Source organism: Candidatus Pantoea bituminis, assembly GCF_018842675.1.
Lineage (GTDB): Bacteria > Pseudomonadota > Gammaproteobacteria > Enterobacterales > Enterobacteriaceae > Pantoea > Pantoea phytostimulans.
The window spans coordinates 285,516-343,186 of record NZ_JAGTWO010000001.1; the positions used below are offsets into that span (position 1 = coordinate 285,516).

Annotated in this window: 35 protein-coding genes and 13 pseudogenes (2 of these 48 cut by a window edge); 18 read left to right on the forward strand and 30 right to left on the reverse strand. The window is 47.3% G+C overall.

Going from position 1 to position 57,671, the window contains the following annotated elements:
• Nucleotides 1-531: pseudogene (locus KQP84_RS01515) on the reverse strand (MFS transporter); it reaches 1,052 nt to the left of the window's first position.
• A gap of 468 nt (nt 532-999) precedes the next feature.
• Here KQP84_RS01515 and KQP84_RS01520 point away from each other — a divergent pair.
• Nucleotides 1,000-2,177, forward strand: a pseudogene (locus tag KQP84_RS01520) (oligogalacturonate lyase family protein).
• 110 nt (nt 2,178-2,287) lie between these two features.
• Here KQP84_RS01520 and mdtI read toward each other — a convergent pair.
• From mdtI to KQP84_RS01545, 5 genes and pseudogenes are all read right to left on the reverse strand, one after another.
• The gene (gene mdtI, locus KQP84_RS01525; protein ID WP_215844931.1) at nt 2,288-2,617 is read right to left on the reverse strand and encodes a multidrug/spermidine efflux SMR transporter subunit MdtI; all 330 of its coding nucleotides are present in this window, start codon (nt 2,615-2,617) and stop codon (nt 2,288-2,290) included.
• Nucleotides 2,604-2,954, reverse strand: coding sequence for a multidrug/spermidine efflux SMR transporter subunit MdtJ (gene mdtJ, locus KQP84_RS01530; protein WP_215844932.1), 351 nt, complete (start codon nt 2,952-2,954; stop codon nt 2,604-2,606). The genes mdtI and mdtJ overlap by 14 nt, the downstream gene beginning before the upstream one ends.
• 850 nt (nt 2,955-3,804) lie before the next feature.
• A complete protein-coding gene (locus tag KQP84_RS01535) occupies nt 3,805-4,209 on the reverse strand; it encodes a GFA family protein (protein ID WP_215844933.1) in 405 nt (134 codons plus the stop codon).
• Between the two features lie 558 nt (nt 4,210-4,767).
• Nucleotides 4,768-5,117 (reverse strand): annotated as a pseudogene (locus tag KQP84_RS01540) (cupin domain-containing protein).
• Between the two features lie 138 nt (nt 5,118-5,255).
• On the reverse strand, nt 5,256-5,786 hold the full coding sequence (locus KQP84_RS01545; protein WP_215844934.1) for a TetR/AcrR family transcriptional regulator: 531 nt from the start codon (nt 5,784-5,786) through the stop codon (nt 5,256-5,258).
• Between the two features lie 179 nt (nt 5,787-5,965).
• Here KQP84_RS01545 and KQP84_RS01550 point away from each other — a divergent pair, with 179 nt between their 5' ends.
• Together KQP84_RS01550 and KQP84_RS01555 are read left to right on the forward strand one after the other, a co-directional pair.
• On the forward strand, nt 5,966-6,697 hold the full coding sequence (locus tag KQP84_RS01550; protein WP_215844935.1) for an SDR family oxidoreductase: 732 nt from the start codon (nt 5,966-5,968) through the stop codon (nt 6,695-6,697).
• Between the two features lie 68 nt (nt 6,698-6,765).
• Nucleotides 6,766-7,611 (forward strand): alpha/beta fold hydrolase, encoded by an 846-nt coding sequence (locus KQP84_RS01555; protein ID WP_215844936.1) that lies wholly within the window; start codon nt 6,766-6,768, stop codon nt 7,609-7,611.
• 28 nt (nt 7,612-7,639) lie between these two features.
• Here KQP84_RS01555 and KQP84_RS01560 read toward each other — a convergent pair whose 3' ends face one another.
• Together KQP84_RS01560 and KQP84_RS01565 are read right to left on the reverse strand one after the other, a co-directional pair.
• Complete coding sequence (locus tag KQP84_RS01560) at nt 7,640-7,897, reverse strand: hypothetical protein (protein ID WP_215844937.1); 258 nt, start codon at nt 7,895-7,897, stop codon at nt 7,640-7,642.
• A 189-nt stretch (nt 7,898-8,086) separates the two neighbouring features.
• Nucleotides 8,087-8,548: an Lrp/AsnC family transcriptional regulator gene (locus KQP84_RS01565; RefSeq protein ID WP_215844938.1), complete on the reverse strand. Its 462-nt coding sequence runs from the start codon at nt 8,546-8,548 to the stop codon at nt 8,087-8,089.
• Between the two features lie 186 nt (nt 8,549-8,734).
• Here KQP84_RS01565 and KQP84_RS01570 point away from each other — a divergent pair, with 186 nt between their 5' ends.
• On the forward strand, nt 8,735-9,349 hold the full coding sequence (locus tag KQP84_RS01570) for a LysE family translocator (protein WP_215844939.1): 615 nt from the start codon (nt 8,735-8,737) through the stop codon (nt 9,347-9,349).
• Between the two features lie 9 nt (nt 9,350-9,358).
• The gene (panB, locus tag KQP84_RS01575) at nt 9,359-10,165 is read left to right on the forward strand and encodes a 3-methyl-2-oxobutanoate hydroxymethyltransferase (protein ID WP_215844940.1); all 807 of its coding nucleotides are present in this window, start codon (nt 9,359-9,361) and stop codon (nt 10,163-10,165) included.
• A gap of 135 nt (nt 10,166-10,300) precedes the next feature.
• Here the strand turns inward: panB and KQP84_RS01580 are convergent, their stop codons facing one another.
• The 9 genes and pseudogenes from KQP84_RS01580 to KQP84_RS01625 form a co-directional block, all read right to left on the reverse strand.
• Nucleotides 10,301-10,657 carry a DMT family transporter gene (locus KQP84_RS01580; protein ID WP_215844941.1) on the reverse strand — a complete coding sequence of 119 codons (357 nt, stop codon included), beginning with the start codon at nt 10,655-10,657 and terminating at the stop codon, nt 10,301-10,303.
• 108 nt (nt 10,658-10,765) lie between these two features.
• Nucleotides 10,766-12,037, reverse strand: coding sequence for a Glu/Leu/Phe/Val family dehydrogenase (locus tag KQP84_RS01585; protein WP_215844986.1), 1,272 nt, complete (start codon nt 12,035-12,037; stop codon nt 10,766-10,768).
• Nucleotides 12,038-12,137: 100 nt separating this feature from the next.
• Entirely contained in the window at nt 12,138-12,743 is a 606-nt protein-coding gene (locus KQP84_RS01590; RefSeq protein ID WP_252515102.1) for a TetR/AcrR family transcriptional regulator, read from the reverse strand.
• A 45-nt stretch (nt 12,744-12,788) separates the two neighbouring features.
• On the reverse strand, nt 12,789-13,940 hold the full coding sequence (locus tag KQP84_RS01595; RefSeq protein ID WP_215844943.1) for a pyridoxal phosphate-dependent aminotransferase: 1,152 nt from the start codon (nt 13,938-13,940) through the stop codon (nt 12,789-12,791).
• A gap of 21 nt (nt 13,941-13,961) precedes the next feature.
• A complete protein-coding gene (locus KQP84_RS01600) occupies nt 13,962-14,771 on the reverse strand; it encodes an SDR family oxidoreductase (RefSeq protein ID WP_215844944.1) in 810 nt (269 codons plus the stop codon).
• 3 nt (nt 14,772-14,774) lie between these two features.
• Nucleotides 14,775-16,380: pseudogene (locus KQP84_RS01605) on the reverse strand (hydantoinase B/oxoprolinase family protein).
• A 191-nt stretch (nt 16,381-16,571) separates the two neighbouring features.
• A pseudogene (locus KQP84_RS01615) lies at nt 16,572-18,538 on the reverse strand (hydantoinase/oxoprolinase family protein).
• A 41-nt stretch (nt 18,539-18,579) separates the two neighbouring features.
• A complete protein-coding gene (locus tag KQP84_RS01620) occupies nt 18,580-19,920 on the reverse strand; it encodes an MFS transporter (RefSeq protein ID WP_215844947.1) in 1,341 nt (446 codons plus the stop codon).
• Between the two features lie 65 nt (nt 19,921-19,985).
• Nucleotides 19,986-20,618 carry an RraA family protein gene (locus KQP84_RS01625; protein ID WP_215844948.1) on the reverse strand — a complete coding sequence of 211 codons (633 nt, stop codon included), beginning with the start codon at nt 20,616-20,618 and terminating at the stop codon, nt 19,986-19,988.
• 501 nt (nt 20,619-21,119) lie between these two features.
• Between KQP84_RS01625 and idnD the strand changes: the two genes are divergently transcribed.
• Nucleotides 21,120-22,163: an L-idonate 5-dehydrogenase gene (gene idnD / locus KQP84_RS01630; RefSeq protein ID WP_215844949.1), complete on the forward strand. Its 1,044-nt coding sequence runs from the start codon at nt 21,120-21,122 to the stop codon at nt 22,161-22,163.
• 427 nt (nt 22,164-22,590) lie between these two features.
• Here the strand turns inward: idnD and KQP84_RS01635 are convergent, their stop codons facing one another.
• The 4 genes and pseudogenes from KQP84_RS01635 to KQP84_RS01650 form a co-directional block, all read right to left on the reverse strand.
• Nucleotides 22,591-22,800, reverse strand: coding sequence for a YdgH/BhsA/McbA family protein (locus tag KQP84_RS01635; protein ID WP_215844950.1), 210 nt, complete (start codon nt 22,798-22,800; stop codon nt 22,591-22,593).
• Nucleotides 22,801-23,261: 461 nt separating this feature from the next.
• Nucleotides 23,262-23,507: a hypothetical protein gene (locus KQP84_RS01640; RefSeq protein ID WP_215844951.1), complete on the reverse strand. Its 246-nt coding sequence runs from the start codon at nt 23,505-23,507 to the stop codon at nt 23,262-23,264.
• Nucleotides 23,508-23,735: 228 nt separating this feature from the next.
• Nucleotides 23,736-24,650, reverse strand: coding sequence for a ParB family protein (locus KQP84_RS01645; protein WP_215844987.1), 915 nt, complete (start codon nt 24,648-24,650; stop codon nt 23,736-23,738).
• A gap of 59 nt (nt 24,651-24,709) precedes the next feature.
• Nucleotides 24,710-25,911, reverse strand: a pseudogene (locus KQP84_RS01650) (AAA family ATPase).
• A gap of 3,493 nt (nt 25,912-29,404) precedes the next feature.
• Here KQP84_RS01650 and KQP84_RS01655 point away from each other — a divergent pair.
• Nucleotides 29,405-30,429, forward strand: a pseudogene (locus KQP84_RS01655) (RepB family plasmid replication initiator protein).
• 893 nt (nt 30,430-31,322) lie between these two features.
• Nucleotides 31,323-31,669, forward strand: a pseudogene (gene yajD / locus KQP84_RS01660) (HNH nuclease YajD).
• 498 nt (nt 31,670-32,167) lie between these two features.
• Here yajD and KQP84_RS24970 read toward each other — a convergent pair.
• Nucleotides 32,168-32,707, reverse strand: a pseudogene (locus KQP84_RS24970) (IS3 family transposase); the annotation flags it as partial.
• Nucleotides 32,708-33,168: 461 nt separating this feature from the next.
• Here KQP84_RS24970 and KQP84_RS01665 point away from each other — a divergent pair.
• Together KQP84_RS01665 and KQP84_RS01670 are read left to right on the forward strand one after the other, a co-directional pair.
• On the forward strand, nt 33,169-34,152 hold the full coding sequence (locus tag KQP84_RS01665) for a DUF1852 domain-containing protein (protein ID WP_215844952.1): 984 nt from the start codon (nt 33,169-33,171) through the stop codon (nt 34,150-34,152).
• A gap of 26 nt (nt 34,153-34,178) precedes the next feature.
• Nucleotides 34,179-35,209: pseudogene (locus KQP84_RS01670) on the forward strand (methionine synthase).
• Between the two features lie 658 nt (nt 35,210-35,867).
• On the opposite strand, the gene KQP84_RS01675 reads toward KQP84_RS01670, so the two are convergent.
• The 3 genes from KQP84_RS01675 to yahO form a co-directional block, all read right to left on the reverse strand.
• Nucleotides 35,868-36,737, reverse strand: a complete 870-nt coding sequence (locus KQP84_RS01675) for an ATP-grasp fold amidoligase family protein (protein ID WP_215844953.1) — start codon at nt 36,735-36,737, stop codon at nt 35,868-35,870.
• 421 nt (nt 36,738-37,158) lie between these two features.
• Nucleotides 37,159-37,977 (reverse strand): oligosaccharide flippase family protein, encoded by an 819-nt coding sequence (locus KQP84_RS01680; RefSeq protein WP_252515105.1) that lies wholly within the window; start codon nt 37,975-37,977, stop codon nt 37,159-37,161.
• A gap of 1,522 nt (nt 37,978-39,499) precedes the next feature.
• Entirely contained in the window at nt 39,500-39,769 is a 270-nt protein-coding gene (gene yahO, locus KQP84_RS01685) for a DUF1471 family periplasmic protein YahO (protein WP_215844954.1), read from the reverse strand.
• 1,908 nt (nt 39,770-41,677) lie between these two features.
• Here yahO and KQP84_RS01690 point away from each other — a divergent pair.
• Nucleotides 41,678-42,247 (forward strand): DUF4142 domain-containing protein, encoded by a 570-nt coding sequence (locus KQP84_RS01690; RefSeq protein ID WP_215844955.1) that lies wholly within the window; start codon nt 41,678-41,680, stop codon nt 42,245-42,247.
• A 540-nt stretch (nt 42,248-42,787) separates the two neighbouring features.
• On the opposite strand, the gene KQP84_RS01695 is transcribed toward KQP84_RS01690, so the two are convergent.
• A complete protein-coding gene (locus tag KQP84_RS01695) occupies nt 42,788-43,051 on the reverse strand; it encodes a DUF2798 domain-containing protein (protein WP_215844956.1) in 264 nt (87 codons plus the stop codon).
• A 128-nt stretch (nt 43,052-43,179) separates the two neighbouring features.
• On the opposite strand from KQP84_RS01695, the gene KQP84_RS01700 reads away from it, so the two are divergent.
• From KQP84_RS01700 to KQP84_RS01715, 4 genes and pseudogenes are all read left to right on the forward strand, one after another.
• Nucleotides 43,180-44,082 carry a LysR family transcriptional regulator gene (locus KQP84_RS01700; RefSeq protein ID WP_215844957.1) on the forward strand — a complete coding sequence of 301 codons (903 nt, stop codon included), beginning with the start codon at nt 43,180-43,182 and terminating at the stop codon, nt 44,080-44,082.
• 271 nt (nt 44,083-44,353) lie between these two features.
• Nucleotides 44,354-44,665 carry a cupin domain-containing protein gene (locus tag KQP84_RS01705; RefSeq protein WP_215844958.1) on the forward strand — a complete coding sequence of 104 codons (312 nt, stop codon included), beginning with the start codon at nt 44,354-44,356 and terminating at the stop codon, nt 44,663-44,665.
• Nucleotides 44,666-45,127: 462 nt separating this feature from the next.
• Complete coding sequence (locus KQP84_RS01710; RefSeq protein WP_215844988.1) at nt 45,128-46,387, forward strand: diguanylate cyclase domain-containing protein; 1,260 nt, start codon at nt 45,128-45,130, stop codon at nt 46,385-46,387.
• 392 nt (nt 46,388-46,779) lie between these two features.
• A pseudogene (locus KQP84_RS01715) lies at nt 46,780-47,282 on the forward strand (DUF1543 domain-containing protein).
• A 182-nt stretch (nt 47,283-47,464) separates the two neighbouring features.
• Here KQP84_RS01715 and KQP84_RS01720 read toward each other — a convergent pair.
• Nucleotides 47,465-48,712 carry an amidase gene (locus KQP84_RS01720; protein ID WP_252515106.1) on the reverse strand — a complete coding sequence of 416 codons (1,248 nt, stop codon included), beginning with the start codon at nt 48,710-48,712 and terminating at the stop codon, nt 47,465-47,467.
• 314 nt (nt 48,713-49,026) lie between these two features.
• Between KQP84_RS01720 and KQP84_RS01725 the strand changes: the two genes are divergently transcribed.
• The 3 genes from KQP84_RS01725 to KQP84_RS01735 all read left to right on the forward strand — a co-directional run bounded on the left by KQP84_RS01725 (nt 49,027) and on the right by KQP84_RS01735 (nt 52,281).
• Nucleotides 49,027-49,605, forward strand: a complete 579-nt coding sequence (locus KQP84_RS01725) for a TetR/AcrR family transcriptional regulator (RefSeq protein ID WP_215844959.1) — start codon at nt 49,027-49,029, stop codon at nt 49,603-49,605.
• Between the two features lie 558 nt (nt 49,606-50,163).
• A complete protein-coding gene (locus KQP84_RS01730) occupies nt 50,164-51,459 on the forward strand; it encodes an MFS transporter (RefSeq protein WP_215844960.1) in 1,296 nt (431 codons plus the stop codon).
• Nucleotides 51,460-51,474: 15 nt separating this feature from the next.
• Entirely contained in the window at nt 51,475-52,281 is an 807-nt protein-coding gene (locus KQP84_RS01735) for a substrate-binding domain-containing protein (protein ID WP_215844961.1), read from the forward strand.
• Here KQP84_RS01735 and psrA read toward each other — a convergent pair.
• The 3 genes and pseudogenes from psrA to KQP84_RS01750 form a co-directional block, all read right to left on the reverse strand.
• Nucleotides 52,256-53,154, reverse strand: a pseudogene (psrA, locus tag KQP84_RS01740) (L-proline-binding transcription factor PsrA). The gene KQP84_RS01735 and the pseudogene psrA overlap by 26 nt on opposite strands.
• Nucleotides 53,155-53,874: 720 nt before the next feature.
• A complete protein-coding gene (locus KQP84_RS01745; RefSeq protein ID WP_215844962.1) occupies nt 53,875-54,144 on the reverse strand; it encodes a hypothetical protein in 270 nt (89 codons plus the stop codon).
• Between the two features lie 637 nt (nt 54,145-54,781).
• Nucleotides 54,782-57,671 (reverse strand): annotated as a pseudogene (locus tag KQP84_RS01750) (GH36-type glycosyl hydrolase domain-containing protein) (it continues 5,691 nt past the right edge of the window).

Sequence of the window (57,671 nt, forward strand, 5' to 3'; positions counted from 1 at the left end):
GATCAAAATGAACTGGCCCGGAATTAAAGCAGCCAGGAAGTTAGCTATCTTACCGAAAATGGCTTTGTAACCGGTAAGTTTAGAGCGAGCGGAAAAATCGGTCGTCATTTCTGTCGCCAGCGTTTCATACGGCACCATCACCGACGTATAAATCAGCTCGAATAAAACATAAGTAGATAAGTAATACCAAAAACCAAAGCCCTCTATCCACAAGAATGGATAGAACATCATCAGGGGTATGCCGAGTAAAATGAAAAATCGACGTCGGCCAAAACGTTTGCCAAGTCGCGTTTTGCCAAAATTATCAGAAAGATAGCCCATCAAAGGGTTACTTACGGCGTCAATGATGCTTGCGACAGAGAAAATAACTGAAGCCTGTAAAAGCGTCAGCCCACAGAAGGTGGTGTAAAAATACAATAGCCAGATGCCGGCGATAGCCAGAGCCCCGCTACCGAGTAGATTCCCTCCTCCGTAAGCAAGTTGATGTCTGAATAGAATTCTTTTTCTACGTTCATCCTGATACCCACCCAGATAGTATTTGCAATATGAAACACTGTTTCATTTTTATTGATAGAGGGCTTTATATGTCAATCTGTGATCGATAGCTGTGAATGACTTCACATTAAAGAGATTGTTAAACAGTACCTATGGGTTGAATCTTTCGTCATTGATAGCTAAATCATCGACTATTCATGTTCAGAGCGAAGCATATAAGTGAGCTGATCCCGCTCATAACGGTTATTGAGAGAATAATTTCTACAGGAGAGCAGGATTTTAAAAGAAATAACGCCACGAAAATATTGCTTTTGAATCAGTTTTAGGACGGTACAAATAATTATTTGAAATGTGATCGACTCTACATTTTCAAGGGTGATTAGCGTCTCATGGAGCAAATCGTTAATGTATTATTATAAAAATGAAACGATGTTTCAATTTAAATTATGTAAATTATCCTATTTATTTCAGTGAGTTAATGTAAAGCCACTCATGGAGAACATCATGGCCAAGGGTTCAAGCATTCAGTTTAACTTCTCTACATTTAAGGATCCGAAAACCGGCGCCTCTGTTACACGCTTAACGCCTCCCGATGTCCTGTGCCATCGCAATTATTTCTATCAGAAATGTTTTACCAACGAAGGTAATAAAATACTTTTTGCGGGGAGTTTGATAAAAATCGCAACTACTATCTTCTTGATTTAAGTTCGCAAAAAGCCATTCAACTCACAGAAGGGAAAGGTGATAACACTTTTGGCGGCTTCCTTTCACCTGATGATAAGTTCCTCTATTACGTTAAAAACGAACGTAATCTATTACGCGTTAACTTAGATGATTTAAGTGAGGATATTGTTTACCAGGTACCAGATGAATGGGTTGGATACGGTACTTGGGTGGCAAACAGTGAATGTAATAGTTTAGTAGGCATTGAAATCAGCCGTGAAGACTGGAAACCGCTGTCTGACTGGACCATATTTCAGGCGTTTTATCACAGTAATCCACATTGTCGTCTGCTAAAGATTGATCTACTGAGTGGCAAATCGAAGGTAATACATGAGCGAAATGAATGGCTAGGACATCCCATTTATCGGCCGTTTGATGATAATACCGTCGCATTTTGTCATGAAGGACCTCATGACCTTGTTGATGCACGCATGTGGTTAATGGATTCAGAGGGCAATAATGTCCGTAAGGTAAAATCACATGAGTCCGGTGAAAGCTGTACACATGAGTTTTGGGTGCCTGACGGATCGGCGCTGATTTACGTGTCGTATCTTAAAGGTCAGCATGACCGATATGTGCGCCGCTATGATCCGGTCACTCACGAAGATACGTGCTTGATGAAGATGCCTGCATGTTCGCATCTCATGAGCAATGAAAACGGCACAATGCTCGTCGGCGATGGCTCTGGTACTCCTGTGGATGTACAAGATACTACCAGCCATACGATTGAAAATGATCCGTGGTTATATTTATTTGATGTTAAAACACGCCAATATACGCCGCTTGCGGCACATAATAGTTCATGGCGCGTTCTAGATGGCGATCGCCAGGTCACTCATCCTCACCCTTCTTTCTCCCCAGATGATCGTCATGTCCTGTTCACCACAGACTATGAAGGATTACCTGCGTTATACCTGGCAGAAATCCCTGATGCGATGCGTCAAGCTCTCAGAGAATAACAGCGACAATCAGGTTAAGCTCAATCAAACCAATGGCGACGGTCATCACCGTCGCGTTTTGGTAGAGAATAGATGTTATGGATGAGGTACCCGCTGACATCTCTCTGCTATTAAGCGAATTTAATCAACACCATGCCCACTAATAACAATCCCACGCCTAACCAGCCTCGGGAACTCAATCGTTGCCCGAATAAAATCCAGCCAGCGGCGACCGTAGCGACCAATCCGAAACCGCCCCAAAGCGCATAGGCGACAGACAAATCGATGCCTTTTACGGCCTGAGCCAGCGCACTGAACGCGGTCAATACCGCGATAAGTGACAATACACCATACAAAGGGCGGCGAAAGCCATGGGAAAACTTCAGAAAAACATTCGCTATGATCTCTAATCCAATCGCCAAGGCTAACCAGGCAATATGCACCCAATTAAAGGTGGCCATGTTGCACCTCCTTGCGCGCTAGCGTGCCAGATTTAATCAATACAATGCCCGCAACCAGTGTCAGCAATCCGGCGATTTTCATAGCGGATAACGCTTCCTCAAACAGCATTATACTAAACAACGTAATAAACAGAATGCCAACACCTTCCCACATTGCGTATGCCACACCCAGCGCAATGCGCTTAATGGCAAACGACAGGAAAATATAAGAAAGCGCGATCATCACTAACATAAAAATATAGCCTGCACTGCCACCATTAACAGTGGCCCATTTCATTGAAACGGTGCCAATAATTTCCGACGCAATTGCCAGCGCTAATAAAACCCAATAGAACATGATTTCTCTCCTAAATGATAAATAATGGCCAAGCACGCGAAAAAAGGCGCATTAGCCCTGTTAATTTTAAAAAAACAAAAGGAGAGAAAGGAACTACAGTCCGAAACGCCAGTGCTGATCGCAGATCAGGCGGTTTGAGCCAGAGAGAGATAAAGAGAGCTGAGCCATTATTGAAGCGAACATTTTGTCCATAATTTTACAACTTATCCACGTTGTTGCTTTTCGTCAGTGTGGATGAAAAATTGTCCTCTGTCGTTATACACGCGCTTATTCTCGCATATGTGAAATTATATTTTAAGGGACTTTCCTTTTTTTACGTCAGCTCGTTTAATAATCTGCGCGTCGGTTCCCTTCTTCCATTCTAATTAACCAAACTGAATAATAAACATTAAAATTCTAACATTTTTAACATTCAGGCCTGTTAAATAAAATTTTAATAACAAGAAGGCTCAGGCGACGTCAAGTCATGCCACAACACACTACGATCTTTGCTTCATTTTCAGTACTTATCAAGCGCACCAACAGAGTGACGGGGTCAGCCTGACACGATTGATAGGTTGTTATCTTAAGGACAGTTCCCCTATGCTAACCTTGAGCGACGTCATTGAGCCCAGCATTAACCTGAATTTCTGCACTGGCCCTGTTCACCAAACAGGGCCAGTGCAGCAGGTCGCGCAACGTTTCAGCGAAAATCCACAACGCAATATCTTGTATAGGCTGAGGCGTCCTAATAGGCGTTTTTCAAGATATACAGGGCATCACGCCCAAGTTGCAAAAGGCTAAGTAACCCGTTTGTGTCATCATTCAGGTATGACCGAAATCCGCCTTAATGTCGTTTTTTTAGCGAACGTTACTTAGGGACATAAGAGAGATAACCCGCCACACCGCCCTTCCCACCATCTTTAGGATGATTATTCCCATCACTTACAATGACCGATGTAAAGTCAAACGGCGATATTCCTTTAATGCAGGCAACATTGACACCAAATTTTTCAGGATCAGAACGGCTCTGATGAAATGTATAGATACCGCAAACTGAACAGAAATAATGTGCAACTTCTCGACTATTAAAGCGATATTCAGTGAGTTGGTTTCGCCCCTCTGTTACTTCTACGCCTGCGGCATAGACAACCACGGCACCACGCATACGGCAAAAAGAACAGTTGCAGCGCCGGACTGAGTCAAACCCGTCTATCAGTTCCACAGTGAAAGCGACCGCACCACAATGGCACTGAGCAGACATTTTATCTGGCATAGCAATCTCCCGGTGATGTTCGGTGAAATTATTCGAAACGCCATAACAGGGCTTACTTCTGTAGCATTGGCGTTTTAGCTAATAATCTTATGCTGAGTAAGGCAAAAGATACAAACGTTATACTCACGTGTTCACGTTGCAGACGTAGTGTTACTATCTTTTAGCGCCGTATTAATCTTATACTTTTTGTGCTGGCAACTATCTGTATTCAAAGAATTTCTGGTATAAAACATTTTTCGGTCAGAGTTAAAATATGAAAAATCCTCTTTTTTGCCAGAAATAGCATGGGATTTAATAAATCTTAGAAATTATTATATAGCTCATGCCTTATATAGGATTTTTCATAGATACCCGTTTGCACGCCTGTGTCTCTCATCAATATAAACTCAGATGGGCAACTATTGTGAAATCAATCTTCGGCATAATTTTCAGGTAATTTATAAAAAAATAAACCAATGAGAAATAAGATAATCACATGGCATTGAATTATGATGTTAGATCTGTGATACAATCCTGTTTATAAAAAGCCAAATAGCGACTTATAAAAAAGATAATCTCTTAAGATGTGATATCGGGAATGTCGAAGCGATCGCCACGCGTGGTAGGTTGAGAGATAACAATAAACTCAACCGGGTTATTTGAATCGTTTCTGGCCTGATGTTTTGCCTCGGGAGGGATTTCAATTCCCTGCTGGGCTCCGATCGCATGTTTCTCTCCTTCCAGTTCCATTGTCAGGACGCCTTCAAGAACGAAAAAAACTGTCTCGATACAGCGTGATAGTGCCTTTTTTCTTGTGTACCGGCAGGCATTTTCTCATGAATAACGAGCATATCCTGGTGTTTGACCAAATACCATCCGTCGCACTTATCACCCCAAACGTAGTGCTCTGCATTATCCTTAGAAATCATATTCACCTCAATTATGTCGAATTTTTATTTCACAAAATCAGTGTTTGCGCTAAACATCGAAAGCCTGAACGTCCCCGCATTACTAAGAGTCTTTCTTCAACGTTTAACCGAAACAGCAAAATCCTTGTTCTTAAGCGCTTACGCTGGCCAGGCCTGCATAGCAGCCTGAACGACCAAATCGAGTTCGGCGCGTTCTGCACCATCCACCGCAGCAACCGAAAGCCCTTGTAGGACCGTTGCATAAAAGCGGGCGAGCGCAGCCGAATCAACAGTAGGCGGCAGTAATCCCGCCTCCACGTCGCACAATATACGTTGCTCCAGCGCCTCGCGTAGTTCCGCTCTCATCGTGCGCAACTCCGCTGCGATATCCGCGTTTTCTACGCCAACCATGAGCATTCCGCTGGAAATCATACAACCAACCGGTTTGCCCGGCTGCGTCACCGCTTTAACGCCGAACGCCAAAACGTTTTGTACCGCTGAACGGGCAGAAGGCATCGCCGCGATCTCCTCTACGGTTAGATTGCCCGCGGCATAAAGCCGCAGAGCACTTCGATAGAGACCAGCCTTGCTGCCAAATGCATGGTAAAGACTGGGCGGCGCTATGCCGATCGCCTGACACAAATCGGTTATCGACACGCCTTCATAGCCATGCCGCCAGAAGAGATTCAAAGCAATGCTGAGCGCGTCGTCCCGGTCAAACGTGGACTTGCGCCCAGGGGATTTAGAATCAGCTGTGGGAGAGGTATTCGTTGTCATTTGCGCATTATATCTGCTTGACACCTCTGCGCAAGAAAGTATTGTTTATCGATCACTAAACAATAAGGGCGCCTCAGTACCCGCGCCACATTTTGAAAAAGGATGAAGATTTTATGATGAATGATCAGCAGGTTGTGATTATTGGCGGCTCAGAAGGGATTGGTCTTGCCGTCGCTAAAGCCGCCACCGCACTTGGCGCACGCGTGCTAGCCGTCGCAAGGACAAGGGAAAAACTCGAGGCCGCACAAAGAGCTGTGAATGGGCTGGAAATCCAGGTCGCTGACATCAACAACACAGAATCCCTTCAGGGACTCTTTGCTCAGCTCCCTTTTGTCGATCACGTTTATATTGCTGCGGGTAGCACCAAAGTAGGCAGTCCACTTGAAGCTGAAATCGGTGATTTTCGACATAAGTTTGATGAACGTCTTTGGGGCTCCGTTGAGGTGGTGCGTGCTGCGCATGGTCTTATGCGGCCTAGTGGATCATTTACATTTACCGGTGGGCTCTCATCAGACCGCCCCGTCAACGGCGCATGGGTATCTGGCATTGCCACAATGGCAACTGAACAATTGGCGCGCGTGCTGGCGCTGGAACTCGCTCCCCTTCGCTTTAACGCCGTTGCACCCGGTTATACGGACACGCCAATGTGGGACGCTATTTTCCCAGAACTCGGCGTGCGAGTACTCGATGAGGTCGCAAAGAAAAATCCTGTTCCTCGTCTGGTAACTGCTGATGAAGTGGCGCAGGCGGTGTTGCTCCTTATGCAGAACAAAGCCATCACCGGTGAAACCATTCATGTGGATTGCGGAGCCCGCCTGGTCTGATCCCTCTAAAAGCCATCAATGCTTTAAGCCATGCCGATAGATTTCGCTGAATGGAAGGAGAAGACAGCATGAATATTGAGAGTTTCGAACACCGTAGGGTAGTAGCTGGCGACATTAACATTCATGCCGTGATTGGCGGTAGTGGATCGCCACTTGTGCTGATTCACGGTTTTCCGCAAACGTGGTGGGAATGGCGTCACATGATGCCGCAACTTGCTAAACGGCACACTGTCGTGGCCGTTGATCTTCGCGGAGCCGGGCATTCTGAGAAACCTCAGGGCGGATATGACAAGCACAGCATGGCCAGTGATGTTCACGCCGTTATGACAACATTGGGTTTTACGAAATATGCAGTCTGCGGTCATGATATTGGGGCGATGACGGCTTTGGCGCTTGCCCTGACGCAGCGGGATGCCGTTACGCACCTGACCGTGTTGGATGCATCTCAACCTGGCTGGAGCCGTTGGGTGCAAAACTCGCATGAGCAAAAGGTCTGGCATTTCGCCTTCCACATGAAACGTGATTTGCCAGAGTTATTGATACAAGGCCGTGAGCGGGAGTATGTCTCTGCCTTTATCTACGATCGGGCGTTTGATCATGGCGCGCATTCGGTTGATGAAATAGACACATTTGCGCGCGCGCTGGCACAGCCGGGAAACCTGAGAGGCGGTCTGGAATGGTACCGCGCCTTTCCGCGCGATCACGAGAATGCCCTTGTCTGGAAAGAAGAGCGGCTCTCCATTCCTGTGCTGGCGCTTGGGGGCGAGCATTCGTACGGTTCTCTGATTGTGCCAATGCTGGAGGAGTTCGCATCCAACGTGCGCGGTGGCAGCGTTTCAGGCTGCGGCCACTGGCTACCGGAAGAACAACCTGATGAAGTGGCAAAGCAGGTAATGCAGCTTTTGTCCGCGTAATAGAGTGATGGCGCCGAACAGGTCGCCGTCATCCCTTCTTGTCGCCGGTTGCGGCCAGCCGCCAAATTCGCTCCCGAATCACCGTTTTCTCATGTTCATTCGTTTCAGCTTCTATTTCCCCAAACAAACCCCAGATTTCTTCTTCCAGTTTATTGCTCTCCTCATTGGACTTACTGGTTTTATCGACATGCTGAATCGAAAACCCATTACAGGGCATCACGACTACTGCATCATGCTTGATCATCATCACTCCCCTGATGCCGGTCATCGGCCACGCCAGATGCATACACCGTTAATCCCGGACATCATCAGATGTCTCAAGGTTAGTCACCGCAGGGAATCCAACAAGCGTAAGCGCAAAGAATATCTGTGTCTGTTTTTGATATTTATCCATTGAGAAGGTAATGGCTTAATACCAGCCAGGTGAGGTGGAAGAGATGCTCTCTTGATGTTACCTGCCAGTGCTCGGGAACAGTCAATCCTGGCCTAATAACAGCGGGCGATCCTGAATAACTGTCTTCATCACCAACGTGGAAGTTAAACGTTGCACTCCCGCCATACCTGACAGCTTTTCATCATAAAGTTGCTGGAACGCCGGTAAGTCTCGCGTGGTGACGTGTAACAGATAGTCGGGATCGCCAAACAGACGTTGCGCCAGCGTAATCTGCGGTACCTGTTTAACGGCTTCCTCAAAAGCGTTTACAGCTTGCCGGTCGCCATCCCGTAATGTCACGAAGACAAGGGCTGTAAAGTTGTATCCCAGAGCGCCGGGATCAAGCTGCGCATGATATCCCCGTATTACGCCACTTTGCTCCAGCGCTTTAACTCTTCGATGGCAGGGCGACAAGCTGAGCCCTACTCGTTCTGCAAGCTCAGTTATAGATAATCGACCATCACTTTGCAGCGCGGCAAGAATATTGCGATCAATGCGGTCCATTTGGAAAGATCTACCTTTAGCGAAGGTTTTATGCATAAACATTGGAAGCACATTTTAATCAAGTAAGGATATTCTTTCCAGCAACGGTGTTTAGCCATTAGGTAGGGAAATGTTCATCATCACGCTACAAAATAAGCCTCCATTTCATTGCATCATGCGGACGATAAAAATGCATGAGGTGCAGACATGGCGGTAAGTTTATTTGCAGCCTTTTGGGGTGTTTCGATCTTATTTGTTATCACGCCCGGCGCGGATTGGGCCTATGCCATATCGGCGGGAATACGGGGTCGTGTTGTTCTCCCCGCTATTGCCGGATTACTAAGTGGTCACCTGCTCGCAACGCTGATTGTGGCAACGGGCGTCGGCGCACTGGTCACCAACGTGCCGATCATCATGACAGTATTAACATTGGCTGGTGCCGGTTATCTGTTCTGGTTGGGTATCGGCATGATAAAACACCCTTCGGTACCGACATCCAGTGAAACGAAAGAGGTCGGGACAGGGTCGAATTGGGCCTGGAAAGGACTATTTATCAGTGGGTTAAATCCCAAAGTCTTTTTGCTTTTTCTGGCTTTATTGCCGCAATTTACCGATCCGGAGAGCAATTGGTCGCTGTCGCTCCAGATGATCGCTTTGGGAATGGTGCACGTTTTTAACTGCGCGGTAGTCTATTTGATTGTAGCCTGGGGTTCCCGGCGAGTGTTACAGACCCGCCCTAAAGCAGCACAGCGTGTGAGCCAGATTTCCGGCGCCCTGATGATCCTCATCGCGGCGTTTTTAATTACCGAATCGTTCATGTGAGAAAATAAAATGCCCGGTATCACCCTTACGCATCTGCAAAAAATGAAAGTGAGTGGCGAGAAAATCGCCATGCTGACGTGTTATGACGCTACCTTTGCCCATGAGGCCAGCCATGCTGGCGTAGACATGCTGCTTATCGGCGATACCCTCGGCATGATCCTTCAGGGTCATGACAGCACCCTGCCCGTCACGCTTGAAGATATGGTGTACCACACTGCCAGCGTGAAGCGCGGTAACGCCGGAAGTTTTATCATTGCCGATCTCTCTTTCATGACTTATTCCAATCCTGAGCAAGCGCTTTATAGTTCAGGGCAATTGATGCAGGCGGGTGCGCAGATGGTGAAATTAGAAGGCGGAGAATGGTTGTGCGATTCGGTGCGTCAGTTGACGCGCAACGGCGTACCTGTGTGTGCTCACATTGGGCTAACGCCACAATCGGTAAATATGTTCGGTGGATTTAAAGTGCAGGGACGTGGACAACAACAAGCACAAGCATTGATTGATGCCGCCATAAAACTGGAAGCGGCAGGTGCGGCGATGATCTTGGTTGAGGCCGTTCCATCCTCGGTGGGTAAAGCGCTGAGCGAGTCAGTAACAGTCCCTGTGATCGGGATTGGCGCGGGTGTTGATACCGATGGTCAGGTTCTTGTCCTGCACGATATGCTGGGTCTGAGCCAGGGTGGCAAGGTACCTAAGTTTGTGCGCAACTTTATGGTGGGACAGGAAAGCATTCAAGCGGCGCTGAAGAGTTATGTAGCAGCAGTGAAGGAAGGGTCGTTTCCCGCATCTGAACATGCTTATGCAGAACAGGTTTAAGGGATAAGTTCAGTGAGAACTTTAATTCAAAGAGAGCGGCATCGGCATAAAAAGTTATCGTAAAACTTCTCTTGCTTATCTGCGCGATGAGGATCTCACTCTCGCGTCAATGCCAAGTCGTTCAGATAGCGCTAATCAGACATGCCATGAGCTTGGTCTAAAGCGCGAAGCTGGTGCTGCTCGAATAACCTTGGCGTTGCGACAGGCTCTAATGACCTGTCCTGTTTTATCAAAATAGTTGTAATGGCCTACCCCAGTGCGCTCATTCAGAAACAGCGCGGTTCCCGATATGGCGAACGGCGTACCTAACTGCACAATCATAGCTGCGTTCCCGACATCGGTATAGGTCATACCCAGGAACAACAGCGAAAAATGCATCAGGCCAACACTCAGCGCCAGTTTGAGTAGCAGCGGCAGTTGTCTGCGTTTGATCCGGATAAACGGTATCAGTATAAGAACGCAGTGTGGTAAGAAATAAAGTGAACATCTCATTGACGCCCCCTTTGATCACCACGGCATTAAAAGCCCATGCGGCAAGAATGGCGAACACGAGCAGCAGATATCTTAACGGAACAATAAGCATCCAGTTTTAAACGATAATCAGGGATAAAGGCCACGCTCTTTGCGGGCTGTCAAAATACGCTCACAAGCCACAGCATAGGCGGCGGTTCGCAGCGTGACCTTAAGCGATTGCGCTTTTAGCCAGACGGATCCCAGCGCCTGCTCCATGATGTTATCGAGGCGCGCATTGATTTCATCCTCGCTCCAGAAGAAGCTGGAAAAATCCTGTACCCACTCGAAGTAACTTACGGTGACGCCACCCGCGTTACAGATCACATCTGGCACCACCGTAATATCGCGGTCTCGCAGGATGTCATCAGCAGCAGGAAGCGTCGGTCCATTCGCACCTTCAAGCACCAGGCTGCACATGAGCTTTCTGGCACGTTCAGCGGTGATCTGCCCTTCAAGTGCTGCCGGGATCAGAATGTCACAACCCTGCTCCCAAAATGCCTCATTGCTGACGGCAGTTGCACCACGGAAATTAGCGATGCTGCCATGCTGCTTTTGCCACTCAATCAGCGCCGGAATAGCGATGCCGTTGGCGTTAAAGAGCGTAGCGCTGTGATCCTGAACACAGATGACTTTCGCACCCGCTTCAGTAAAAAGCTCAGCAGATACGCTGCCGACGTTGCCGAATCCCTGAACAGCAACACGGCAATTTTCCAGCGGCAAACCCATGCGTAATGCCATTGCTCTGCCCGTCACGAATACCCCGCGGCCAGTCGCTTTTACTCGCCCCAGCGAACCGCCAAGATGAATCGGTTTTCCCGTTACGACGCCGGTTGTGGTTGCCCCAACATTCATCGACCAGGTATCCATCATCCACGCCATGACCTGCGCATTTGTGCCGACATCTGGAGCGGGTATATCCTGCTGCGGACCAATAAGAGAACCGATTTCACTGGTGTATCGGCGCGTCAGCCGCTCCAGTTCTTTAACGGATAATTCGCGTGGATCAACGCGAATGCCGCCTTTAGCACCACCAAAGGGAAGATTGAGCGCCGCGCATTTCACTGTCATCCAGGCGGACAGCGCCATCACTTCTTCCAGATTGACATCAGGGTGATATCGCACGCCGCCTTTCCCCGGACCGCGTGAGAGATTGTGCTGTACGCGGAACCCCTCAAAATGGCGTACGCTGCCATCATCCATTTCCAGTGGTATATCGACAATCAATGCTCGCTTGGGATGCCGCAGCGTATCGGCCCAGCGCGACAGCTCGCCCAGATAAGGCAGTACGCGCTCAACCTGCGACAAATAGGTTGCCCACGGTGAGTTTACTTCGTCAGAAACATAAGAAAGTGAAGCCATCATGCCACCTCTTTGGTGCGATTCAGGGCGCACGAAGCCCTCATCGCCGATGTGATGATAAGAAGAATTTTCAGGAAAATGGCCGCTAACGCGGCCAGGATTATTTCGCTCTATAGGCCTCAACAGAGAAGTTGTTAGCCATTGCGAAACCGCGCAAACCGCCGACCAGCACTGACAACAACTGTGTGCCAACCTGCTTTTCAGTCAGGCCGACGGTGTCCAGCAAATCGAAAATTTCACGCGGGTCAAACAGGATGTTCCAGAGAAACACCGCTTTGTCGCCAATATCCGGCAAATCCATCTCTTTCATGGCTTCGCGCAATGCCGGACGCAGCGCATTCGCCTGCACCAGCAGATATTCAGCACCTTCCCACAAACGCTCGAGGTATCCACGCCGGTTACGCATTGGCACCATTGCTGCACCGCGTTCTCGCACTAATTTGATCCAGTAACGGCTGACATTCTCCAGTTGCTGCAAGCCGCTGCCGGTCTGTTTCTGGCTGAATTCAAGCAATAACAGACCCACATCATGACGGTAGGTATTCAGCACCTCTTCGACCGAGGTGAACTGCCGATACGCGGTCGCCACCGACACGCCAGCTTCAGCTGCGATTTCTGTCATGCTGATCGGCGTTTCCGATCGCTCGAACAGCCTTGCCGCTGCCTGAATCAGGTTTTTACGGTTTCTTTCGGTGTCACTGCGCATGATTTTTCCCGTCATTGTCGATCTCTCTTCCAGTAAAACGTACTGCTATTTCAGCCCAGCCAAACCGCGTTTCAGACGGCGAACACCTTCACTGATCGCCTCGCTGCTGGCAGCATAAGAGAGACGTAAATGTCCTTCTCCCGCCGCGCCAAATTCACTGCCCGGCCGTACGGCGATGCCCTGCTCTCGCAGCAGCGAAACCATATCAATTGCCGGAATCGGCAGCGAGTAAGAAGGGAAGCAGTAAAATGCCCCTTCAGGCTCATTCAGTTTCAGCTCAGGGATCGCCGCCAATCCGTTCATCATCAGCAAACGACGTTCACGGTAGATATCATACATACGTTTGACATCATCTTTGCACTCGGTGAGCGCAACCAGCGCCGCGCGCTGCACCGCACTGTTAACGGAACCATTCACGCTGTTGTGTACGCGTGCCGCTGCCGCAATCATTTCCGCTGGTCCCGCCAGATAGCCCACGCGCCAGCCCGTCATGGCATAGCTTTTGGAAAAAGTTTGGCAGAAAAGCGTTCGCCCAGTGAAGGCCGGAACCTGAAGCACTGAGGTAAAAGGACGATCGGTAAATACCAGATCACTGTAGGCTTCATCGGCAATAACCAGCGTATCATGACGATTCACCAGTGCGCCGAGCGCTTCTATCTCTTCACGGCTGTGAACAATACCGGTTGGGTTGCCAGGATTACAGAAGACAAACAATTTTGCCCCTTCCAGCGTCTGATCAAGACGGGTTAAATCCCAGTGCAGATCGGCACGACACGGCATCGGTATACAAATCCCACCCGCCATATTCACCAGATCGGCGTACAACGAATAAGTCGGATCTGGAATGACCACACGATCGCCGGGGTTCACGATCGAGAGGATTGCTGCCGCCAGTCCCGCCGTTCCGCCATGCGTCACCAAAATTTCACCGGCCTTGACCGAATTGCCACTTTGCGCCGATACATCCTCAGCCAGTGCCTGACACAGCGCGTTGTCACCCAGTAGCGGTGCGTAATGAGTGTATCCGCTTTGCAATGCATCCACCGCAGCCTGAATAATGCGCGGCGGCGTGTCAAAATCGGGCTCGCCCATGGCCAACGAGACCATGTCGGCATTCGAGACGGGTTGTTGCACGCGCAGCGATGTGCGTTCGATGCGCAGCACTGCCTCAGCGGCTTTAAATGATTTGGAAGACATAGTTTACCTTTCTTGTAGGATTCAGCGTTTGTTCTCACGCTCGGCATTGCACTCTGCTGGCGCATTCTTCCAGCGGCTCACTTCGATATCGCCGGATACATCACGGAGGAAGGTCGGCGCGACAATCAATTCTTCAATTACCGTGCGCGCAGGCAAGCTGGCACACAGTAAAATTGCCTCGGCCACATCTTCCGGCTGCACCATCTGGTCACGAATACTTTGCAACGGCGGATTAGCACGGTTATCCATGATGGGCGTATTCACTTCGCCCGGTAAAATGCAGGTGGAACGAATGCCATCATTGCGAAAGGTGTTATGCAGATAAGTCATGAAGTTGCGAACGGCCGCCTTGGCAGCACCGTATGCTGCGCCGCCTAGCAGGTTTGGTCGCAGCGCCGCCAGCGATGACACGGTAATGATGGTGCCGTTTTTACGCGCCAGCATGGTTGGCAGCAGTGCTTGCGTCAACAGGAACACCGCTTTCATATTGACGTCCTGCACCTGATCCCACTCTTCCTCTTCAATCCAGCGCGCATTCAGGGTCTTGCTGGCGCTGCCGGCGTTATTCACCAGAATATCGACGCCGCCCAGCTCGGTATTCGCCCAGGTAACGAGTGTGCTCACGTCACGCTTTTTAGCGATATCCGCCGCATACGCCCAGGCTTCACCGCCCTGCAGTTGCAGTGTTGCCACGACGTCATCAAGCACGCTCTGACGTCGCCCAACCAGTACCACACGTGCGCCACGCGCTGCGAATCCCGCAGCTGCCGCTTTACCAATGCCGCTGCCGGCACCGGTAATCACTACCACTTTCCCTCTTAACGATGCCATGTTCTACCTCCTTTTCAGCTCAGTAACGTCAACGCCGTAATCGCGCAGCGCGCCCGCTTCGGTGATGTAACCTTCCTGCAGATCCCACAAAATCGCCTGCTGATCACGCTCGCCGACCGGCATTTTTCCGCCGCCGCCGGGCATCTGAATGGTGATTTCATCGCCCGGTAACACGTCATGACGACCCACCGGTTTTGCCAGCGACTCGCCATTGATGGCGACATAGTTCGGCGCGCCCGCAGACGCACCCAGTACACCTTCAGCCGCGTGTTTCTGTCGCGAATAGAACATACTGTGAGAAAGCGGAAATTTGCTGGTATTGCGAATCACCATGCGCTGTGCCACGCCGCCGCGATAGCGCCCTGCCCCCGGAATCGGGCACAATTGCTTTTTGCATGAACAGCAACGGTGTAGCCGACTCGATCAGCTCAACCGGTGTTGATGACATATTGCCTGGAAAGCCGGTCACAATGCCGTCAGCAGCAGGACGGGCGCCGGTTCCGCCGTTAACGCACAGGCTTTCAACAAAGCGCCGACCATCATCAAACTGGCCGGCGAAAACGTCACAGGTCACAGGCGCGCTGCCGGAGTGTCCCATTACCCGTTCGGGCATGATTTCGGAAAGCGCAGTAAAGATCGCGGCGTGCGCCATGTGCCCCACGCGGTTACGCATCTCCACGGCGCAAGGCGGTCGTGCATTGGCAATAGAGCCTTCCGGCGCTGTCACCCTAATTGATTTAAAACAGCCTTCGTTGTTGGGCAAATTTGGCTCAAGCAGGCACTTCAGTGGGTAGACGCTGTAGGCATAGGTAAAGGACATTGGGCAGTTGCTGCCGAACAGCGATTCAGCCGATGAGCCCGCATAATCAATCGTGATATTGCTGTCATCGACAATTACTGCCACGTTGAGATGGATATCACCTTCGTAATCGCCAATGTCCACAGCCGCTTCGTAACGCCCGTCCGGCACCGCCTGAATCGCTTTACGCATCGCATTTTCTGTCAGCGCATGGATCTTCTCCGCCAGCGGCGTGACAGAGTTCAGTTTCAGATCGTCCATCAGCCCAAGCAATCCATTGGCACCAATCTGGTTGGCGGCCAGCATTGCGTGCAAATCACCCTCAACCTGATCAGGTGAACGCACGTTGGCGAGGAACAGATCCAGCAATTGCTGGTTGACCTCTCCCTCGATCATCAATTTGCTTGGCGGGATCAAAAATCCCTCTTCAAACATGTCTCGCGAGGACCCCATATTCAGCGATCCGCCAATATCAGACATGTGCGCAGCGGCGCCAGTGAAAGCCACCAGCTTACCGTCACGGAATACCGGCGTTACGACGGTGACATCATTTAAGTGGCCAGTGCCCAGCCACGGATCGTTGGTGATTAGGCTGTCACCAGGCTTCAGCGTTTCCGCCGGAAACTTCGCCAGCAGATGTCGCACCGTAGCGGGTAACGTACCAATGAACACCGGTACGCTGGTTTTAGGCTGTGCCAGCGAACTGCCGCTGGCGTCCATCAGCAAACACGAATAATCACCCACTTCGCGAATGATGCTAGAGAACGCCATATTCACCAGCGTGGCCGCCGCCTCTTCGGAAATACTCACCAGGCGATCCCAGGTAATGCGCAGGCTGATCGGGTCGTCCAAAAACGCAGATTATCGGGGGTTGCAACAGTCATCAGTTCAGCTCCATCAAAATATTGCCTTGTTCATCCAACTGCGCCCAGGCGCCCGGACCGACGTAGATAGCACACTCTTTTTCCTGCAGCAGCGCCGGTCCCTGCACCGCTTCCCCGTTACCAACAGGCTCCGAGGGATAACGCGACAGGAACTAAAACCCTGTTCACGGCCCAGATAGACCTGCAAGTTTTTTCCACAGCATCCGGTACTGGGTGGCTCAGTTGATCAGTGGTGTTGAGTTTTGGCGGCGTGGTTTGCACTCGACCGCGCCAGTTCACCACTTCAACGCCCTGTCCCGGCAACGTACGGCCAAAGCGCGTCAGATGTGCTGCTTCAAACGCGTCGATCAGCGCCTGCACATTACCCTCTGTAAGGAAAGCTTCGGGTAGCGTTACTGTCAGTTCAGAACCCTGACCGACGTAACGAACGCCAGCCAGTTTCTGCTGCACCGCGCTGGCGGGATCGGCATTGGCAGCAGCTAACGTTGTCATCGCTTCATCAAAGCCTTCTGCGAACACCGCATTGATGCGCGTGATATCCACACCGGGTAACAGGCGACAGCGATCGCTTCGCACAAAGTCAGCGCTCGGCGGCGCCGTCAGCAAGCCAAACGCGGAATAGACGCCCGCACCATTGGGGAAAAAGACCTTTTTCACACTCAGCTGTTTTGCCAGCGACCAGGCGTGGCTCGGACCAGCGCCGCCAAAAGCGAGCATGGTCATCTGCGACGGGTTAACATTTTTTCCACCGAATGGGTGCGCAGCGCTTCGGACATTTTACTGTTGGCCACTTCATGTATGCCCCACGCGGCATCTTCAATGCTCAAACCCAGCGGTTCTGCAATGCGGCGAATCGCCTGGCGTGCAGCGTCAACGTCCAATTGCATACGCCCACCAAGAAACGCATCCGGATCCAGCAGACCCAATACCAGATTGGCATCCGTTACCGTTGGACGATCGCCGCCTCGGGCATAGCACGCCGGGCCAGGCCAGGCGCTGGCGCTTTCCGGGCCAATCTCCAGCAGCCCAAGAGAATCGACACGGGCGATACTGCCGCCCCCAGCGCCAATCTCAATCATGTCCACCACCGGTAACTTCACCGGCAGCCCGCTGCCTTTCAGCAGACGATCCGCGCGACCGACTTCATAATCCGTGGTAATTGAAGGTTCGCCGTCGCGCACTACGCAGGCTTTCGCGGTGGTGCCGCCCATATCAAACGCCAGAACCTGACGCTCCTGATTTTTGCGGGCAAACGCCGCAGTCGCCACAATGCCGCCCGCCGGGCCGGACTCGATAATCCGCGTGGGATAATCCGCAGCGACCTGTGGCGCCATTAATCCGCCGTTAGATCCCATTACCAGCCAGTCACAGGTAAAGCCGCCTTCGCGTAGCTTGTTCTCTAGCCGCGCCATGTAGCGGCGCGCTTTGGGCTGAACAAAGGCATTCATCGCCGTCAACACGCCACGATCGTATTCACGAATCTCACGTGACACGTTGTGTGATACTGAAATCGAGATGCCTGGCAACTCGCGGCTGAGAATGGCTTCAATTTGATTCTCATGTTCCGGCCAGGCATAGGCATGCATGCATAGCACCGCGACCGCTTCATATTTTTGCTCACGTAACTCAGCGGCCAGCCGCACGACCTCGGCCTCATCCAGCGGCGTGATGATTTCACCCCGCGCTGTCACGCGTTCGGAGATCTCATACGCCTGCGAACGGGGCAGCAGCGGCTGTGCCGGTGCGCCGTTTAGGTCATAGATGTCGTAGCGGTATTCACGCCCCAGCACCAGCACGTCCCTAAAACCTCGCGTCACTACCAAGGCGGTTTTCGCACCGTGCCGCTCCAGTAAAGCATTGATCGCCAGCGTGGTCCCGTGAGTGATGGTGTAAATGTCACTTGCCTGCAAACCGGCCAGCTCAACGAGCTGCGTCAGGCCGGTATAAGCGCCTTCAGAAGGATCCTCCGGCGTGGTGAGCGTTTTATGACGAATGGCTTCGCCCGTCGTGTCATTTAGCAGCACCAGATCGGTAAAGGTGCCGCCGATATCAAACCCTATACGCCAGGGTGACGCGTTTTTCATAATGACCTCGAATACCAGAGTGGATACTTTTCTTGCAGCAGTTACTCGTCACAGAGCGGCTTGCCGGCAGTTTCTTTCAGATAGAGGGCACTGATCAAAGTCAGTGCTGCCGTGAACATCACCATGTAACTAGGGATGCTAGCGATACCGGTCAGGCCAATTAACCAGGTCATCAGCAACGGCGCTGAGCCACCAAATATTACCGTTGAGAGGTTAAAGCCGATGCTGTATGCGCTGTAACGCACGGTTGTCGGGAACATCTCAGCAAGCGTTGCCTGAATGACCGCGGCATGTCCGGCAAAGGCGAAGGCCAGCAATATCGCCGCCATGCACGCCAGCGGCATCATGCCCAGCGTCAATAACCAGAAACAGGGCCACGCCAGCAGCGCCATAGCAATGGCCGAGGCAATAAGCATGGGTTTGCGTCCCAGGCGATCAGAGAGCCAGGCCATCAGAGGAATGGTGGCAACGATAGTCAACAGGCCACAAGCCGTCACCATCAGGCTCTGTATCTGTTGGAAATGCATGACTTTATTCAGGTAGGTCGGCATGTATACGAACAGAATGTAATAGCCTGGTCCATTGACAGCAGGCAAGGTGATGGCAAGGCCAATCGCTTTCAGGTGGCGCTTTGAGGTGAGCACTTCTTTAAGGGGATTACGCACCACACGCTTGCTGGCTTTCACCATCTGAAAGTGCGGCGTGTCCTCAATGCGGGTACGGATATAAACACCAATAAGCGCCATCGGAATAGCCAGCAGGAAAGGCACACGCCATAACCAGCTGTTCATTGCGTCGGTGCCGAAAATGTTAATTAAACTACTGATTAAGAGGCTGCCAAACAGCAGTGCAATAAACGATCCCATTACCAGCGGCGACATCACCACGGCGCGACGATTATCTTCCGCATATTCAGCCACGAAAGACCCCGCTCCAGAGACTTCTCCACCCGCAGAAAAACCCTGCACGATGCGCAGCAAAATCAGCAATGCGGGTGCAGCCCAGCCGATGCTGGCATAAGTCGGTAATAAACCAATCGCGGCGGTAGCCAGCGAGATCATCAACAGCAGAATGGCGAGCAGTTTCTGGCGGCCCATTTTATCGCCCAGATAACCGCAGATAACGCCGCCAAAAGGTCTGACTAAGAAACTCACGGTAAAACCGACATAGGTCAGCATTAAGCCAGCATCGGTTGTACTCATATCACTGGCAGAAAAAACCAGCACTAAAGAACTGACGAGTAAGCCGTAAATCCCATAGTCATACCATTCCACAAACGAACCCACGCCACCCGCAATCGAGGCGCGGCGCACTACGTTGTTCTTCGTCTTTCCATCCTTCGGCAAAGCGTAATCCATAGTTACTGCATGTGATTTCGTCATTTTTTTGCCCTGAAAATGTGTTGGAATTACCCCGGCGTTAACGCAATAATTTTCACAGTTCCGTGTTACTGATACTGCTGCGTTACTTCAGCCGTCATTTCAGCTTCACGACGTGCCACTTCTTGCACCGCTGCCAGCACGGCTTCAGCGCGCCAGAATGGAATAACAATGATGCCGTCTTCGTCACCCACTACGATATCTCCGGCACAGCAAACGACGCCGCCAATTGCTACCGGCTCACCAATTACGCCCGGACCATTTTTGAATGGCCCGGCAGGAGTGGTTCCACGGCTGAAAGTAGGCAAACCGGTAGATTCAATCACTTTGCGATCGCGTATTGCGCCATCAATAACCTGTGCAACAGCACCTGCATGTTGAAAACGTTGGGTGAGCTGTTCGCCCACCAGTGCACGGTCGATATGGCCTAATCCATTGATCATCATCACGTCACCGGGCTGGATGTAATCCAGCGCTTTGATTACCGCAGCGTTGTCACCCGCAGTGACCAGCACGGGGAAGGCAAAGCCGACAAAGTCGGTATTGCTGCTGATCGGCACGATGCCTGCATCACACATATTCAACCGCTCCATGGCATCGCCAATATTGGCCACAGGAAATTGTGCAAAAGCAGTAAGCCATTTTTTATTAGGGCGATTCCAGGACAATGAAATACGAACATCAGCCGTTTCAAGAGCCATAATCTTTAACCTCAAAAGTGAAAACTACTTATCAAGTGAGAATGTTTTATCACTTTAAAAAATCTTTTTGCAACGTTTTTTTCACAGTTTCATGACGTCATTAAAATAAATTTATTGCCCTTAACTGTGTTATTTATTTATCATGAAAATTTTCAAATTACTGATTTGTATATTTTTTATTGGGTAAATAGTAATTAAACCACAAGAAAACCTCTCTAAGAAACTGCTGAATAGTCCCAAAAAGACAAACATATGGTTTACTTATCTCCTTTAAAAAGAATAAGCACATAATTAGTGCAAATTAACATTTATTATCGATCGCGATCACAATAATGGTGCAATCACATAGCGGAAAATATAAAAATTAAATAAAAGTCGCTCTGTAGCAATAACTGCCGTCGCAATGAGCGTTATTAATTTGCATCATTTTGGTGCCCAATATCGGGTAAGCCTTGACGGGCAAGTTTAACAAGTATGAAGAAAATTCGATGAGGTAAAGCGATGCCGTCTCAAGCAGTGAGTGCTGTTGTTATCCATAAGGCTCACGATGTGCGATGTGAGCCCTATGTCATGCAGTGGAATGAAGATGAGGAAGTTTTACTGAAAGTTGAGCGTGGAGGGATCTGCGGATCGGACATCCATTACTATCTACACGGTCGCGCAGGCATGTCAGTGCTTAAGACTCCAATGATTCTTGGTCATGAGCTTATCGGCGTGATTGAACAAGCTCCTCAGCATAGCGGTCTTTATCCGGGTCAGCGTGTTGCTGTAAATCCGTCGCGGGCGTGCAATGTGTGTGCGCTGTGCCTAGCGGGAAAGCAAAACCTTTGCCGTTCTATGCGCTTTATGGGAAGTGCGCAATTTCATCCACATGTTAATGGCGGCTTTGCCCAATACATCGCCCTTAATCCGCAACAGTGCGTGCCCTGTCAGTCTGATGCCGATTCCAAAAAACTGGTCTTTGCCGAGCCGTTAGCCGTTTGTATTCATGCCATTCGTCAGGCTGGGGATCTGGTAGGAAAATGCGTGTTGGTAACCGGCGCTGGCCCCATTGGTTGTCTGGCCATTGCGGCGGCGTTGGCGTCCGGTGCAGCAGACGTTTTTGCTACAGATATCAGCGAACGCTGCCGCTCTCTGGCGCTGCAAATGGGCGCGACCTCTGCATCGGATCCGCGTGATGAGGAACAGTTTCAACGCTGGTCAGAAAACGGGGGATATTTTGATGTCTGCTTTGAAGCCTCGGGAGCAGTTGCGGCAGTGACATCCGTAGTGAACTTCACACGTCCCGGTGGAACCATCGTTCAGCTCGGCATGGGGTCCGCCAGCGTGGATTACCCGATTGGGAGCTTGTTGGTAAAAGAGATCACATTGAAAGGATCGTTTAGATTTACCGAAGAGTTTACAACTGCAGTGAAATGGCTTGAACAACAGCGAATAGATCCCTCTCCCCTGCTTTCTGCTGAAGTGCACATGGAAGATGTGACCCGTGCATTTGAAATGGCTTCAGACAAAGAGCGTTATGCCAAGATTCAGATTTTGTTCTGACTGAATTAACTGAAACACGCGCCGGTTTATGAAATAACTGGCGTGTATTTTCTCAGAAATGAATGAATGCGGATAAAAATGCTTTGCTTAGCGCAACCATTTACCCCTATTTCCAAAGCAGTGATCATCGCGCAACATACTCAGGATTGAGACTTAAAGTTGCGATAGCAAGCTCAGCGTGTCTCCCGTGGCAATTCATCCACATGCCCTGCCCAATTCACAATTGAAATGAGTGCGCTTTCCCGCCTCACTTTGCGGATAACTGTGATGAAATCCATGTCACCTAAACGTGGTTGTGCCGTATCAGTAAAAAAGAGGAGGAGCGCGCTGGCATGACTTAATTATGCGGCATCATTCTGGATGAGAGTTTTGACTTCAAATGCGAAAAGGCCACCCTATTGGCCAGCCTTTCCTGAATCAATTCTGTTTATTTGGTCAGTTCGGCTGATACGTAAGCTTTGTTATCAACTCGGGCGCCAGTAATTTTATATGAAGCGCCAATCTTATGAGCCTGAGCCGCAATTTTGGCTTCGGCACCGTCAAGTGTAGAAGCGGAAGCAGTAACGCTTTGTGCGAAGCTACCGAAAGAAACCAGGGTCAGGGCCGCAACTGCAACGAAAGTTTTGATGGATTTCATAGTCATTTCCTTAGTTAATTTTATACGGTGTGAGGCATTGTGCCTCGATGCAAACAATCATAGAGCTGAGGAAGCTTGATTAAAAGCAGTACTATTTGCTCAAATAAATCAAAAAATTTGAATATTCATTCGTGGTGTATAAACTTTAAAGCGTGAACACGGATTCAACACCAAAGCATGGATCGACGCCTCAGAGAATAAACATATTTGTTAGGTTCGCGAAAGTGATAGGCGTTAAGGTTGAGTGGACGAGAAGGCTTTAAGCTAATAAAGAACCCGCAACTGATTGTTGTCAGGATATAGGACGCGCTTAATGATAGAAGTCATGACTCCCAAACGGTGTGCTTTGATTTATTGGTAAGCGTTATGTTAGAAGCTGTGCCGAGACCATTCTGAGGTTAAATGCTCTGCGGCACGGTTCATTCTAAATAGCAGCTTAACTGTTACGCTGTAACCTGTACTTACCAGAGAGCTGCTTCAATGAGTTTATCTTGCGCGATATAGACACGTTGTTTTAGATCTTCACTTTCATTGAAGCCCAGCTTTTCGGCCGCAAACTCTTCATTAATGAGCGCCAAAACAATTTTAGTTTTATTTTTTAACCCAACATGCCAGTTACCGTCGGGAAAAGTCGCAACCTGATTCTCTATCATTGATACACACTCAACTGCACTTTTACCCGCGGTAGAATTTAAATACGCACACATATCTACCTCTTTAACCAAAAGAAAAAATTATACCTTAGGTTGCCCATTCGAAGGGCTCTTTTATGAGCATTCACACCTTATGATTACGCTCAATTGAAGACGCGTAACTTGAAATGCCACTAACATTTTAAATTATCAAAACCAATAAAAAACCGGCTCGTAGCCGGCTTCTTAAATGTAATCATAAAGCAGAGAACTCAGCACCTTCCCCTGCCCTACTCAACGGCGTTATTTCATTGTCGCCAAAATTTCTCTAATTGAGCGGTCGATCTGATCTGCAATCTCTTTCGGCAAACGGCTGAACTCATACTGCACAGTGCGCTTCTCTTCATTGGTTTTACGACGTGCATAGGTATTAGCCGTGGTAAAACTTGCCAATTTTTCTGTAACTGCTTTATTGATCTTAACAGGCGCTTTTAGTTGCCGTTTCGTCGCTTTGAAGAATCCCAGGATTGCAGACTTCTTCTCGTCAGCATTGCTGGTGTTTGGCAACTCAGCTTCGGTGATCTTTTCCTTAACCTTCGCGATTACATCTGTAATGTCGACAGCTTCCGCTTTCGCCTCTTCCCAAACATCCAATAGCAGTTGATAGTCCTGAAGCGTCAATTCTGAAACCACCGGGAACAGCTCAATAAATTCCACTGGCACTGCGGCGGCTTGAAAAGCACGCGTCACCTTGGCATTAGAGATACCTTCAGCTTTGGCAATATCGCTTTTGCTCATGCCTGCTTCATGCAGCAACATGAAGCGCAAACCTAACTCGCGTAGGTTGTGCTCTTTAGCTGTCTGTATATCTGCAGCTAGCTGGCGCGCATCGCTGATATCGAGTTCGTCTACGGTAGTCAGGACTTCAAGGCTGGCACCGGAGAAAAGACAAGCCGCTCGACGACGCGAACCATCCATGATTTCAACACGATCGCCCTTCATACGGCCAATCGCTGGAAAGAACTGCTGTAAGGTGATAGTCCGCGTAATGTCTTTAACGGACTCTTCCGTCAACGTTTTTTGGTCACGTCCATTGATCTGCGGATCAACAAAAGTTTTCGCTTCAATATCATCATGTGGCACTAACTGACGAACAAAGGTCGCTGTTTTTCCTGACTTCAGCGTGAAGACGCGAGACTGGCTACTGCTGTCGATCATACTCGCGATCGCTGATTGGCCAAGGGTTCGGCCGATGCGCTTTAGTTGTTTTGGATCGCTCACAGCGTGCTCCTGATATATTCAATGCGGTCAAAAACAGCCCGTGAGAACTGCTCAGCTTCATGTTTGGCTTTACGTAATGCGTCCGCACTACCAGGATAAGAAGAAGGATTTGCACTTATCACAGTATCAAAGGATTCACCGCAGCGCTCAAATCCATCCAATCGCGGTAAACCGCAGTCCAGCATTGATTTGGTAAAAACTTCGCGCGCGTAGCTCTGAGAGGTTAAATGGTCATGCTTAGACGTCATCTTCGACATAAAGCCAATATTAGCTTTAAGTCGCGGCTCAACCCTTCTGACTCGATGCGCTCAAGCATTTCCGGTAGGCGCGTCAGGTACTTCATCGTTGAATGGAAATCAACTTGTGCAGGCGGTGTCGGTGTAAGCAGAACATCACTGGCGGCGATGGCATTCAACATAAAGGAGTCAAGATGCGGACCCGTATCAAGGAAGATAAAGTCGTAGTCGCCTGCCAGGCGATCAATCACATTTCGACGCAACACTTCTGAAGGTGCAACTCCTGGTAAATGTTCCGCAACCAGCTCTTCCCAATCGCTGGCCACAAAGCCGTCATCAATTGAAGCAGGTATAACATCAACGCCTGGCATGACTGTCGGTTTGATGAATTGAGCACGCAACTGATCCGCATCCAGATCGTTAAGCATCGCTTGGGCAGCCGTCTCGAGTACAGAACCGACGCTGTTGGTATGGCTTAAGAACATGGTGCTGGATGCCTGCGGGTCAAGATCGATGACCAAAATGCGCAAATCGTTGTGCAGCATGGACGGATGGGCGCGCATACCATGAGCAAGCGTGACAGTGCTGACGGTTTTAGACACGCCACCCTTGAGGCTCACCACAAATACAACGAATGGCCCTTCATGCTTATCGCGGTACTTTGGCACTTTGCGATGCTGATAGATGTCGATGACGTTTTGTAAGCTCAGTGCGTATTGTGAAGTGCTGCCCGTTTGCTTTTTACCAAACTGATAACCGGCTTCTTCCATATCATTTATGGCAGCAACGACAGCGTGTTTACTCAGCAAAGGCATGTTAGCTACAGCGTTGCGGGAAAAAGTTTGATAAAAGCTTGTTTGATTAAATTCCTGCCGCTGCTGTTCAATGTGACTGCTTAACCCGTGCAACATGGAATTAGCACGCGTCGCCATCTCCAGCACACCACCGTAATCACGCTTCATAAGCACCTCAGTATTAATGTTTTTTGGCATACTACACAAAAAACTGAAATCTGCCAATTTTTTAGGAAAATCCCAAAAACTTGGATTTTTTCTGACTAGGTGGATCAAAGCATGCGGTTCATTATTAGATGATTTCAAATTACTACTTTTGAATTAAAAGAAAGAAACTGACATTTACCCTAAATAAGGTTCATAACGATATAACGCTAAGTCGCGTAACAAGGAAAATGCACATCTATTATTGACCTTTTCTTACAACAACAATTTGGCTGGCTGTTCTTACTGAAGCGATTTTATTGCTTTGTTGCAGTTTCAACACGCTTATAAGCAAGAGCTTTTCAGATCGAGAGCATTTCTTCTCTTTAGGGGAAATCAATGCTTCTATCTGTAATCATTTTAATACAGTAAATGATGCTTAGAAGGCTGCGTGTTTCGAGCATAACTTTGTGGGTTTATTCATAAGAGGGGGTATCCAAATTCCGCTATCGTAAAGTCTTAAAGACGAGTGCAAAGAGGTGTTTTCATCATGAAAATTATAATATATTCCTTTAGATTCAATAGCATATAATTAAAATGGTAAGGTGATATATTTTATGAATAATGAGATTAGAAGTATGGGAATCAAATGCGATTAGTCTCGAGGGAAGGCTGTCGGTATTCGCTTCTGAGGTAAGCTAAAGAGGATTACGTATCGTTTAAGGGCTTCAAAAGAGGTAATGGCAGATCAGGTTTGTTTGACTACTTCACAGTAGTTGTCAACGTTGTAGAAACTCTACGCAAGTATCTTTACGCCGGTTAATTCACAGACGCCTTGGGTCGTATTTTTTCTAGTCAACTTTGGCTTATTCGGTTTAAGTTGTAAAAAACGCATTCATGAGATGAACTACAATTTAAAGCACAACTATGTTGAGCGTCACGTCAAATCCTTCTCAACTATTCAAACGGTACACACACCTTATTTAATTGCTGATAACAACCAGGGAAGTCATGTAAATTTCGCTGACTTATCACGCTAAAGTTAATTTGAAGCATGGAACTGCCATCAATAAGTAAAGTTTAGCTCCTCAAGGTAAATTTAGCAGAGAGCAGTGCGGCTGCGCTTCAAAAAACAGAATAGTAGGAGCATATAACGTATGAGTGCTTATGAAGATCATAGCTACTTAACAAGCGTGCATTTGACAGCCATATCTAATCCCGCAAACTAATTCCACCTTTATTAACAACCGGGTCAAAGCAGTGCTACGCAGGATAAAGAACGTGTAACGCTCAAAGCTTAATTCAATTCATAGTGATCACTTAAATCATTGGGTTGGTGAAACGAATCTGAAGTTCACGTTTCGTAGACTACCTCTATTCTTTCTAATGGAAAATAAAGAGTCTGATGTTCACTTCACGCTGTGTTTGCGAGTTATTATTGCTACATTCAGCAATATTAAAAAAGCATGCGGCTTGATAGCTAAGAGAAAAATTATCTAGAGTCTGGATCTGGCAACCTGGCCTGATGATGCTGAACGATAATAAATTTTTTAAAAAAACTAAGATGCGAGCAAGTAATATTGCTGTGCCGTTCACATTTGCATTACCTCATCAAATTAAATCTGCTTTAGGTAGGTATACGCAGATATATATCTTAGTGAGTTTGAGCCACCAAACTGCAAATTGGTGCAATGTACCCTGATTATTCGTACGCAATCGAAAAATTCAAAAGATTAGTTAGGGTATTTTCATCATGAAAATCTCACAAAAACCCCTTATTGTCATATAGTTAGCAGCATATTCAAAGGGTGAAAAAAATGTTCTGCTGCTGGCATACGATTCTGGGCAATCGCTTTCTGCTGTAAATTACTGCTTTCAAAAGCTTGTTTTGTACGGCAGTGCGAGGATCTATTAAGTGATGGTACATGTATAGGCGTCACATAAGGATGAGCAAAGGGGAGGGCGGTTCATTTGGATTTAACGACATATTCAATAGAGAAGATAAGCAGTGTGTTAAGCAGTAGATAGGTTTAACGAGTTCTATTTCTAAAATGATCTGTTCTAATTTTTTAGTCTAAGCATGTGCAACACTTTCATGTCGGCGTTAAAACTGTTGATGTACGTACTGATGACGGATTTATTTCTATACGTAAAAAAGTTTTATCCACAAAACGAGTGAGAGCTAAGCATGATAAAAAGTGTAATGCCGTGTTGAGCGGGTGAAACTTACAGAGGCTCGACATAAGTGACCTGTATCTGAACATTTAGCCTCTTTGCAAAAGAGAAATCATATCGTTGATCCCCGTCATCAAAAGTTCTTCTCGCACCAGTCTGATCAATCCTATGTTCTCCCTCGTCTAATTTCAGAAAGCCGAAGCCTTCCTCATTACGTTCGTATATGCCTGTAAAGGGAAAATATCGTTATAAAAGTGTTTTTGGTTTTGCTCATCAGAAACGGCAAACTCAGGAACCAAGATCTTCCCATTTTAAAATGTCTATTGTCGTCATCTTTAAACTTAATTATCAGTAAGTTAATACGTTAACTTCACAGATATAATGAGCCATTATTTTAATTATTAACATCCTTTAAAAACCACATATTTTATGTGGTTAAAGAGGTTGTCGATCAGAAAAGCATATTTGATGTATTTAAAAGAATTCTTTTGCCCGGTTTCAAACAATACAGGTTACGTTGCTCGTCATGCATGGACCTACCTTTGCGAAGGTAAAGTTTCAACGAATGTCACCTTTTTGAACAGAGTAGGGCGGTGTCAAAAACTGAGCGTTAAGGTGAAGGGTTGTTCAATCTGAAAAAATGTAGATTCACTGCCAATACAGGCCGTTAACTTTGCGTCTTGCGTTGTCTCTTTTTGTATATCGCTCTCAAATATTTATGAATCACTTTTCCCCGTTATTCACAGGCTAGATCCAATCAGTCGATCCTATATAGATCATATATAGATCCTAAATAGATCCCCGTACCTTGGCAGCCCTTGCTGTATAAGGCCTTTAAGGGCTTCTATAACCACTATGGAGAGAAGATTAACCACTATAGGTAGTGAAACAACCACTGTAGCGAGTGTTACTAACCGCGCTGGAGAGTAGATGAAAACCACTATAGCGAGTAACTGTGCTTTTATCCTGTGCTTAACTTCTGGCTACGAAATGAACGAAATAACCCATCGCGGTTGAGCCTTGCAGTGAAGGATATTGAATTCGAAGAAAGTATGATGAAGATATGCACAGTTTCTGGTAACTATTTGAGCGAGTTATTCAATGGGTAGATCCAATAACAGATCCTCATAAGATCCCTATAGTTCCTATAAGATCCCCATGTGCAGCCATCCCTTGCCCTGCCTGCTCTGAAAGGGGATCACTATCCACTGTAGTGAGTAAAGCAACCACTATAGCGAGGAAATAAACCACTGTAGTAAGTAGCCTAACCGCTACAGTGAGTGCTAGTATCCACTATAACCAGTAACGGCGATTATTAATTGTTCATATCACGGAATTTCCGATGCCGAAAAAAGAACAAGAAAACAATATGATAGCGGAAGCGTTTAGCGAAACTGACAAGCGAACCGGTGAAGTTATCAACCTTACACCCAATAGTAACAACACAGTTCAGCCCGTTGCCCTGATGAGACTGGGTTTATTTGTCCCTACGCTGAAATCCACGGCTCGAGGTCAAAAGAATCAACTCTCTTCAATGGACGTTACTGATGAGCTAAAACAGCTGTCGATCGTCAAATCTGAAGGCTATGAGAATATAAAGATCCTTGGTGCCCGGCTGGATATGGATAACGATTTCAAAACCTGGGTCGGTATCATTCATGCCTTTGCCAAATATAAGGTTCTGGGAGACAGCGTAACGCTTCCTTTCGTCGATTTCGCCAAGTTATGTGGCATACCCTCTGTGCGCTCCTCTGCGAAGCTCAGAGACCGTTTAGATTCGTCCTTGAAGCGTATTGCCACTAACACCATCTCTTTTTCAAACAAAGAGGGTGATACTTACATCACTCACCTTGTTCAGTCAGCAAAATACAGCGTCAAAAACGACAGTGTAACCTTGCAGGCAGATCCCAAAATCTTTGAGCTCTATCAGTTCGATAAAAAGTCCTTCTTCAGCTAAGGGCCATCAATGAACTCTCTCGTAAAGAGTCTGCACAGGCGCTCTACACTTTTATTGAAAGCCTTCCTACCGATCCAGCCCCAATATCAATGGCACGCTTACGCGCCAGACTTAATCTCACCTCACGTGCTATTACGCAAAATGCCACGGTCAGAAAGGCGATGTTGCAGCTTAAAGAGATTGGTTACCTGGATTACACAGAGCTAAAGCGTGGCAATACGGTTTACTTTGCCGTGCATTATCGCCGGCCAAAACTCAGGCCTGCAGACCTACCGTTAAGCCTGCCTGATATTCATGATGATGAGCTTGATAACGAGCCGGACGTGAATGAGAAGGGCGGAGAGATGGTGATGCTTTCACGTGAAGAGATGGCGCTGCTTGAGAAAATCAGAAAGGGCAAAAAGAGTTAGCGCTTTCTGCAGAGAGTAAGCAATGCAAAAGCTATCCATTGTAGCGAGAGTAAGAAGGCTCACTAACCACTGTGATGAGTATTTTTGATCTCTTATCAAGTAACCGCTATAGCGAGTAACCAACCACTGTAACGAGGTATTTTACTCTTCATAGTGGTTATTCTTTTAAACCGCCCTGGTAACTACTAACCTGCCAAGCCATGTCACTACTCATGTTAGTAATCACTAACATGACAACAACCACGCATTCATTCTGTAATTTCTCACTATAGCGGTTAGCTTGTTAGGGCAGTAACTTCACTCGCTACAGTGGTTATACTCGTTTTTATACTCCCTACAGTGGTTATCCAGGCAAACATTGCTCATCATGACTACCGCATGAGCAGGTTTACTCGCTACAGTGGATAGTTAGCAAGCCCAGATGCCGCTATTTACTCGCTATAGTGGATAGCCTCTTTAGATTACTCGCTACAGTGGTTATACATAGCGATCTTCTCGCTACAGTGGTCATTGCAGAGAATCGGTCTGTATATCTTTGAGTTGCATAGCCATATGTTCCTTAGTGATCAGTACTGGCCGGATCATCCCCTTTGCTTACGCACTTCTCAGGCCTACACAGTAAGAGATAAGCTTTCAGTAATAAACTCATGCGATTCATTGCTCAAAAAGCCGATTAGCCGCTCAAAAACTCATGACAGAAGTGGTAAAACGGAAAGGAGTAAGTCGAGGATCAATTAGTACGCATTCTCCTTGATATCTGCATTTAGCGGGTCTTCTAATCGAATTTTAGGTGAGGAGCGGACTTAGTATTCAACTTGGAGTACCCTGTTAAGCAAGCTAGCCAGCTAACAATCAAATGTAAGATTAACTCTTTATAACAGGTGACATCGGTAATGGCTCTGATTCCAAAAAACTACACGCGGCTGGAAAATGGTTACCGCGAAAAAGCATTGAAAATCTATCCGTGGGTTTGTGGACGCTGCGCGCGCGAGTTTGTTTATTCAAACCTCCGCGAATTAACGGTACACCATATTGATCACGACCATACCAATAACCCGGAAGACGGCAGTAACTGGGAGTTATTGTGTCTGTATTGTCATGACCATGAACACTCGAAGTACACTGAAGCTGATCAGTACGGGACAAGCGTTGTGGCGGGGAGGACGCGCAAAATGATGTTGATGCAGCAACCTATAATCCCTTTGCCGATTTAAAGTCGATGCTGAACAAGAAGAAATAAGGTTTGATATGTCCGCTGTTGACACCAAACTGCCTCGGACGGCTATGAGCTAAGAAGAAACATTGGGAAAGCAGTGAGCCAACGCGATGCGCATCTTTTGAGTCCCCAATCTAAACCGTCAACGGAAGCTCATAATGAGCCATCCGTTCTTTTATCGGCTGGATATCTGACCTAATCGATTATCTCTTTGAACGCTCTAATACAGGTGTTTCAGTTGGTTATTCTGAACGCCTGTTTTAACAAGATACTGCCTGTACTGTCAGCATAATCTGTTCAAGGGTTAGATACCTCCATCAGTAAAAAATGCCGGTCTTAATTGACGGATTCTCCGTTTCGCAACATCACTACAGGCGCTAATAGTATTAGATAATTTAGCGTTGCATGTAGCCGACGTTCGTTGTTGTGCTGCCGCCAGTCATAAATGATGTCAGACACGTGTTGTTGCGTCAGGCTGGCCGCTTTCGGGTACAGCAGCGAAAGCCGCTCAGTGGCAAGTCACTTGCGACGTGTGCGTTTATGGCTTGGCCGCTGAGATGATAAACGACATGCTTCGGATTTGCGTAATGGTTCTCACGCCGCCGAAGTTGCCAAACGCATCGCTAACCGAGACGCCTGCGTGCTAGCGCCAATTCAGTTATGCTTGCAGATAAATAAGCACCAGCGTCCGGGTGCTGTGACTTATAGCGACATGTTAACAGGGCCAAATCTGTCAGCCTGCAGACATGACGCTGCAACAGAACTGTCGCATTACACATTACTCGCCTCTCGCTTTTGATCTGTCGTCAGTACTCTTGCCCTAAATCCACCTGAGGCATCTCCTTATCCAGTAGGGTTCTGGCAAGCAGCCACTTCAGGCGGGCATTCTCTTCTTCACGAGCCTTTAGGCGTTTAACTTCGACACTTCCATCCCGCCAGGTTTATTGCGGCAGGCTTAGAAGATGGATCTGAGGTGGTATGTTTACAGCAAAGCCTGCAGGCAGAAACCCCGGTTTCGGCTTCATGAAGATCTGTTCCTCGGAAAACGCTTTTCCAAAGGATGCCCTCACGTGATTGATGATGACATGGCCAACATCGCGGTGTGCTAACCATCGGAGAGCAGGACAAGACTTATGCGTGTTCTGATCCTGTCATTCAGCAACATGCATTTTATTCAACAAGACCAGCATAAGTGGCAGATTTTACGCTGAGGGAGACGTCCATCACGCCCCAACAGTTAGCCGCTCTACACCCTATGGACTCCAGCTTTAAATCATTTCGATCAGGGTTTCTGCCGCAATGCCTTTGCTTACCGCACCCCCAATCATGAATAAGACTCATGTTTAATGAAATTAAATCACTTTTACTCACCCAGTGAGTCAGGCATAAAATATGCTCTGTAATTAACTATAGATAATATAAAGGCTACTGAATGAGAAAACCACAAATGAAATTTAGGACATGCTGAAAAGCAATGAAAAAATCAGGTTTTTTTATCTCAGAGTTTAGGATGCCCGATTACAATGAATAAAGAATTTACTTTTACTATTAAAAGCATTCGTTTCGACGAGAATTATAACCCCTCCGAAAGTACGCGTATCACTACTAATTTTGCTAATTTGGCTAGAGGTGAGAAACGCCAAGAGAACTTGCGTAACGCCTTAGTGATGATTGACAATCGGTTCAACGCATTGGCGCATTGGGATAACCCCAAAGGCGATCGTTATTCTGTCGAGCTTGAAATTATATCCGCTGAGTTGAATGTTGATGCTGACGGCAACGGTGATGCCTTCCCAGTTATTGAAATACTGAAAACAAATATCGTTGATAAAAAAACCAACGAACGCATTGATGGTATTTTAGGGAATAATTTCTCCTCTTACGTACGTGATTATGACTTCAGCGTACTACTCCCAGAGCACAATAATAATCAATCCAAATTTAGCACGCCGGAGAGTTTTGGCGTTTTGCATGGTAATATCTTTAAAAGATTCATTGGTTCAAAGGCTTACAAAGATAACTTCAATAAAACACCTGTTATATGCCTAAGTGTTTCAAGCAAAAATACCTATCATCGAACAGGTAATGAGCATCCTGTATTGGGCGTCGAATATCAGCAGAATGAATCTTCTTTAACTGACCAATATTTTACGAAAATGGGGTTGCAGGCTCGCTATTTTATGCCGCCAAATAGTGTTGCGCCTTTGGCATTTTATTTTGTTGGTGATTTACTCAGTGATTACACGAATCTTGAGCTTATCAGTACCATCAGCACGATGGAGACTTTTCAAAAGATTTATCGACCTGAGATTTACAATGCTAATTCTGCAGCAGGAAAATACTACCAACCAAACCTGAATCATCAGGATTATTCTATAACGCAGATTGTTTATGATCGAGAAGAACGTAGCCAATTAGCTGTTGAGCAGGGAAAGTTTACTGAGAAGCACTTCATCAAACCTTACCAAACTATTCTTGAGCAATGGTCTGCTAATTCCGTTCTTTGATTAATCAAAATACAAGGTCATCTATTATGAAAAAGTTACTTCCCACTTCGACTGCTGGCAGTTTACCTAAACCTTCCTGGCTTGCTCAACCCGAGACACTTTGGTCTCCCTGGAAATTACAAGATCAGGAATTAATTGAGGGCAAACAAGATGCCCTGCGTTTGTGCCTGGAAGATCAACAACAGGCAGGTATTGATATTGTTAGTGATGGCGAGCAGACGCGACAGCATTTCGTCACTACGTTTATTGAGCATCTCGACGGCGTTGATTTTGAAAAACGTGAGATCGTTAAAATTCGTAATCGCTACGATGCGAGTGTACCGACCGTCGTGGGTGCCGTGTCTCGCCAAAAGCCCGTTTTTGTTGAAGATGCCAAATATTTACGTCAGCAAACCAAGCAACCCATTAAATGGGCCCTACCAGGTCCCATGACTATGATAGATACGCTCTACGATAGTCACTATAAAAGCCGCGAAAAACTTGCCTGGGAATTCGCCAAAATTCTTAATCAGGAAGCCAAAGAGTTAGAGGCTGCTGGTGTCGATATTATCCAATTTGATGAGCCCGCATTTAACGTTTTTTTGATGAAGTAAACGATTGGGGTATTGCCGCTTTAGAAAGAGCAATTGAAGGGCTTAATTGCGAAACTGCCGTACATATTTGCTACGGTTATGGCATTAAAGCCAATACAGATTGGAAAAAGACGCTGGGAACAGAGTGGAGACAATATGAAGAGATTTTTCCTAAACTACAAAAATCGAATATCGATATAATATCACTGGAATGTCAAAACTCTCATGTACCAATGGAACTCATTGAACTCATTCGAGGTAAAAAAGTCATGGTTGGGGCCATAGATGTGGCAACCAATACCATTGAAACACCAGAGGAAGTTGCCAATACTTTGCGAAAAGCACTACAGTTTGTTGACGCCGATAAGCTCTACCCTTGCACCAACTGTGGCATGACGCCTTTATCTCGTCGAGTAGCAAGAGGCAAGCTAAATGCTTTAAGTGCTGGTGCAGACATCGTCCGAAGAGAACTGTTGGCTAAATAACTTCGCCAAATTTTATATCCCTACTCAGTCCGGGTTGAGCAATGAGATCAATCATCAACTATCCCAAACCATCATTCGGACTGAGCGATGATGCTCATCGCAGCAATCATTGATAAGAACAATAACGATTGAGTAAAGACGCTAAACAGACTTTTACCGTGTCTCGGCCATGGTTTTCTACTGATTGGCCTCTATTGCATGTCATTATTCATCACTGTCATTAACTACTTGTGTTCTACCAGAAGTAAAAATAACGAGAAATTTTTCATTATGGAATAACGGGTTATTTAAGCTTATGTTTTATATGACTGCATGTCTTTTTTTAGGTGTGTCCTCTTTAAATTTTTCGCGAATGTATTTTACCTAAGACGTTTATAAAGGTAATGGCGCAGCCTTGGATGAAAATGAAGCTACTACGCCATTTTTGAGCGAGCTCAACCTTTTAATTTTCTCAACAAAGGCGGCATGCCGCTGAATTGCTGAATTGTGGCCATCAGCCTGACCGTCATAGTTATATGTCTATGAATGATAGTAGTAATATCAATATGTTAGTGTTATCCCCAATCGTTGCCTATTACCTGAAATCACTGTGTTCTGACAGAGTAAATGGAAACGCATTTTTCTGTTCCACTTGTAAATCTATTTATCACCTTTCTCTCTATAATCTTAGCTGACTTCCTAAAATAAAGTCTGCTTCCTGTAATGTTACATCTAGTCCCGCTGAAGGGGTAAATGTCAGCTCCCCAAATATTACCTTGCTATTTAGAAGGTAGAAGTCAGCTCGGACAAACTTAAAGTCAGAAGCTAATTTTGCAGCATACTCTTTCATTTTATTAAAACCATCAGGCATTTTTGGGAAACGTTTTTTATTTATTAATTCAATGGTATCCTCGAAAGGTAAAGGGTTCCAGTTCATATCAAAATAGTAAAACTTAGGTATTCCCTTTTCTCGCCCTATGCATACCATTACCGCGTATGGTTTTCCATTAAAACAGTAAAATTTGTAATCATCAGGAAAGCCACCGCTTTCATTTTCAATATACTTCTCGCACAGAATTTTCCTTTCTATTTTTTTATACTGAGGCTCAATAAAAAGATTAGAAAAATCCTGTCTTAACCATTTATTTAGTTGTCTGTTTGTCTTTTCAATGTCTATTGATGATTTATTATCACATATTATATTATAACCGGCTCCATGGTTGCATTTTAGCGCAAACTTTTCAGGTAATGTATTATAATCAATGCTTTGTGGGTTATCGTATACGCCGTATAAGTCATTAAGGATTTCATCACACCCTTTAGATGAAACATACTCCCTTACTTTATATTTATCAGCACACATGGTGTAAATATCACCATTCAGTTCGTTGAATTTAAGCCACTGTATTTTTTCGTTAAAGTTGGTGGGGTTTGTTAAGTTAAGTTTTTTCTTAAACTTAATATAGTAATGAGCTTTAGCACAAAACTTTGGAGAGATATTAGCATAGATGTTTAAAGCTGATTTTACTGTGTGTTTTATCATTTTCATTTAAATTATCTCGTTTTGAAAATGTTAAGATGCATTTTGATGATTGTTTTATTTCTGAAGAAATAATTAAGTAAAGTGCAAGAGAGTATCTCTACAGTTAAAAAACAATATGCAGCACCATTAATCCCGAATGAACTAATCATTAACCAGGATAATGGTATTGTTAATATACAGCATAAGATCATTTTTTTAGCCAGGTAACTATACCCAGACTCTTTTATCATATATCTATAACAAATTGTCCCTAATGAAGAGAACATTGTGCCAATGATTATTATGGGGATAATGTTAACCGAATCCATGTAATTATCGCCATAGAGTAAATGTATAAAATAACCTCCAAAAAGATAGAACCCACCTAAAGCAATAAGTGATAATAGAATCACGATTCTGTTTATTTTAATGAGTAATTTCTCAACGGTTATTTCATTCTTTTCACTATAAATCTTTGAGAAAAACTGGTTACTAATGACAATACAATAAACGACCAAGCACCTCCTATTGTTAACGCTACGCTATAAATTCCCAGATAAGAGTAAGACATTATCTTAGTTAAAAAAATGCTGGATATCTGAGTGTATATATCTGCTGATAAGCTTGATAAGATTAAAGCACCACCAGCGTATAACATGTGACGATTATATATGCCAGCCACCTTACTGTTTTCTTTTATTTTTGTCGTGTACTTAAAATAAATTAAGCGCATAATGTAAGGTATGAGAGGGATAATGACAATAGGTATTGTGAAGTAGTGAACCGGCATTTTAAAGTGAGCAATATAATATCTAATTAATAGGGCGAGAGATAACCCAATTACATTCGTAATTGTATTTATTTTTGATTTTAATTGAGTGTTGTTGTAAATGGAAAAAAAGTCCATCACAATATAGTATGTGGCAATGCAGTTGGCCACGCCAAATAAAAATACAATTAAATCAGTAAAGAAATAGAGATAAATTAAAACTGAGCCTGATGATACGATAAAGAAAATACGCCGTAGATTTTGAGTGTGTATCGCCATGGCGATTCCAGACTTTGTATTTTCACTCATGCGTTTAAATATAATGTTCTGACCACCAAACCATGATAGCGTTTGCACAAAAATAAAAATAGATGTAGAAATATTTATTTTGCCAAAGTTTTCTGGCCCAATGTACTTTGCCATAAGCGAATTAATATATATCAAGCCGATTATATTAACTGACTTTTCTAGCATAATCCATATCGCGTTAGAGTACATTTTATTTCTCACGTAAACATAGTTTTTTGATGTCTGTAAATTTAATCTATGATTTTTTGGATAAAGTGGTCCTTTGTTATGAATAATTTCTTTATTTATTGTTGGGTTTTTCTTTTTATCTAAATAACCATTCGCGTCATTTTGTTGAGTTGTTAGTGTGAATGCTTATATAAAAATAGGAAAGTTTTTTTGAATGAATCAGATTAGTGGCAGTATTTCATAAATAATGATTCCACTTATTTTTAGTGTTTTATGGGCAGGTAATGCGATAAATGGAATGGCGATCACAGGTTTTGAGTTGGGTGTCACCAGCATGAATTCACATGCATTTATCATAAAAAAGCGAATGAGCAAGCGCATCATCAACGGCCTGTTAAATTTATGCGCGGGGGCTGCTTATTTTTAGTATTAATACCAGTGTCATCTAAAGTATTCGTCAGGAGCAATGCCAATACACGGAGGAATAATTCGTACGACGATGGCCCTGTTGGCCTGTAATAAACACGACTGTCACGTCGCCTCTCGCCTTTGCTGTTATGCCTCATCCCACTATTTGATTAAACAGGGTACATCGGAGCATTACAGTAAGCGGGAGTTAATTCAAATGTTCAGACCAGTAATTTCGATGACCCTTCAGCATTGAAGAACAGGAAACTGAAATATTGCCATTCTCGTCTTTGATAATGAATGGAAGTAAAGCAATAGTCTGAATGATCGGCTTAGGAAAAGGGATGATTTCGAGTTTTATGGCCTAGCCATGCCGGGGACGAGGCGAGCTGACTCCGATAATTTCTGAGTCTACCGCGGAGCGGCAAACATTACCGTCCTGTGGCCTTAGCGCTAGCCTTCTAATCCTGGGTACGTGCTTTTCTGGATAGGTTTTTTTGTTCCTGCTTAAAGAGGATGATCTGCACCCATAGATTAACTCAGCATGGTGTTAGCAAGGACCGCTTCTGGCATAAAGCAGGAAATAAGGAACGTTGTCTGACCGCTATGAGCGAAAAGCAGACCTGAGGCTCACGGTATGTTGAGCGATGCAAGTCATTCTGTTCAAGTGTTAGAAGCTTAGCTCTAATCCAATATTGGTCGCTCCGACAAGTTCGGGAATGCCAGGAGACGGGTAATGCTTCAACAGTTATCACTGTCAGCAGGGGTTTTGTATGCTCATCGTATAGTCTGGACTTAAGCAGTTGCGTCATACTGTGAAGGCACGTCATAAAGCGTATCCGTAAAATTTCCTTTTCTTCCTTGCGGAGCCAGTCAGACAAAGGCATTAACAGAAACGCCATGAGATCTTCAGGGCTGTAGCTGGTATTGACTTCCCCAGATAACCAGCCTGTGTTTCATCGGTTCCGGATAGAAATTGAAAAAATAAATTCCTGCCTGCGAAATTTCTAGCCGCTAGGCTGATACTGCCGCGAATCATTCAAGAGGGGTAATCTTCATGCTCAAGGCGCTATAAGCACGGGCACCCTTTAGACTGGGAAACCCGTGCTTACGCACCGGGTGTCTTTCTCCGAATTCACTTTTTCTTATAAACATCTGCAGTAGCATGCATTTTGTTTTTGGTATTGCCGGATGTCAGGACATAAATATCTCCGCCTTTCTTATCGGCAAGTTCAGAAAGCTCAGTCTTTGCATCGGCTGCACTGGTCTCACCTGAAGTTGAAATGCTGCCAACCTTTTCATATTGCCCCTGCACCTTTTCAAAATCATTTTTCGGCATCATTTCTGCCGCAAATGAGCTAAATGAAAAAACGCACGCGGCTATAGCGTAAATGAATATTTTCATCTGATAACTCTCCTGTCTGGTTTAGTATGAAGTTAATATTAATTACAAGGATAAATATATAGTCAGCTTCAGGCTTTTGCCTTAGGCATTAAATTTATTTTTCCTTTTTGTGATGAGTGATTTCTTCAGAGCATATGAGCTACTGCTTAAAAGGGGATTCGTCGCAAATAGCCTTAGTAAAAGAAGAACAACTTTGGGGGGATTAGCCAGTATTGAATGAGGTTATATATTTTAGAGTGCTAAAGGTTATAGGTTTTTAGAACTTTCAGAAGAAATAAATTTAAGATAAAGACAGGTTGAGTTAAATTTTTCGGCGCATGACTGTTGCTTTCTTAATTTCCGCTGTAGGTTGTTGTTTTAATAAGATGATATTTGTTAGAGTTGCAACATGATAAGTGTCTTATAATTCTTAATGAATTTAACTGGCAATGCGTTATCAATCATATCCCGGGGGAAAGATGATTATTCCACAGAAGCTCGAATAAAAGTTGAGCGCCATTAGAATTTTTAACGCTCTCTGGTTTTTTTGAATGTGGCAGAAACCAGTCAGTATTCAGGTTTATGAGCTTCTTCCGGTGACGGCCGTTGTTGCGGGGACAATGACCGGAAAACGCTCACAGCACACTTATCTTTTATCGAAGCCGTATTGACAGACGTCACGACGAATAAGCCGGTCATAAAAGTAGTCAGAAAAGCGTACGGTGGTAAAGCTTCTAACAGTCAGTCTCAGATAAGCAGGGATGACTTAAAAAGTGCAATCGATGTCATGGTTGCTGATGTCGTAGATTTTCCGGGAAAATAAATACGGAGAGGGCAGTTTGGCTTATGCTGAATCCTGTCCGGAGATTCATGTGGCCTTTTCTGAAGAGGGGTGTCTGTTAGCTAAAAATCCACTCTGAAAATAGTGTTTAATATTTATCGCGTAACAGCGCGTTATTGATATTTGAAATGAGCCTTGCTGCGACCTGTTACGCTTTCGTCAAAACAGAGTAGCTGGTTTCTGCCTGCCTCGCATCGACCGGTAGTTTAACCATAAGGGCTGCTGGACAATATCTATTATCTTCTAACAGGCATTAAATATGAGGACGTAGCGAGCCGATATGCCGCGCTGAGATGACCGCCTGCGCGGAATATTTCGTCGCAGTTATGCCTATGATCTTATTCCGTCAAAAAAACAGAGCTGATTTGGATAACACATCGACTGACTGCGTTCAGAGTTAAGATTTTTTTACGAATAAGCCCGTTTGGATAGGTCGTATCAGCCCGGTAAGAAGTTCCTGCGCTTTTATAGATGGGCTAATACACGTCGTTTTAGGAGCCAGAAGCAGGGATTTCGCTGTTCACAACCTCAGGCCCGACATCAGGTCGGTAAAATCAGCTTGGATCCATTCGTCTCGGGCTTGGTAGCGATTTTTTCTAACCGGAAAAGCATTTCCCTTTCTTCATAGTCATCTTATGTGATTGAAAAAATTGTCAGCTGAGCTTGCCCCTATTACTGGGGAGAGAGGCAAGAGCATTTTCCCAATAGACTCAATGAATAAGGACAGATCGCTGTGGGGCGACGGGCTTCAGTCCGCCCATTCCAGCGCCGCCAGCTCGTGAGGCTAAACCCTACTTTCCGACAGGCGGGCAGCAGACGTTATGGCTTCACGTAGCCACCGGAGCAGTTGCGCGCGTTCGTGAGCGGTATGCCTCCAATCTGACCTTCGCCTTGAACTCCGCGCTGTGCAGTTTCCGCTTCTTCGCTTCCGTCATATCCTGCCGTCCTGCGTTGAGGACAATGAGCGTAAACTGCTGTCTCACATCGTTGCTCCACTATACTGACCATTGCAGTAGTCACTTACATACGAGGCTGCGCACGGTTAATTACCGGGTGCTAACCTTACCCATGACCATCAGGAGAGCAAAATGCAAAAGAGTAAAACCTTGAAAGCCCTGCTAGCCGTAACGGTAGTGGCAGCTATGTTCAGCTCTGTCGGCGTGCAAGCCCAGACCCCGACGAGCGCCGCGCAGAATGGTGCCGCTGGCCAGACCGGATCGCGCACCATGCTCAGCTCCGACGACGTAAAAGCGTTGAAGGACATGGCGCAAGCTAATATTAATGAAATCGCCGCCGCCAAAATCGCGCTGAGCAAGGCCCAAAGCAGTGAAGTCAAAGCATTCGCTAAGCAGATGGTCGACGACCACGGCGCTGCCTTGACCAAAGTACAGACGGTCGCCCAGCAAAAGGGTGTAGCACTGCCGACTGAGCCAGACGCCAAGCACAAGGCTATGGCCACCGAGCTGGAAAAGCAGAGCGGCGGCGCATTTGACAAAATGTATATGGAAAACGCCGGCACTAAGGACCATAAGATGGTGCTGTCGACGCTGCAGAGTGACTCCAGGAAGATCAAGGATCCGGATGTGAAGGCCCTGGCCGACGCGCACACGCCAGTTGTTGAGCAGCACCTAAAGTCCGCCCAACAGATGTCGATGTAAGCAAAGTCAGTAAATAGATCGTTCGATGGGCACAAGGTGTTGCGACGTGGATTACCCTTTGTTCAAAGTGATGCCGAAAATCACGGCGGTAATGTAACTGTTGACAGTGCTGAATAACGGGGACGATTTTTACAGTAAATGTGCCGATCGATGCTCGCCCATGTGCATTACAAGCTGACACTTACTCTACGTGTGGGCGGCTACAATTGCCCCGAAGCAGCCGTTCGATAGGCTACATGGCGCAAACATTGTGAAGGACCGCTTCTGGCACGAAGCGGACGGCTGAGCGAAGCGCCGTATGCTAAGAACCAGAAGCGGATCCCCGCCAGAGAAAACTTTCAAACATTGCAACGAATGCACATCAAGTCTGGTTTCTTCTTTAACTTCCTAGACAGCCGTCTGTTCACCGCTTTTGCTTTTTGAACGTGTTATGTCCACTTTTGGCACAAAGCAGCCGGACGCGGACGCACCTTCCGCTGTGAGCGAGGATCGGACTCGCAAGCCTTAATGTGAGATGCCGAAATAGGCGGATTAAATCCCTCAGTGACCGCGAACGGTCAATCCTACAAGTCGGATAACAATCGGACGTACAACGAGTATGCAAACAAAGGCCGCTGGCATAGCAACCTGATAAGCATTCATCACATTTGTCATGTAATGCGGCCCCCTTCCAAATTCCGCCAGAGTGATGACCAAACTCATCAGAAACGCCATGATGGTTGCCATATAAAGAGCAAATATGTAGGGCGAAGCGTGCTTGGGTAAGCGGAATTTTGCTGTTTTTTTAGCGATTGAATGAGTCATCGAGTTGTCCCTTTTAACAAAGATTAGCGAAACAGCGACTAACCTAACAACCTAACGAGGACGAGGGTAGAGCGGTTATGCTTTAATCATTACTAAGTAAAAGTAACGAATCAAGCATTGGGGATGATATGGACGTGTTAGGGCTGATTAGCACTTTTATCCGCGTGGTGGAGAACGGCAGTATTGCAGCGGCGGCACGCGCTAAAGGTATGAGTCCAGCGGCAGTTAGCCAGAGCCTTTCTCGGCTTGAGACCCATTTGGGTGTGCGCCTGATTTCGCGCACCACACGTAGCATGACACTCACCGAAAATGGTAAGCGTTATTTCGAGAAAGTACGCCATATTCCCCATGATATCGAAATCGCCTCGCAGGCTGCAGCGTTTGAAACCAAACCGCAGGGTCCTCTTTGTATCGCTACGACGGCTGCGTTTGGTCGTTACGTTCTCGCTCCACTGATGCCCGCTTTTCAAAACGCTTTTCCTGATATTAATATCGAATTGATTAGTACCGATCGCAACGTCGACCATCGGTTGGAAGGCGTCGACGTCAGTATCCGCATTGAGGCACAGCTGAACGATCAACTGATTGCCAGGAAAATCGCATCGTTACCGTTTATCTTCTGTGCGGCCCCTGCTTATCTGAACCATGCGGGCATCCCTCAAACTCCCGAAGAACTTAGCCAGCACGCCTGTCTGGTTTTCCGCTATCCCACAGATGGTCGTTTTCTACCCTGGACTTTTATGATCAATGGCCAACCGGTTAACGCGAAACTCAACCCCACGTTCATTAGTGACGATATTGATATCATTGCAAAAATAGCGGCAAACGGAGGAGGCGTTGCCCGACTGGCAAGCTTTGTTGCTCAGCCGTTGATAAACAATGGTCAACTCATGCCTTTGTTCTGCTCAGGCCACCGTGGTGAGAGCAAAATAGAGTCTTTACCGATGAATATTTATGCCTGCGTCAACGAACGTTCGGCACTTAATTCAAAAGTCCGAGCCTTTATTGAGTTTTTAGAAAGGGCGATGTAGGGCGAGGCACAGTTGTTTTATGCAGAACCAAAAACTGAGTGCTTTTAAGACAAACGATCAACGGTAAGTTCAGCGGGTTACGCATGGCTATCTTTAAAAAAGGTGGCCGAGCATGACCGATTGAACACACAGCATAATACTGGCTATTAGCGAAAAGCGGACGTATGAAGGACAGATCAGGACAAGAGATGTCGAGAGTATAGAATTAATGAATCCTGTCTGGTAATCATTATGTTGATGAGATTAAAGCACTTCTGCATAAGGCGGATATATGGATTTTTATTGCAGTAAAGAATTCACTGGCTTAAAAGCCTGGGACTCTCAACATGTTGCCAGCTTCGATAATATCAGCGTAAAACTTCACTGGACCGATCAGCCTTACAAATGGCATATCAATGACGGACAAGAGGTTTTTGCTGTTATGGATGGTTGTGTTGAAATGTTTTACAAAGAAAACGGGGAAATTAAAAGCAGGGAGCTGAAAACAGGAGATATTTTTTATGCAAGTGAAGGGACAGAACACATTGCTCATCCGCAAGGAATAGCACGCGTTCTTGTTATTGAAAAAGAAGGATCAATCTAATCCTAATTTCAAATAACCGGTTTAAGCGATTTGATCTGTCACGTACCAGGGAGGTACTGGGTTATCAGCCAGCCGATAATGCCTTGCAGGCGTTTAAGCCGTGTTCACTTCTATACTGACATCAACAGATGTCATATATGGCCGGGGCCAGGCCAGTTGTAGGATGCAGGTTTCATTAAAGATCATGGGTAAATCAGCCGATAAACGTAGACTACTCCTTCTGACCTTGTATTCGTCATAGAGAATTTCCCGCTCATTTCTGCGGGCAAAATGGCACCGTAGAAGTGCTGTTGATCAAGCTACAGTGTCAGCCACCGCTCATGACTGACATTCGCGAAATTGAGAACCTCTTACCGACGCACTTCCCAAGTTTCTGAGGCAGCAATTACGGCGATCAAAAGGTCGGTAATGACCAGTATCGAGCTTGTTCAGTATTGTCAGCAAACAACGGATCCGACCACCATGAACACTGTGATCAAACCTACCCTTTCCGCCGTTTGGTCCATGGACGCACAAGGCATATGCATCGCCAGTCAGGAAAGCCCTGCGGGCCTAATGCCCGCACTGAAAGGCGTCACGCTAAGTGCATGGCTGAAGCTCGCACAGGCTGATGATGATGCTAAGATCGCGCAGCAACTTACTGCGGCATTGGAATTTGTGACACCTTTTCATCTCGAAGTACCCATCCATTGTCTGGATGGAACAACGCGGCGTGTGATTGTTTCAGGCCTGCCGGATTGCCAACCTAGTGCTCCTCATCTGCAGTACAGCGGCTTCATTGTTGATATAACCGGGCAGCGCAAAGCACTTGAAGACGCGCTGCGCACGGCGGCGGAATACCGTTTGTTGATTGAAAACAGCACCGACCTGATCGCCCATTGCGACACGGACGGCAGATACGTGTCGATCTCGCCTTCTTATAGCAAAATGATAGGCTGGTCAGCCGATGAGATGACAGGCCAACGGGTCGTAGATTTCCTGCATCCCGACGACCGCGCATCCGCCACGGATGTACTGGTACATCTCTTCAATGGTGGCGTGCGGCCGGACGTAGTCGAGGTGCGCAAGCAACATCGCGATGGGCACTACATTACACTTGGCACCAAGGCCTGCGGCGTCAGCGATCCTTCCACAGGCAACAACATCGGTGCCGTGTTGATTTCGCGCGACATTACGCGTGACAAGGAAAAGATCCAGAAACTTGAGAAACTGGCCACCCACGACACATTGACCGGGTTGCCTAACCGAGCCTGGATCAATGACCAGGTTAGCTGCATGCTCTCGCAGGGCGAAGATCTGGCATACACGACAGTCCTGTTTATCGATCTGAATGGGTTCAAAACTGTCAATGATTCGATGGGACTCGCGACTGGGGATGCCTTGCTGCAGCAGGTAAGCGAACGGCTACAACGCTGCATGCGCCCGGGCGACTCTGTGGCACGCCTGGGCGGAGACGAGTTTGTGGTCGCAGCGAAGTGCAACAATCGCGAGGCGGCGTCCATAATCGCCCAGCGCCTCATTGACAGCCTGAAAGAGCCATTTTCTATCAATAGTCTGGAAGTACCGATCGGAGCGGCGATTGGCATCAGCCTTGCACGGTTTGGGACAACATCGGCCAAGATGTTATTTGAAAATGCCGATAAAGCGATGTATCAAGCGAAAGCATGCCGTGATAGTTCATATCAGTTTTTTGAGCCCACAACGCGGCCGTTACGTGATTAGGATAGCCGGCTTCGCTTTCTGCCCTTGTCTGTGATTCACCATGGTGTCGTTTACCCTAATGCCCGTTCGGCGCATTACCGTAGAGCGCTTCAGCGCATATTTCCCGCCTCAGAAAGATGCGCTGAATTTCGCAAATGAATCCTGCGCTTAAGCATAGCTAAGCAAAAAATGTATAAGAAATGACGTTAGAAGCTTCTCAGACATTCGCTATTGGCACAAAGCCGTCTTACGCGAGCAAAAGCGGATATTCTGTCTGCGATCTTAATTACAAAGCTAACGGATGCCGGTATGAAAGATCACCCGAACACCAACTCTATCTTTTTTAGGTAGTTGCAGTGCAAATCGTTATGTAGTGAAATATATAGCGATAAGGATACTGAAAGAGGGGTTCAATGAATCTGTATATGTTTTACATCGGTGGAAACGCCGGTAAATCTAATATTGAAGTGCATGACATCCAGTTTGTTGCAGCCAAAGAACCAAAAGATGCTTGGCCTGCTCTGCGGGAAGCATGGTTTGGTGATAGTGATAAAATTCATATTGACGGCTACAGCCGTATTACCTGGGCTGATGGATATTCCGTCAAGCTCTCTGCTGAACCATCGCAATTTACGAAAAAGTTATTTTTCGTAAACGCAGGCGGTTACAGACCTGACAGGCTAGCAGAGTTACATGAATTCGATTTGTTTGTCGCTGAAAATGCACAAGGTGCCAAAGACAAAGCACTACAAACGTTGCTCTGTGGCGTCGATCATCAACATAAGGATAATTTGAAAGATGTTGACGATTGTTTGTTACTTGAAAAAGTAGGGGGTTATTTATTCATCTGGCTCCCTGCGATTCAGGAAGTCGTGATCAACCCGAATGGCAGGGCTATCAACCGATAGGTATCTGACATTGTAAAGACGGTCTTGCCGACTTAGGGTGAGGCTTGTCCCCGCCTTTAGTTTGGCACAAAGCGGTCAGGTACTAGTCCGAGTCTGCTATGAACGAGAAGCGGTCGCACAATAAATCTATCTTTGCGCGACGCGCCGCTACGTATATCGCAATCTATCTATTAACGGAAAAATTGCATTTTCAGTTTGGCAACGCACCTGCCCAGATCTCCGGACGCCGTCCACGCCAAGGGTGCGCACGTTCAATCTGACCGGCAAGACTGAGTAGTGCATGCTCGCAGTTGTATCCTGCGAAGAACTGCATCCCGATTGGCAGATGGTTTGATTCGCAGAAACCCAGTGGAATCGACATGGCTGGCGTTCCGCACACGTTAGCCAACGCTGTGAAGGGCGTCTGGCTGAAAACATGATGTAGCCAATCGCGGCCATCCATTTTATCCTGACCGCGATTAAAGGCACCCAACTTCGCAGGAACGTCAGGCAAAGTCGGGGTCAGCAACATATCGTATTCCCCAAAAAATGCCCCCATCTTTCGCGTAACGGTGTTTCTCATGTGCATTGCCCCAACAAGCTCAGTTGCCTTAAGTTCATGACCGAGTTTCCAGAGGGCAAGGTTAGAAGGTTCGAGGGTTTCGGTATTGATGGGCTTATTGTTCATTGAAGCCAGCGCATCGATCCAGCCTGCTGAGTTTGCCGCCCAGAAACACGCATTCATTTCCACAAATGCATCCCAGCTCAGCCCAATGTCTGGCATGACTTCTTCCACCTGATGGCCCAGTGCCAGCAGCAGCTTGACGGTTTGTTCAACTGCAGACACGACTTCCGGTGTGCTTCGTTTACCGTTAAGAGGATGAGTTAAAACGCCAATTTTGAGATTGCCCGGGTCGCTCTCAACGCTTGTGACTAATCCAGGCGTGGAGCGGTCAATGTTAAAGGGATCTCCCGGCATATTTCCCTGAACGGCTTCCAAAAGCGCAGCGCTATCGCGTACCGAGCGGGAGACAAAACCATGCACGGCGAGTCCCGACCAGATTTCGTCGACATCAGGTCCCATACTGATCCGGCCCCGACTGGATTTTAATCCAAACAGGCCGTTTGCTGATGCCGGGATACGAATAGAGCCACCGCCATCTGTAGCATGTGCAGCAGGAACGATACCGGAAGCGACGGCAGCAGCTGAACCGCCACTCGATCCACCGGCACTAAAATCACTATTCCATGGATTTCGTGTACCGCCATTAAACAGGGGTTCGGTAGTAATACTGGCAGCTAACTCAGGCGTGGTGGTTCGCCCCATAAGAACCAAGCCTGCCTGCCTCATTTTTACGGTTAGATGGGAATCATGAGGCGAAACCATGCCAGCTGCGAGACGGCTGCCGAGCTCATTGAGGCGCCCGGCGACGGAAATACCCAGATCTTTAACCAGCATCGGCACGCCAGTCATTGGCCCCGCTTGATTGTATTTTTCACCTTCCCAGCATTCTATAACAGCGTGAACATCAGGGTTTACGGCCTGATAAGCCCGCATGGCTGCGGATGATACTTCGGCAGGGCTAACTTCTTTTTATTGATCAGCTCAGCAAGACCGATGGCATCAAAAGACGTGTAGTCAGATAAGTTCATAAACGTTCCAGTGTTTTGAGTAAGACAGATAAGCCCGTGTAGGGTATACTTGGTGGTATCTTTTAATACCAATCGGTATCGTATGATACCAATCGGTATCATTGCAACCAGGAATTTACGATGCCCAGAGTCAACGAGCCACGCCTGCCTCCCCGAGATCGCATTCTTCAGGCGGCCGAAGCACTTTTTTATCAGGAAGGAATAGTTCGCGTTACCGTTGATGCCATTGCAGAAAAAGCGCAGTCAACGAAGATGACGCTGTATCGTCATTTTGAATCCAAGGAAGTGCTGGTATCGGAGTGGATCGGGTTGTTAATCGAAGATTACAGCCACGTTTTAGATCAATTGGCGGAAAGTCATGCTGATAGTGCGGCTGAACAAATTAGCGGGTTCGTACGTTTTGTTATCGACAATCTCTCTGGCACCTCCCAGCGAGGGTGCCCCTTTACCAACACGTTGGCAGAGATAGGTGATCAGTATGCTGATGTACGCGCAATGATAATCAGTCATAAAAAAAGGCAATATCAGCGGCTGGAGGCTTTATGTACCAAGGCTGGTGCAAATGACCCTGAATCTCTGGCAAAAGAGATAACGCTCATTCTTGAGGGGATTCAAGTGGTTGCTCAAAATGCAAGCTTCGAGAAGTCTTCAGAATTCACCCTCAATATTATTGAAAGCAAGCTCGCCCTGCTTAAATAATCTGTTTTAGAGGCCCCTGAAGGTAAACCCGTTTGCGGTGAGTATGCCTTACTTGTGGCCTGAATGTGTTGAATCACTGAATCGCTATGTCCGCTGCTGGCAAAAGGTAGCCTGATGGGGTGGCTCAGATTGCTATGAGCGAAGAGCGGACCGACAAGTCACGCCGTAAACCCCTAATAAATTCAATCTCAAATCTTGCTGCTCAACGTGGCTATAGAGTGAAATGTCGCCTACTGACGCAGGGGAAAGATTATTTCAGAGATATTCTGCGGCGTTCCTCAATCCTTCCTTTTTTACCCACCTTAGCCTTTCTCTGCCCCTAAGCCTTATATGAACCTTGTCACAAAACAGGCATGAAGTTTTTAGCCTTCATCAAACAATATTGCCCGGAGGGAAACTGTTGATATCCCGTTACAGCTTCTCGATCATCATTGTTAACGCTGATTCATGCACCAAACGCATCAACTCATGATTTTATTGCGCTTATTTACTTTATTTTCCTGATCCAGTCTGCAGCTACAGGCGCTGTAAAAGCGTCAAGACAAACTGGAGATAAAAATGCATTCCTCTAACGCACCCATGACGACTTGGGCAAGAACCAGCGCGATACTGCGTGTGACCTCTGGCAACTTTCTGGAGCAGTTTGATTTTTTCCTGTTCGGATTTTATGCCACCTACATCGCACATACATTCTTTCCGGCCAGCAGTGAATTTGCCTCACTGATGATGACTTTCGCCGTCTTTGGTGCGGGCTTTCTGATGCGTCCTATCGGCGCAATCGTGCTGGGCGCGTACATTGATAAAGTCGGCAGACGTAAAGGTCTAATTGTTACCCTGACTATCATGGCCGCAGGGACCTTCCTGATTGTCCTGATCCCATCCTATCAAACGATTGGCTTCTGGGCGCCGTTGTTGGTGCTGGGAGGGCGTTTATTGCAAGGTTTCTCCGCGGGTGCAGAGCTGGGCGGCGTATCTGTTTACCTGGCAGAGATTGCCACGCCAGGCCGTAAAGGCTTCTACACCAGTTGGCAGTCTGGCAGCCAGCAAGTGGCCATTATGGTAGCAGCGGCCATGGGCTTCGCACTGAATGCCATCATGGAAGAAAGCGCCATTCGCGAGTGGGGCTGGCGACTGCCTTTCCTGTTCGGCTGCCTGATTGTACCTTTCATCTTTTTCCTTCGCCGCAAGCTGGAAGAGACCGAAGAGTTCACCGCGCGCCGCAATCATTTGGCGATGCGCGACGCGTTTAAAACCCTTTTAGCAAACTGGCAGGTGGTTATTGCCGGTATGTTAATGGTCGCCATGACCACCACCGCATTTTATCTGATCACCGTGTATGCCCCGACGTTCGGTAAGAAAGTGCTGATGCTCAGCGCCTCTGACAGTCTGCTGGTGACCTTACTGGTTGCGATATCTAACTTTCTCTGGTTACCGGTAGGTGGTGCCCTGTCAGATCGTTATGGCCGTAAGCCGGTCTTGGTTGCCATGGCATTGCTGGCCCTCATCACTGCATATCCGGCGCTTAGCCTGCTTGCTAAAGCACCGAGTTTTTCCATGATGCTGACGGTACTGCTGTGGCTGTCCTTCCTCTATGGCCTCTACAACGGCGCTATGATCCCGGCATTAACGGAGATCATGCCAACAGAGGTCCGGGTTGCTGGTTTCTCTCTGGCCTACAGTCTGGCAACCGCTGTGTTTGGCGGATTTACGCCAGTTATTTCTACTGCACTGATTGAGTACACCGGCGATAAAGCCTCACCCGGCTACTGGATGAGCTTTGCTGCTGTATGTGCACTACTGGCGACGTTTTATTTGTACCGTCGCAGCGCATTATCACTACAAACTGCCCGTTGAATCAGGATTTACGTTATGCAAAAAATTTATCATTCACTCCTTATCACACTGTTATTTGCCTCTGTCAGCTCGGGAGCATTGGCTAAAGAAGTAACCGTCATGATTTCAGGCGGATTTAAAGCCGCACTGGAAAAATTGGCCCCACAATTTGAAGCTGAGAGCGGCGACAACATCATTTTGATATCCGGCCCCTCTATGGGTAAAACCCCTCAGGCGATTCCAGCACGCCTGGCCCGTGGCGAAAACGCTGATGTGGTAATTATGGTGGGTGATGCGCTGAAAAACCTGGAAAAGGATAAATGGCTACTGCCAGGCTCGCGCGTAGAGCTAGCTGACTCATCAATTGGTATGGTCGTCAAACAAGGTGACTCTGAACCGACTATCAAAAAGCAGGCAGATCTGCGCAATACCCTACTGCAGGCCAAATCCATCGCTTATTCTGACAGTGCCAGCGGCCGATATGTCAGCAGCCAGCTGTTCAAAAAACTGGGTATTGAAGACAAGGTAAAAGAGAAAGTGCACATGATTCAGCGCATTCCGGTGGCATCCGAAGTGGCGAAAGGAAAATATGCTCTGGGTTTTCAGCAGGTGAGCGAATTGATTCCGGTATCGGGCGTAACCTTTATTGGCGAGTTGCCTGAAGATGTGCAGTACATTACCCGGTTTTCCGGCGCGGTGACCGCCAAAGCAGAACACCCGAAAGAAGGCAAAGCGCTACTGAATTTCCTCTCTTCCGCCGAGGCGCAAAAAACGATTCGCGCCACCGGGATGCGATCGGTGAAAACTGAACGACCCGTTAACCCACGTGATACTGTTCAGTGATCAACTTTTCCAACTCGGCGGCGACGTAGGATTGCATACGTCCGCTGCGCCTGATCAGGCCAACCGTGCGCTTCACCACCGGATCCGTTAGCGGCAGGTGAGTCAGCAATGAATGCTCAGAAGTCGGCATGGACATAGTGGGCACGGCAGCAATGCCGACGCCCGCTTCAACCATACCTAGCATGGTCGTCACGTGACGGGTTTCGCAGATACTGGCACGCTCAGGAGTGATGTTTTCCAGCATTTTATCGAGCAAATTGCGGTTACCAGATGTCTTATCCAGCCCAACATAATCGTGTTGATAAAACTCGCGCCAGGTCAGGCTTTTTTGCTGGCTATTGGATGATCGCGTCTGCAGGCGGCAACGTAAGCATCTCCCACCAACGGGAGAAATTCGATATTGGGCTGCAGGTTTTTCGCAAAACAGATACCGAAGTCTGCCTGACCACTGGCAACCGCTTCAATGACATTACCGGCACTGCTATCAATAATCTTAACGCGTACCCGTGGATAGCGGACCTGGAAACGGCGAATCACGTCAGGCATGAAATAGTAGGCTGCCGAAGGCACTGTGGCGACAGTTACCAAGCCCACGCGATCCTGACCAACCTTATTGATATCCGCTAATACCAACTCAACATTGGCCAGTAGCTGATCTGAACGTTCAGCAAAGGTCTGTCCATATAGTGTCAGCGTGACGCGCCGGGTAGTTCTTTGGAACAACTTTATACCGAGCGCAGATTCTAGCTTCTCTATCCTGCGGCTCAATGCTGACTGTGAAAGGCAGATAGACTCTGCGGCAAGCCGAAAATTACCGTATTCAACCAGCGCTCGAAAGGCATAAAGATCGTTGAGATCAAAATTCACGGGCATAGTGGCAGTCAATCCTTTCCGAGCCGACAATGGCTTAAAGCAAGGATAATAGCGCTATATTGGACAACGGCAACTTTTTGAAGCCTGGCCGCTCTTTGCCGCCGGTGACACGTTGTCCGGGGTATCTGAAACGCGTGTCGCCCGCACGCTACGCTCAATTATCAGAGCCCGTCTGATTTTGCAACGGGCTGGAGAAAGGGGAAGGCTGAAAGTGAAGGGGCCGGTATGCTCTACTGAACTTTTCACAAGGCAAAAAAGCGATGAATTTTTAATGTATTAATCTGGCAACTGGTACTGAGCGGTAAGCCGACTTAACAGCCCACCGGTCCTGAGTGATGAGACTCATGCCATAAAAAAACGTCCGCGCGCGGTTTTTATGCATCAGGTAATTATTTTCTATCAAGATGTATAATAAATAGCGACTTACAGTGTGGGCAAATCAACGTCTTTTCATGGCAATATCCGTTTTACGACAATTCACGGCTAGCGACGAAGCGCTCGGTAATTTTAAATGGGCATCTTAGCGCGTAAATTAATCTTTAATCCGTAGTGGTTAATAATCACTATGACCCAGCCCACATAGTGCGGCCAGCACATCAAACTCTCCATCGTGACGAACTAACGGTTTGTAGGCCTGTTGCGGGCTTTATGTGAATGTGACCAGAAGACAGCATCCTGCCAGTCATTTTTTTAATGACAGCAGAAAATTAATTTTAGGCCCTAGTATTCATTTAATAGTCTCTGTGATTCGTTTTCTTCTATGTATTCAAAGGGAAGAAGGTGTGTTTGGATATTGTTGCAAAACCATGCGGATTCGTCTCTATGAAGAGTATCGCCGGGTTTAAGACATATTCCTGATGCTGCACGAACGACAGCGAACTTTCCATTATTAAACATGACATTATGGATACAAAAAGGGTGGCTTATCTCACCCATGCGCCGACTCGCAACAATATGTCCTTCAATAGGCATAGCATGCTTGATTTTCATGAGTTTACCTTTATTACAGTTGTAAAATTAATAAAAAAAATAATTGTGCATTGCCGTCGCGCAGTTCGCTTATTGCAAAAGAGAGTCAATTTAGGGCTGAATAAAATCTGTCAGCTTTCGGAGAGTCGACAAAACAACCCTCAAAGGAGGCACTCAAGACAAGTATCGTTTCCAATATTACCGGTTGTTTTGTCAATTATAATGTACAAAAGCACAGGTAAGCTTTTCACTGTTATTTTATTTTTCGGCAGCTGGCTAAAAGAATATAAATTAACAGCATAACTCTGCAATAAATAATCATACGCCGTTATTAAACAATGTTCTGTGATTTTTATTATTATCCTTGATTTCATCCTGATGCTTTCAGGGATGCCTTGGAAATTTATATGAAAAGCGCAAGACATTCCCGGCTGATACCCCAAAAAATGACCGCCAGTTAAAAAAGCATACCCAGAGAAGCCGTTCGGGTGGGGTAAGCAGGTTGACCCATCAAGACTCGTTTATTGCTTACATGCTTGCAGAGGAGCCAGGAAAAACAATCAACGAAGGGAGTGAAACTCCGAGGCAAATCGCAATTCTTCTTCCCAAGCCAATCAATGCATTAACGGCAGGCGTTAATACACTGATTGAGCCAGTATCAGTTTTGAAAAATATCGATCGTATGGTTATGCCCGTCATCAATCAGTGGAATCCGGTCGTGTGGCAGTATTACACCATCCAGGATGACCCGATACTCCTCGCTGCCCTGCGAAACGGTGATGTGATACTGACTTTGCCCACATTGATACGTTATGCCAACCGGTGGCCAGTCATGAGGTAAGTGGGCATGTATAACTAAATCTGCACCATAATGTTTAATCCCCAGTAATTCCTCTGTAAGCAGGCGATATGCCCAACCTGCAGAGCCTGTATACCAGCTCCATCCTCCACGCCCGATATGGGGAGCGACGCTGTAAACATCCGCGCTCATAACGTAAGGCTCTGTTTTATATCTTTCGACATCGCGGGCATTTAGCGCGTGGTTTATGGGATTGATCATCGACCACAGCTGCCATGCGCGCGCAGTATTACCCATTCGCGCAAAAGCCATTACCGCCCAGATTGCGCCATGCGTATACTGCCCTCCATTTTCCCGCACGCCTGGCAGATAACCCTGAATATAACCGGGATTCGGCCCATGGCCATCGAACGGCGGCGTTAACAGTTTTATAATCCCGGCTTCGTTATCTACCAGATGCTTATCCAGTGACTGCATGGCGAGGATGCTGCGCTCCTGACTGGCTGCCCCGGATAGCACAGACCAGCTTTGCGCAATGGCATCAATTCGGCAATCCTGTGAGGCTTTCGCCCCCAAGGGAGTGCCATCATCAAAATAGCCACGCCGGTACCATTCGCCATCCCATGCGGAGGCTTCAAGGTTTTTCTGTAAACGCGACGCCTCTGTACGGCACAGCGAAGCAATCTGGGTGTCCTGACGCTGTTCAGCCAAGTCTGCAAAGCGCTGTAAAATGTCGTACAGGAAGAAGCCCAGCCAGACGCTTTCCCCTTTACCTTCGATCCCGACTCGGTTCATGCCATCATTCCAGTCGCCCGCACCCATGAGGGGCAGACCATGCAGCCCGAACTGCAGGCCATGTCTGATGGCTTTCACACAGTGCATCCACAGCGTCTCTTCAAAGGTGCTGATAATGGGTTTATCGTAGACGGACTCTTCGCCGGGCTGGAGCGTCCGACCTTCCAGATAAGGTATGCGCTCTTCAAGTACGCCGGTATCCCCCGTGGTTTCAACATAGTGACAGACAGCCAGCGGGAGCCAGAGATAATCATCCGAACAGCGCGTGCGGACACCGTTGCCATGCGGAGGATGCCACCAGTGCTGTACGTCACCTTCTATGAACTGGCGCGATGCGCACAGCACAATCTGGTCGCGTAGCCGGTCCGGCATGGCGTGACTCAGCGCCAGCGTATCCTGCAGCTGATCGCGGAAACCGAACGCGCCGCCGGACTGATAGTAACCGCTGCGCGCCATTAAACGACAGGCCACCGTCTGGTACAGCAGCCAGCCGTTCACCAGTAAATTAACGGTGGTGTCAGGCGTTCTGACCACGACTTTATCCAGCACGCTGTGCCAGTACCGGTGAACGTTACCTAGCTCCTCGCGGACGGCATCTTCGTTCAGATAATGTGTGAGGCACGCCTGAGCCTGAGCCTGATCTTCCCCAATGCCCAGCACAAAAATAAATGTCTTCTGATCACCATCAATTAATGTGGCTGCAGACTGCACCGCACCGCAGGGATCGAGACCGGCTCCTGTTTTATCTGACAGGGCGCGCAGATTCATTGCCGCCGGTTTTTGCAGGGAACCGTTGCGGCCGAGAAACTCACGACGGTCGCCCGTCAACGAACAGTGAGCACCCGTGACGGCAAAAAATGCGGTACGTGCGGCTCCGTTACTGCCATAAAAGTTATTTGCCATTACACCGCAGCCGCCTTCGACGCTGGCCGCATGGGTAACAACGTGAAGAGCAGATTGAGTTCGTGACTCACCCAGGGTCCACTCTACATAACCCGTAACGCTTAGTTTTCGCGTGCGGCCGGAGTTATTACTGAGCGTCAGGATCGCAAGTTTGACTGGAGCCTGCTCGGCGACCAGCACCGTCAGTTCGCTGTCTATGCCGCTCTCCCGGTGGGCAAATACGCTGTAGCCAAAACCATGTCGGGACAAATAATCCCCCTGACCGCGCACCGGCAAGGTGGTCGGCGACCAGCATGCGCCGCTCTCTTCATCGCGCAGATAGAAAGCTTCTCCGCTGCGATCGCTAACGGGGTCGTTTTCCCACGGCGTCAACCGATATTCATGGGCATTCTCATACCAGCTGTAGGCCTGGCCGGATTCAGACAACACGCTGCCGAAACTCGGGTTTGCCAGCACATTTGACCAGGGAGCAGGCGTCGGACTGTTTTCCCTGAGCACAATCTGATACTCCCGACCGTCCTGAGAAAAACCGCCGTGACCATTGAAATGAAGGAGTTGATCGGTATCTGGCGTCCAGGGAATATGCTGATTGGTTCCCGACACAACGTGGGGAATAAACGGCCTTGGTAACGTTTTCGACGTCTGAATGCGCTGATCGAGCTGTTCATTAAGGCCGCCTGCGCGGTCATCGAGGTAGAGGTACGCCACACTCATCAAAAGCAGCTTGTCTTCGGCGGAAAGGTGTTCACCATTACGTACAAAAATCCCGCCAGATTTATCCAGCAGGCTGGCTTCAGATCCGGCGTAAATCAGATCCATAATCTGATTTTGCAGCGCCTGCTGGTAGCCACCCGGGTTGGCATTCAGGATCACCAGATCCACCGCCAGGCCTTTCAGTCGCCAGTAGCGGTGCGCTTGAATCATGGTGGTAATAGTAGGGATGTTATCTTCGCTGGTGACGCTGAGAAGCACAATGGGGAGATCGCCGGAGATGCCCCAGCCCCACAGGCTCGACTGACCCCGTCGATTACTGCTAATTATCCGGCTCTCA

Bases quoted from the DNA above. Each gene is read 5' to 3' on its own strand.
- mdtI (WP_215844931.1), bottom strand. From the start codon at position 2,617: ATGGCCACCTTTAATTGGGTGCATATTGCCTGGTTAGCCTTGGCGATT.
- mdtJ (WP_215844932.1), bottom strand. From the start codon at position 2,954: ATGTTCTATTGGGTTTTATTAGCGCTGGCAATTGCGTCGGAAATTATT.
- KQP84_RS01535 (WP_215844933.1), bottom strand. From the start codon at position 4,209: ATGCCAGATAAAATGTCTGCTCAGTGCCATTGTGGTGCGGTCGCTTTC.
- KQP84_RS01555 (WP_215844936.1), top strand. From the start codon at position 6,766: ATGAATATTGAGAGTTTCGAACACCGTAGGGTAGTAGCTGGCGACATT.
- KQP84_RS01560 (WP_215844937.1), bottom strand. From the start codon at position 7,897: ATGCATCTGGCGTGGCCGATGACCGGCATCAGGGGAGTGATGATGATC.
- KQP84_RS01565 (WP_215844938.1), bottom strand. From the start codon at position 8,548: ATGGACCGCATTGATCGCAATATTCTTGCCGCGCTGCAAAGTGATGGT.
- KQP84_RS01570 (WP_215844939.1), top strand. From the start codon at position 8,735: ATGGCGGTAAGTTTATTTGCAGCCTTTTGGGGTGTTTCGATCTTATTT.
- panB (WP_215844940.1), top strand. From the start codon at position 9,359: ATGCCCGGTATCACCCTTACGCATCTGCAAAAAATGAAAGTGAGTGGC.
- KQP84_RS01580 (WP_215844941.1), bottom strand. From the start codon at position 10,657: ATGAGATGTTCACTTTATTTCTTACCACACTGCGTTCTTATACTGATA.
- KQP84_RS01585 (WP_215844986.1), bottom strand. From the start codon at position 12,037: ATGGCTTCACTTTCTTATGTTTCTGACGAAGTAAACTCACCGTGGGCA.
- KQP84_RS01590 (WP_252515102.1), bottom strand. From the start codon at position 12,743: ATGCGCAGTGACACCGAAAGAAACCGTAAAAACCTGATTCAGGCAGCG.
- KQP84_RS01595 (WP_215844943.1), bottom strand. From the start codon at position 13,940: ATGTCTTCCAAATCATTTAAAGCCGCTGAGGCAGTGCTGCGCATCGAA.
- KQP84_RS01600 (WP_215844944.1), bottom strand. From the start codon at position 14,771: ATGGCATCGTTAAGAGGGAAAGTGGTAGTGATTACCGGTGCCGGCAGC.
- KQP84_RS01620 (WP_215844947.1), bottom strand. From the start codon at position 19,920: ATGACGAAATCACATGCAGTAACTATGGATTACGCTTTGCCGAAGGAT.
- KQP84_RS01625 (WP_215844948.1), bottom strand. From the start codon at position 20,618: ATGGCTCTTGAAACGGCTGATGTTCGTATTTCATTGTCCTGGAATCGC.
- idnD (WP_215844949.1), top strand. From the start codon at position 21,120: ATGCCGTCTCAAGCAGTGAGTGCTGTTGTTATCCATAAGGCTCACGAT.
- KQP84_RS01635 (WP_215844950.1), bottom strand. From the start codon at position 22,800: ATGAAATCCATCAAAACTTTCGTTGCAGTTGCGGCCCTGACCCTGGTT.
- KQP84_RS01640 (WP_215844951.1), bottom strand. From the start codon at position 23,507: ATGTGTGCGTATTTAAATTCTACCGCGGGTAAAAGTGCAGTTGAGTGT.
- KQP84_RS01645 (WP_215844987.1), bottom strand. From the start codon at position 24,650: ATGATCGACAGCAGTAGCCAGTCTCGCGTCTTCACGCTGAAGTCAGGA.
- KQP84_RS01665 (WP_215844952.1), top strand. From the start codon at position 33,169: ATGAATAAAGAATTTACTTTTACTATTAAAAGCATTCGTTTCGACGAG.
- KQP84_RS01675 (WP_215844953.1), bottom strand. From the start codon at position 36,737: ATGAAAATGATAAAACACACAGTAAAATCAGCTTTAAACATCTATGCT.
- KQP84_RS01680 (WP_252515105.1), bottom strand. From the start codon at position 37,977: ATGTACTCTAACGCGATATGGATTATGCTAGAAAAGTCAGTTAATATA.
- yahO (WP_215844954.1), bottom strand. From the start codon at position 39,769: ATGAAAATATTCATTTACGCTATAGCCGCGTGCGTTTTTTCATTTAGC.
- KQP84_RS01690 (WP_215844955.1), top strand. From the start codon at position 41,678: ATGCAAAAGAGTAAAACCTTGAAAGCCCTGCTAGCCGTAACGGTAGTG.
- KQP84_RS01695 (WP_215844956.1), bottom strand. From the start codon at position 43,051: ATGACTCATTCAATCGCTAAAAAAACAGCAAAATTCCGCTTACCCAAG.
- KQP84_RS01700 (WP_215844957.1), top strand. From the start codon at position 43,180: ATGGACGTGTTAGGGCTGATTAGCACTTTTATCCGCGTGGTGGAGAAC.
- KQP84_RS01705 (WP_215844958.1), top strand. From the start codon at position 44,354: ATGGATTTTTATTGCAGTAAAGAATTCACTGGCTTAAAAGCCTGGGAC.
- KQP84_RS01710 (WP_215844988.1), top strand. From the start codon at position 45,128: ATGAACACTGTGATCAAACCTACCCTTTCCGCCGTTTGGTCCATGGAC.
- KQP84_RS01720 (WP_252515106.1), bottom strand. From the start codon at position 48,712: ATGCTGGTTAAAGATCTGGGTATTTCCGTCGCCGGGCGCCTCAATGAG.
- KQP84_RS01725 (WP_215844959.1), top strand. From the start codon at position 49,027: ATGCCCAGAGTCAACGAGCCACGCCTGCCTCCCCGAGATCGCATTCTT.
- KQP84_RS01730 (WP_215844960.1), top strand. From the start codon at position 50,164: ATGCATTCCTCTAACGCACCCATGACGACTTGGGCAAGAACCAGCGCG.
- KQP84_RS01735 (WP_215844961.1), top strand. From the start codon at position 51,475: ATGCAAAAAATTTATCATTCACTCCTTATCACACTGTTATTTGCCTCT.
- KQP84_RS01745 (WP_215844962.1), bottom strand. From the start codon at position 54,144: ATGAAAATCAAGCATGCTATGCCTATTGAAGGACATATTGTTGCGAGT.